The organism is Novosphingobium sp. UBA1939 (genome assembly GCF_002336885.1).
In the GTDB taxonomy this organism is placed as follows: Bacteria; Pseudomonadota; Alphaproteobacteria; order Sphingomonadales; family Sphingomonadaceae; genus Novosphingobium.
Window position 1 is genome coordinate 202 of the sequence record NZ_DDFB01000058.1, and the last position, 40,520, is coordinate 40,721.

Annotated in this window: 23 protein-coding genes; 18 read left to right on the forward strand and 5 right to left on the reverse strand. The window is 66.7% G+C overall.

Annotated features, from left to right (window positions below):
• The 3 genes from B3547_RS08625 to B3547_RS08635 all read right to left on the reverse strand — a co-directional run.
• On the reverse strand, positions 1-428 hold a 428-nt coding region (locus tag B3547_RS08625; RefSeq protein WP_414690522.1), incomplete at its 3' end, for an HAS-barrel domain-containing protein.
• Between the two features lie 31 nt (positions 429-459).
• The gene (locus tag B3547_RS08630) at positions 460-1,014 is read right to left on the reverse strand and encodes a F0F1 ATP synthase subunit delta (protein WP_292962139.1); all 555 of its coding nucleotides are present in this window, start codon (positions 1,012-1,014) and stop codon (positions 460-462) included.
• Between the two features lie 194 nt (positions 1,015-1,208).
• The gene (locus B3547_RS08635) at positions 1,209-2,771 is read right to left on the reverse strand and encodes a S1C family serine protease (RefSeq protein WP_292962143.1); all 1,563 of its coding nucleotides are present in this window, start codon (positions 2,769-2,771) and stop codon (positions 1,209-1,211) included.
• Between the two features lie 80 nt (positions 2,772-2,851).
• On the opposite strand from B3547_RS08635, the gene B3547_RS08640 reads away from it, so the two are divergent.
• Positions 2,852-3,928 (forward strand): bifunctional transcriptional activator/DNA repair enzyme AdaA, encoded by a 1,077-nt coding sequence (locus B3547_RS08640; RefSeq protein ID WP_292962146.1) that lies wholly within the window; start codon positions 2,852-2,854, stop codon positions 3,926-3,928.
• A gap of 57 nt (positions 3,929-3,985) precedes the next feature.
• Here the strand turns inward: B3547_RS08640 and B3547_RS08645 are convergent, their stop codons facing one another.
• Positions 3,986-5,539 (reverse strand): hypothetical protein, encoded by a 1,554-nt coding sequence (locus B3547_RS08645; protein ID WP_292962149.1) that lies wholly within the window; start codon positions 5,537-5,539, stop codon positions 3,986-3,988.
• 89 nt (positions 5,540-5,628) lie between these two features.
• Positions 5,629-7,797 (reverse strand): primosomal protein N', encoded by a 2,169-nt coding sequence (locus tag B3547_RS08650; RefSeq protein ID WP_292962151.1) that lies wholly within the window; start codon positions 7,795-7,797, stop codon positions 5,629-5,631.
• A gap of 126 nt (positions 7,798-7,923) precedes the next feature.
• On the opposite strand from B3547_RS08650, the gene fsa reads away from it, so the two are divergent.
• The 17 genes from fsa (at position 7,924) to B3547_RS08735 (ending at position 40,373) form a co-directional block, all read left to right on the forward strand.
• Complete coding sequence (gene fsa, locus B3547_RS08655) at positions 7,924-8,577, forward strand: fructose-6-phosphate aldolase (protein WP_124807997.1); 654 nt, start codon at positions 7,924-7,926, stop codon at positions 8,575-8,577.
• Positions 8,578-8,641: 64 nt separating this feature from the next.
• Entirely contained in the window at positions 8,642-10,459 is a 1,818-nt protein-coding gene (gene cobT / locus B3547_RS08660) for a cobaltochelatase subunit CobT (RefSeq protein ID WP_292962155.1), read from the forward strand.
• 37 nt (positions 10,460-10,496) lie between these two features.
• On the forward strand, positions 10,497-11,195 hold the full coding sequence (locus tag B3547_RS08665) for a nitroreductase (RefSeq protein ID WP_414690523.1): 699 nt from the start codon (positions 10,497-10,499) through the stop codon (positions 11,193-11,195).
• A gap of 194 nt (positions 11,196-11,389) precedes the next feature.
• Entirely contained in the window at positions 11,390-14,566 is a 3,177-nt protein-coding gene (locus tag B3547_RS08670; RefSeq protein ID WP_292962160.1) for a CHAT domain-containing protein, read from the forward strand.
• Positions 14,567-14,570: 4 nt separating this feature from the next.
• On the forward strand, positions 14,571-16,616 hold the full coding sequence (locus B3547_RS08675) for an adenylate/guanylate cyclase domain-containing protein (protein WP_292962163.1): 2,046 nt from the start codon (positions 14,571-14,573) through the stop codon (positions 16,614-16,616).
• Positions 16,609-17,370, forward strand: coding sequence for a hypothetical protein (locus B3547_RS08680; protein WP_124807993.1), 762 nt, complete (start codon positions 16,609-16,611; stop codon positions 17,368-17,370). Before B3547_RS08675 ends, B3547_RS08680 begins: the two co-directional genes overlap by 8 nt.
• Entirely contained in the window at positions 17,367-18,179 is an 813-nt protein-coding gene (locus B3547_RS08685) for a hypothetical protein (RefSeq protein WP_148092128.1), read from the forward strand. The genes B3547_RS08680 and B3547_RS08685 overlap by 4 nt, the downstream gene beginning before the upstream one ends.
• 116 nt (positions 18,180-18,295) lie before the next feature.
• On the forward strand, positions 18,296-20,155 hold the full coding sequence (locus B3547_RS08690) for a ShlB/FhaC/HecB family hemolysin secretion/activation protein (protein ID WP_292962169.1): 1,860 nt from the start codon (positions 18,296-18,298) through the stop codon (positions 20,153-20,155).
• A 35-nt stretch (positions 20,156-20,190) separates the two neighbouring features.
• Positions 20,191-28,410, forward strand: coding sequence for a beta strand repeat-containing protein (locus tag B3547_RS08695; RefSeq protein WP_292962171.1), 8,220 nt, complete (start codon positions 20,191-20,193; stop codon positions 28,408-28,410).
• Positions 28,411-28,486: 76 nt separating this feature from the next.
• Positions 28,487-29,956: a cysteine--tRNA ligase gene (cysS, locus tag B3547_RS08700; protein WP_292962173.1), complete on the forward strand. Its 1,470-nt coding sequence runs from the start codon at positions 28,487-28,489 to the stop codon at positions 29,954-29,956.
• A 140-nt stretch (positions 29,957-30,096) separates the two neighbouring features.
• Positions 30,097-31,035, forward strand: a complete 939-nt coding sequence (locus B3547_RS08705) for a D-2-hydroxyacid dehydrogenase (protein ID WP_292962175.1) — start codon at positions 30,097-30,099, stop codon at positions 31,033-31,035.
• A 436-nt stretch (positions 31,036-31,471) separates the two neighbouring features.
• A complete protein-coding gene (locus B3547_RS08710; RefSeq protein WP_125955018.1) occupies positions 31,472-33,136 on the forward strand; it encodes an acetolactate synthase large subunit in 1,665 nt (554 codons plus the stop codon).
• Between the two features lie 112 nt (positions 33,137-33,248).
• Entirely contained in the window at positions 33,249-34,685 is a 1,437-nt protein-coding gene (locus B3547_RS08715; RefSeq protein WP_125955019.1) for an aldehyde dehydrogenase family protein, read from the forward strand.
• A 163-nt stretch (positions 34,686-34,848) separates the two neighbouring features.
• Positions 34,849-35,889 carry a mannose-1-phosphate guanylyltransferase gene (locus tag B3547_RS08720; RefSeq protein ID WP_292962178.1) on the forward strand — a complete coding sequence of 347 codons (1,041 nt, stop codon included), beginning with the start codon at positions 34,849-34,851 and terminating at the stop codon, positions 35,887-35,889.
• A 49-nt stretch (positions 35,890-35,938) separates the two neighbouring features.
• Positions 35,939-36,742, forward strand: coding sequence for a class I mannose-6-phosphate isomerase (locus B3547_RS08725; protein WP_255530393.1), 804 nt, complete (start codon positions 35,939-35,941; stop codon positions 36,740-36,742).
• 272 nt (positions 36,743-37,014) lie between these two features.
• A complete protein-coding gene (locus B3547_RS08730; protein WP_292962181.1) occupies positions 37,015-38,340 on the forward strand; it encodes a multiheme c-type cytochrome in 1,326 nt (441 codons plus the stop codon).
• Between the two features lie 17 nt (positions 38,341-38,357).
• Positions 38,358-40,373 carry a heme-binding protein gene (locus B3547_RS08735; protein WP_414690524.1) on the forward strand — a complete coding sequence of 672 codons (2,016 nt, stop codon included), beginning with the start codon at positions 38,358-38,360 and terminating at the stop codon, positions 40,371-40,373.
• Positions 40,374-40,520 lie beyond the last annotated feature (147 nt).

Sequence of the window (40,520 nt, forward strand, 5' to 3'; positions counted from 1 at the left end):
TGCACCGACTTGCGCGGGATGATGCCCGGCGCCTTGACTTCCACGCGCTGGCGGCTGGCGGCCTCGATCGGGCCCTTGCCGTCGATCGGGTTGCCCAGCGCGTCGACGACGCGGCCCAGCAGGCCCTTGCCCACGGGCACGTCCACGATCGTGCCGGTGCGCTTGACGGTATCGCCTTCCTTGATCTCGGCATCCGAGCCGAAGATCACGACGCCGACGTTGTCGGCTTCGAGGTTGAGCGCCATGCCCTTCACGCCGTTGGTGAATTCCACCATTTCACCGGCCTGGACCTTGTCCAGCCCGTGAATGCGGGCGATGCCGTCACCCACGGACAGCACGGAGCCGACTTCCGAGACCTGGGCCTCGGTGCCGAAGCTGGCGATCTGGTCTTTGATGACCTTCGAGATTTCAGCGGCGCGGATTTCCATGTTCAGCCTTTCGTAGAACCTGTGGGGCTTTTCAGCCCTTCATCGCCTGGGCGAGAGAATTGAGACGGGTGCGGATGGAGCTGTCGATCATCGTGCTGCCGATGCGCACGACAAGACCGCCCAGAATTTCGGGATCGACGCAGGCCTTTACCTTCACGTCGCGCCCTTCGCGTTCCTTCAGCTTGGCCGAAAGGTCGGCAAGCTGCGCGGCGTCGAGCGGGTGCGCCGTGGTCACTTCGGCCGTCACCTCGCCGCGCGCGGCAGCGGCGATCGCCGAGAAGGCGCGCACCACGTCGGGCAGGGCGGACAGGCGTCGGTTGCCGGCCAGCACGCCCAGAAAGTTCTTCGTCAGCGGCGCCAGACCCAGCAGGCTGGCGATTCCCTCGACGACCTTGCCGGCGGCTTCGCGGCTGACTTGCGGGTTGCGGATCAGCGCGGCCAGATCAGCCGATTCGCGGATCGCGGCAGACAGCTTTTCGAGATCGCCTTCCACGGTGGAAACGGCGTCCTGCTCGCGCGCCAGATCATAGAGCGCCGATGCGTAACGCCCTTGCAGACTGGCCGTAATGCCGCTGGAAACTTCCACGCGCTCAGGTCCCCCTTCATTCGGATAAGCCGATTGGGCCACGCACACGCTTTAACACGTGGTAGCCCGCAGACGGGGCGCGCCTAGCAACGTAACCGTCGTATTACAAGATGCGAGTTTCGCGCCTTCGACCTAGGTCGCGCAATCGTATTCGTTACGGATCGTATCGCGCCGGCCGGCTTTGAAACGGACTCTCAGGGCTGTGGCTGGCAGTTATAGCGCATCCGCTCGTTCGGTTCGGCCGGAAGCAGCGCCTTGATCGCCTGCTGCGCCTCGCCAAAGCGGCGCGCGGCGTCGGTCGGGGCGCCGCACGCCGGAGCCGCGATCTTCTTTCGCTCGGCGCGGGCCTTGTTCATGTCATCAAGGCTCATCAGGAACCGCTCGACGATGTAGGTCCGCGTCGCCGGGTCGTAACGGTTGACCGAAATCGTCTCCTCGCTGTCCGGAACGAGGATTCGCGTCCAGCCGTCCTGGGCCAGCCCATATTGCGCCCGGCCGTTGACGCAGCCGTCCGCGCTCCATGCCAGCGGCACGTCGGTGATGTCCGAAACGGTGACGCGGCTGCGCTGGGTGTCGATCACGCAGACCAGGCGCCCGGTGCCGTCGGTTGCCCCGCCCGATGGCGTGGCGCCGGGGGTCGGGCTGGCGGTGGCGAGGGTGTCCTCCGCGCGTGTCTCGATCGATTCGAGCGAGGGGCGCACCAGCCAGGTCACGATCGCGGCCAGCAGCAGCACGCCCCCGGCGCCGCCCGCGATCCGGACGTTGCGTGCCTCGTTGCGCTGGGCGAACAGCAAGGCACTGCCGCCGGCCAGCAGCGCCGCCACCAGCAGCAAGGCCGCCAGCGCCATGCCGTTGTCGCGTTCCGAAAGAACCGCGATTTCCGCATCGCGACGCGCTTTTTCCAGCGCTTTCGCCTTGGTGGCGCTCTTCGCTTCGGCATCGGCGGCCTGGCGGGCCTGATCGCTGGCGGCGCGTTCGCTTTCGGCGCGGTCGAGGTCGGCGATCGAGGTGCAGGGGAGCCCGCTGACGTGGGCTTCCACCTTGGCCTGCCTGAGAAATGCGGCCAGTTCGCGCATCGAAATGGCGAAATAGAACGCCGAATCGGTACTGTTGTCGCTGACGGTGCCGAAACTGTTCACGCCCAGCACGCGCCCGCACGAATCGAACAGCGGTCCGCCCGAATTGCCCGCGCCGATGGGGGCTGTGTGCAACAGCGTGTCGAACGATTTGGACGTGCGCCCGGCCGAAACGTAACCGCGTGCTTTCACGGGGGCCTGCGGCGTCACCAGATCGGCCATCGACAGGCCCTGCGCCAGATCGACGTTGCCCGGATAGCCGACCGCATAGACTTCGGCGCTGTCCGCCGGAGCGCCCGAAAACAGGGTGACCGGCGAAAGCGCGGCCTTGCCGTCGATTTTCAGCAGCGCCAGATCGTTGCGTGGCGAATAGGCGACAAGGCGTGCCTGATAGCCGCTGCGCCCTTCGGCGGGCACCACACCCACGATCAGCGAATCGTCCTGGCGCAGCTGCTCGACGACATGCGCGTTGGTCACCACCAGATCGGGCGCGACGACAAAGCCGCTGCCGTGCGTGATGAGCTGGGCGTCGCTGCCATCGTTCTGGATGATGACCACGCGGACCACGCTCCGGCTCGCCGCCGCGATGTCGGCGGGATCGGCCAGCGCGGGCGCCGGAATGGCGATAAAAGCAAGGAGCAGAAGGGCGATGACGCGGGCGGTGCGGCGGATGCTCGGCATAGCCGAGCGTTCTCGCGCCGTTTTGCTTTGACCGCAAGTTTCGGGAAGCGGCTGCCATGCGATGGCGATAGAAGGGGGCCATGACATCGCCCGAAGCCCTGATCGACAGCACGCCTTACGGGGCCGCCGGAAGCGGCTCTGGCATCGATTTCGACTGGGCCTATGGCGCGTTCGAGCGGCGGGACCGCAGCCTGGACGGGCGGTTCGTTGGCGCGGTGCTGACTACCGGTATCTACTGCAAGCCGAGCTGCCCGGCGCGGCGTCCCCGGCGCGAGAACGTGGTGTTCTATCCCGATGGCCAGGCGGCGCGGGCAGCGGGCTTCCGGGCCTGCCGGCGCTGCCTGCCCGACGAGGTCGGCCGCGATCGCATCGCGGTCGAACGGGCGGTAGCGCTGTTGCAGGAGGAAAACGCGCCCAGGCTTGAGGAACTGGCGGCGCTGGTCGGCTATGCGCCGCACCACTTCCAGCGGCTGTTCAAGCGGGAGACCGGACTTTCACCCGCCCGCTATGCGCGCGAAAGGCGGGCCGAACGGGCGAGGCAGGCGTTGGAGACGGCGGGCAACGTCACCGAGGCGGTCTATGCGGCGGGCTATTCCGCGCCCAGCCGCTTCTATGAGGAAACCGGAAAGGAATTGGGGATGACTCCATCGGCCTGGCGCAACGGCGGCGCGAACGTCGAGATTCACTGGGACATCGCGGAGACGAGCCTTGCGCCCATGCTGCTGGCGGCAACCGCGCGGGGAATCTGCCGGCTTTCGTTCAACGAGGACGAGGCTGATCTGCGCGCCCGCTTTCCCCATGCCACGCTGGTGCGCGGCGGCGAATACGTGGCGGCCCTGCGCGAAGCGGCCATCGTCGCCTGCGACAATCCGGCGGAAATGCCGGACCTGCCGCTCGATGTGGATGGCACTGCGTTCCAGCAGGCGGTGTGGCGCGAACTGCGCCGCATTCCGCCGGGTGAAACCCGCAGCTATGCCGAAGTCGCCGCGGCCGTAGGCAAGCCCTCTGCCGTGCGCGCGGCCGGGTCCGCCAACGGCGCGAACAACGTCGCCGTGCTGATCCCGTGCCACCGGGTGATTCGTTCGGACGGCACGCTGGGGGGCTACGCCTATGGCCTCGACATCAAGCGCGCGCTGCTGGAACGCGAAAGCGCTTGATTCCGGGCGGGAAAGCAGCAGTCCGGCCCGGCAAGGAAGCGGATGATGGCCGCTATTTCAATGCGCTGCGTTGACCGAGGCCTTGCCGTCCTTCTTCTCCTGATCCCGGTGCTTCTGCATTTCCCGCAACGATAGGAGCACGGAGATCCCCGCCTGGGCGTTGTGCGGGTCGAAAGCGATGGGCCGGACCACCGCCAGCGCGTTGGTGAAATCGTCATGCCGGGCAAGATCAAAGGCATAGGCGACGCGGATATCCGTCACGTCGGGCGCAAGCTGGAATGCACGAGCCAGCGCGTCCCGAGCATTCTGCGGAGGTGCCTCGCGGCGCAACCCGAAATTCCTGTACCATTGATACAGCACGAGCGGATCGTTGGGATTGCCCGCGTTCGCCCGGCGCAACAGCGTGCCGACTTCCTTCCAGCGCGCGGGATCGTTATTGCCGATGAAGTGCAGATGTTCGGCCTGCGCCTCGGCCTTGTAGAGCAGAGCGCGAACATGCGCTGGATCGAGCGCGAGCACACGATCCAGTGCGTCGGCGGCGCGTTGCCGCAGAGCCGCCTTGGCACTGCTGTCCGAAGCTTCGCTCGCGGTAACGGTGGCGGCGCGGGCGAATTCGAACCAAGCCGACGCGGAAGTGGGGTTGGCCTGCGCGATCAGGGCCAGTGGTTCGACCGCCGAAGCGGCATCGTCGCCGGCCCGGCGCATGAGGCGATAGGGGATGAGCTGCGCTTCCACCGCGTCCAGTTGCTCGATGGCCGGTTCGGGGGCGTCCGAAGCGGGCATATCGAACCTGTAATAGGTCAGCCGTCCCGACCGGTACTTGTCGAGATCCTTGTCCAGCTGGGCCAGATCGCCAAACGCCTGCTGCGCGGCCTCGGGGAGCGCCGTTCCGGTGTTGAGCAGGTTCAGGTAGGCATCCATCTGGCCCTTACGATTCGTGCCGACCACCAGCATGTGGGTCAGCAGCCACGACCGGCCATAGCGGAAGTCCAACTGTTCAGCGTTGCCGCTGAACGACGATTCGCCCAGAATCGACGTGATCGGCACCGGTGTGCTCATGAACAGTCCGTAGGCGCGGTACTTCGGCGGGCGGCCGATTTCGTATCCGCCCTTGGCCGGAAACTCCACGGTCGCCAGCAGTTCGGCAAAGCCTTCGGTGAACCACGCGGGATAGGCGCTGACGAAGTTATGCAGCATGAAATAGTGCGTGTATTCGTGGAAAAGCGTGGAGTCCCGGTCCAGATCCAGTTCGTTGCTGGCGCCTTCCCGGTTGGAGAGGATGATGCTGCCCTCGGTGTCCGGCTTGTAGAAACCCGCGGTGGTCTTGGAGCCTCCCATCAGCTTGGCGACGTTTTCCTGCGAGCGCAGGATGTATATGTCGATCGGCGGGGTATCGGGGTCGAATATCGCCTTGTAGCGATCGTTGAGAACCGTTTCGAACTTCTGCGCCTTTTGCGCGAGCATCCGCAGCGCCTTGGGATCGCCGTCGCTGTACATCACGAAATGCGCGGTGCGGGCGCGATACCAGGCCGCCGCGTGCGCCGGCGTTGCTCCCACCAGCAGCAGCGCGGCGGTCGCCAGCGCTGTAACCCCCGCGATCCTGCCGCGCATCTGCCTTGCCCCCTCGCTTGGCCCCCTGACCAAGACCGCGGCGAGTTTCACAAGGTTTCAGAGGTTTGCAACCGGCTTTTCGATCGGATTTAGACGAAACTGTAGGGGTCGATATCAACGGCCACCCGCACCCCTTGCGGGAAGCGCAACGGGTCCAGCCAGGCACGGATCACGCGCTGGAGTTCGGTGGAGCGGCGCGCGTTGACAAGCAGGCGGTAGCGATAGCGACCGCGCAGCAGCGAAAGCGGAGCCGGGGCGGGGCCAAGGATCATCACGTCGGGCAGTTCCGGACGGGTGCCGCCGATCGCGCGCGCCGCCTCGCGCGCTTCGGCCTCGTCCTCGCTCGAGACGATGATCGCCGCCCAGCGCCCGAACGGGGGCGCGCCGGCGTCGCGGCGCGCTTCGGTCTCGGCGGCGTAGAAAGCGTCGCGGTCGCCGCTGGCCAGTGCCTCGATCACGGGCGCCTCGGGATGGCGGGTCTGGATCAGGACTTCGCCCGGCTTCTCGCCGCGCCCGGCCCGCCCGGCAACTTGCGCGATCTGCTGATAGGTGCGCTCCGCCGCGCGCAGATCACCGCCCTCCAGGCCCATGTCGGCATCGATCACCCCAACCAGCGTCAGGTCGGGGAAGTGATAGCCCTTGGTCACGAGCTGCGTGCCGACGATCACGTCGATCGCCTTGTTCGATGCCTGCTCCACGAATTCGGCGGCCTTGGCAGGACTTGTCAACGTGTCTGAAGTTACCAGTGCAACCCGCGCCTTGGGAAGGATTTCCGCCACCTCGTCGGCGATGCGTTCCACGCCCGGCCCGCAGGCGACAAGGCAGTCCGGCTCGCCGCATTCGGGGCATTTGTCGGGCGTCGGCACTTCGTGTCCGCAGTGGTGGCAGGCCAGCCGGCGCGACAGGCGGTGCTCTACCAGCCAGGCGGAACAGTTCGGGCACTGGAAGCGATAGCCGCAGTTGCGGCACAGCGTCAGCGGGGCGTAGCCGCGCCGGTTGAGGAACAGCAGCGACTGTTCGCCCTTTTCCAGCCGGTCCTTCAGCGCTTCCACCAGCGCAGGCGCAAGCCAGTGGCCGCGCGGCGGCTGCTGTTCGCGCAGATCGACCACTGCGATATCGGGCAGCGACGCTCCGCCGAATCGATCGGGCAGCACCACCCGCTCGTAGCGGCCGGCTTCGGCCATCTGCAGGCTTTCGAGCGCGGGGGTGGCGCTGGCGAGGATCACCGGCACGCGTTCGAACCGGGCGCGCATCACCGCCACGTCGCGCGCGTTGTAGCGCACGCCATCGTCCTGCTTGAACGAGATTTCGTGCGCCTCGTCGACGACGATCAGGCCAAGTCGCGCGAAGGGCAGGAACAGCGCGGAGCGCGCGCCCACCACAACGCGCGCGTCACTCCCCGCGATGGCGCGCCAGGCGCGGCGGCGCTCGGAGGACTTGAGCGAGGAATGCCAGGTCACCGGCGCGGCGCCGAAGCGCGCCTCGAAGCGCTTGAGGAAACTTTCGGTCAGCGCGATCTCGGGCAGCAGCACCAGGACTTGCTGTCGCTTCCCGATCGCGCGGGCGATGGCTTCGAAATAGGTTTCGGTCTTGCCCGAACCGGTCACGCCATCGAGCAGAAACGGACGGAAGGCATGCTCTTCCACCGCCGCGACGAACTTGGCTGCCGCCTCGCGCTGCTGGTCCGAAAGATCCGGCACGGCATGGCGCGGATCGGGCGCGGGGTAGGGGCGGTCGCTGTCCACCAGCACGGGTTCGAGCAGGCCGGCATTGACCATCCCGCGCAGGACGCCGTCGGAAACGCCGGCGATCTCCGACAGTTCGCGGATCGTCGCCTGCTGGTCGATCAGCAGGTCCAGCGCCTGCGCGCGTTGCGGAGTGAGCCGTCCTGTCGGTTCCCGCCCGGTCAGGCGGTATTCGGTGACGGTGCCGCCGCCCCGCAGCGCCGCCGTGCTCGAGAGCGCCATGCGCGCAACCGAGGCGATCGGAGCGAGGTAATAGTCGGCGCACCATTCGATCAGCCGGCGGAGCGGCGCGGGCAGGGGCGGCACCGGCAGCACGGCGAGAAGCGGCCGCAGCTTCGAATCGGGAACCTCGGTGCCGGGCAGCCGCTCTGCCTCCCACACCACGCCGATGATCTGGCGCGGGCCAAGCGGCGCGACCACCACCGAGCCCGGCTCCACCGCCATGCCATCGGGCACGCGGTAGTCCAGCGGGCCGAGGGCGGCGTTGAAGACGAGGCAGCGGACGCGGTTCATGCGTGGATGGTTATATGGGGCGGATCGTGCACGGGCAAAGGGGCGCAGCCTCTGGCATGGGGATACACTTGCGCCCGCCACGCGCTATAGGCGTGAGGGAATCACTTTCCGGTCAGGACCACACCCATGAAGTTCTTCGTCGATACTGCCGATACCGCCGAAATCGCCGACCTCGCCGCCACCGGCCTGCTCGACGGCGTGACCACGAATCCTTCTTTGATTGCCAAATCCGGCAGGGATTTCATAGAGGTTACGAAGGAAATCTGCGGTCTTGTCGAAGGCCCGGTCTCGGCCGAAGTGGTCGCGCTCGATCACGAAGGCATGATGCGCGAGGCGGAAATCCTGCGGAAGATCGCCGACAACGTGTGCATCAAGGTGCCGCTGACGATCGACGGGTTGAAGACCTGCAAGAAGCTGACCGGCGATGGCACGATGGTCAACGTCACGCTGTGCTTCTCGGCCAACCAGGCCCTGCTTGCGGCCAAGGCCGGGGCGAGCTTCATCTCGCCCTTCGTCGGCCGGCATGACGATAACGGCTTCGACGGCATGGAACTGATCCGCGATATCCGCCTGATCTACGACAACTACGCCTTCGCCACCGAGATTCTCGTCGCCTCGATCCGCCATGGCGTGCATGTGCTGGAATCGGCCAAGATCGGCGCGGACGTGATCACCGCGCCGCCCGCGGTCATCAAGGGCCTGTTCAAGCACGTGCTGACCGACAAGGGCATCGAAGGCTTCCTTGCCGACTGGGCAAAGACCGGCCAGAAGATCGGCTGAACCGGGAAATGACGCCGCGCGCCTGCCGGGATGGGCGCGCGGCCACTGAAAGAACGCAAAGACCTTGGCCGAAGAAACGCCCCTCGATCAGTTCCGCTCCGTCCTTGCCGGCACCGCCCGCGTGGTGTCGGACGATCCGGAAGTGGACGTCGCGTGGACGGCGGATGCGCCCAGCCAGTCCGGCGCGCATTTCCGCCTGCCTATGCCGGGTCGATCGCTGCCCGCCGCGCAGGTGGCCGAGGCGCGGGGTTTCGCCGATGCCATGGCGTTGCGGCTGCGCCATCACGATCCCGTGCTCCATCAGCGCGGCGCGCCGAACGAGGCGGTGGCGCGGGCGTGCTACGACGCGGTCGAGCAGGTCCGGTATGAGGCGCTGGGGTCGGACGGCTATGCCGGGATGCGCGACAATCTGGACGCCGCGCTGGCCACGCGGATGGCGTCCGATCCCATCGCGCGCGCAGCCAAGCCCGATGATGTGCCCTTGCAGGCAGCGGTCGCGCTGTTGCTGCGCGAACGGCTGACCGGCCAGCCGATTCCCGCCAGCGCGCAGCTCGGTACCTCGATGGTGCGCAGCTGGATCGAACAGCGCGTGGGCGGCGACTTCGATGCGCTGGCCGCCGCGCTCGAAGACCAGAAAGCGTTCCAGCATCTCACGCTGGACATGCTCCAGCATCTCGAACTGACGCAGGCCGCCAATCCCGACCAGCCCGAAACCGAGGAGGACGAGGGCGAGGATCAGGAAAACGATCGCGAGGACGAGCAGGACAATTCGGAAAGCGACGCCGAAAGCCAGCCGGTCGAGGCGGCGGGCGAGACGACCGAGGGCGACGAGGAAACCGATACCGAGCAGGAAATCGAGAGCCCCGAGGACGCGGCCGACGCCGACATGGCCGACGAGGGCGATGAAGGCATGCTGCCGACGCGCCCGAACCGGCCGTGGACCGACCTGCCCGATGATTTCGACTACAAGGCCTTCACCACCGTCTACGACGAAGTGGTCTCCGCGACGGACCTGTGCGACGAGGAGGAGCTGACCCGCCTGCGCGCCTACCTCGACACCCAGCTCAAGGGGTTGCAGGGCGTCGTCACACGGCTTGCCAACCGGCTTCAGCGCCGGCTGATGGCCCAGCAGAACCGTTCGTGGGATTTCGACCAGGAAGAAGGCTTGCTCGATGCCGCGCGGCTGGCGCGCGTCGTGATCTCGCCGGGGCAGTCGCTGTCCTACAAGGTGGAGCGCGATGTCGAGTTCAAGGATACCGTCGTCACCCTGCTGATCGACAATTCCGGCTCGATGCGCGGGCGGCCGATCTCGATCGCGGCGATCAGCGCAGACATCATGGCGCGCACGCTGGAACGCTGCGGGGTGAAGACGGAGATTCTCGGCTTCACCACCCGCGCCTGGAAGGGCGGGCAATCGCGCGAGGCATGGCTGGCCGCCGGACGGCAGGCGAATCCCGGCCGTCTCAACGATTTGCGGCACATTGTTTACAAGAAGGCTGATGAACCGTGGCGGCGGGCGCGGCGCAATCTGGGCCTGATGATGCGCGAAGGGCTGCTCAAGGAAAACATCGACGGCGAAGCGCTGCTGTGGGCGCATGCCCGTCTGCTGGCACGGCCCGAGGACCGGCGCGTGCTGATGGTCATTTCGGACGGCGCGCCGGTCGACGATTCGACGCTTTCGGTGAACAGCGCGGGCTATCTCGAGCAGCATCTGCGCAAGGTGATCGACTGGATCGAAAAGCAGTCGCCGGTTCAACTCGTCGCCATCGGCATCGGCCATGACGTGACGCGCTATTATCGCCGCGCGGTGACCATCATGGATGCCGAACAGCTGGGCGGCACGATGGTCGAACAGCTGGCCGACCTGTTCGAGGACGATTGACGCGCTTGTTTTAATCGATCAGTTAAATGCGATGAGCATGCCATCACGCCCCGCTTCCGCGGCCAGCACCGTATCCGAAGCCGTCGCCACCCGCCGATCTGTCCGCCGGTTCCTGCCCGATCCGGTCGATCGGGCCGTGCTGGAGCGCGTGCTGGAAAAGGCGCAGCGCGCGCCGTCGGGCGGGAACGTGCAACCCTGGAACGCGCTGGTGCTGACAGGCGAGCCTCTGCAACGCCTGTTCGCGCATGTGGCGGCGGTGATCCCTCAAGGCCGTGCGGCCCATGCCCCGGAATACGATATCTATCCGCCGGAACTGTCCGGCCCCTACGAAGCGCGCCGTTTCGGCGTGGGCGAGGCGCTCTATGCCGCGCTGGGCATCGCGCGCGAGGACAAGCGCGGGCGGCTGACGCAGTTCATGGACAACTTCCGCGCGTTCGGCGCGCCGGTGCTGATGCTGATCCACACGCCGCGCACGATGGGGCCGCCGCAGTGGTCGGACATCGGCATGTGGTTGCAGACGGTGATGCTGCTGCTGCGCGAAGAAGGACTCGATTCGTGCGCGCAGGAGGCCTGGGCGGTCTATCAGCGGCAGATTCGCGAATGCGTGGCGATTCCGCAGGATCACATCTTCTTCTGCGGCCTTGCCATCGGGCATGGCGATGCCGATGCTGTCGTCAACCGGTTTCCGGTGCCGCGCGCGCCGCTCGCGGAAGTCCTGACCTTCGAGGGTTTCTGACGGACGCCGCGCCGGAACGTTCCGGTCCGTCGTGTTCATACAATCGCGCCGTCTTTATGCCCGCTACTACGCGAGGCTGTTGGCACCGGCTGGGAAATCCTTCTATGGTGTGCCAGCAAGCATAATTACAAAGCGGGGTCGCGCTTATCTGGCGTGGAGCGACGGCGGCAGCCGTCCGGCCATGGGGAGCGCATATGCGGTATCATTCGGCAGGAGCGGCGACTGGCGCCGCACGCGGAGTCAAGGCGGCGCTGAAGGCGCTGTTGCTGGGCGTGGCAGGTTGCGGCCTGTTTGCTGGCGGCACGGCCCAGGCACAGGGCGACTCCTTGTCGCTCAGGGACAGCTTCCCGCTGGGAAGCGGCGGCGGAAGCGCGCTGTGCCAGGTACAGTCACGCACCGGGGATAGCGCCAACGCCGGCGCGTTCGACCGGACGTGGGCGATCGTGTGCCGCGATTCGGCGCTGCCCGTCGGCTATGTCTTCGCGCTGCGGAACAATGCGGGCGATCCCGCTGTGCGGCTGGCGGAGCGGCGCCGCGCCTCGGTCGATTGCACGGGCGCCCTGCCGGCCGCGCCGGCTTCCTGGTCGCGCGAGGACTGCCGCTGGCGCTCGCCCGAACTCGGTTACGAAGTCTTGCGTGCCGATCGCGGCAAGGTGACCTATATCGTAGAAGGTTTCTCGGCGTATCACGGCGCGCTTTCGCTGGCGGTCCGGTCGATCATGGCGGACAAGGCGCTGGACGAACCGATCGAGGTCGCCACGACGTCGATCGACGATTCCGAAGCCTATGCCCGCATCCAGGCGCTCACGCTCGATCCCGCCACGGCCCTGGCCGAAGGCTATCGCCGGAACAATTCGGGCGACTATGCCGATGCTGCCGCCTATTTCGAAACGCTGGACCAGCGGCAGGCGTCGCAAGGCGATGTGCCGATCGATCGTGTCGAGTTCCTCGTGAACGCGGCGCTGCAACGCTCCAACCTTGGCCAGTTCGCCGAAGCGGAGGCGCTGTTCACGCGCGCTGACGCCATGCCGGCAGGCACCGCTGCGGTCGAGCGCCTGCGCCGCAATTATGAAGCGATCCACCTGCTCAACCGCGAGAAATACGCCGAAGCGCTCGACCGGCTGGGCGTGCCCTTGCGGACGATCGGAGCGACCGGCGCGGACGCATTGCGCGAGCGGATGGAACTGACGCCATCGGTGGCGCGACGGGTGAATTCCTCCGACAATTCCGCCAGTGCGATCGGCATGGTCGACGACCTCAAGCTGACCGAGGACGAACGCTCCCTGATTCTCGATGCGCAGGCTTTGCACCTGAAGGGATCGGCGCTGCGTCTGCTCGGGCGCAACGACGATGCACGGCAAGCGCTGCGGCAGGGGCTGGAGCGCGCCATCGCGATCCGCAATGGCCGTGTGGTCTCGATCGTGCGGATGCGTTCGCAGATGATGACCGAGCTGGCCGCGATCGACGAGAGCGAGGGCAAGCTCGCCTCGGCCGAGGCGTTGCTGCGCGGGGCGATGGACATCGTCGGCGTCCAGTACCCCGATACGCGCAGCCTGGCCGTCACGCAGGCCCGGCTCGCGTCCTTCCTTACGCGCCATGGCAAGCAGGACGAGGCGCTGAAGCTTTATCATGATGTCGTGGCCCGCTCGATCGAGCGGCGCAACGGCCTGTCCGGTCTCTCGCGCCAGATGTCGCCCTATCTCGACATGCTGGTCGCGCGCATGGGCACCGATCCGGCGGCGAGCGGTGATTTCCTCGCCGCGTCGCAGATCATTGTCCGCCCCGGCGTGGCCGAAACCCAGGCGGTGCTGTCGCGCGGGCTGTCGGCGGGCAGCGACGATGCCGCGCGGCTGTTCCGCCAGTCGGTCAGCCTTGGCCGCTCGATCGAACGCGCGCGGATGCAGTTCGCCGCGCTGCAGAGGCTGGAGGACGCCGCGTCCCGCAAGGACGAAATCGCGCAGGCGCAGCAGATGATCCAGGATCTGGAGGCGCAGGAGCAGACCACCGTCGTCCAGCTTGCCGCGTTCGCGCGCTATCGCGTGGTGTCTCAGCGCGCCATTCCCGAAGCCGAGCTCAAGGCGGGGCTGGCACCGGGTGAAGCCTATGTGAAGATGGCCGCGCTGGGGCCGGACGTGTTCGTGTACTTCGCCACCAAGGACAAGGCGGTCGCCTATCGCGTGCCGATGACCGGCGGCGAGATCCAGGCAGCGGTCGCGCGGATGCGCGATTCGATCTCCAAGTTCGATGGCCGCCAGTACGTGACCAATCCGTTCGACGTGAAGGACGCGCGCGGCGTCTATCGCGCGCTGTTCGATCCTGTCGCTGCCGACATGGCCTCGGTGCATCACCTGATCTTCGAGCCGGACGGGGCGCTGCTCAGTCTGCCGGCGAACCTGCTCATCACCGATGACGCCTCGCTCGCCGCCTATCAGAAGCAGGCGGACAATCCCGCAGGCGATCCGTTCGACATGCGCGGGGTGGCATGGCTTGGGCGTGACCGCATCGTGTCCACGTCGGTTTCGGCGCGGTCCTTCATGGAGTCGCGCAAACAGCCGCTGTCGAAGGCGCATTCGGCCTATCTCGGGCTGGGGCACAATGCCACGGTGTCCGGGGCAGGGGCGATCCAGGTGGCGCGGATGCGCGGCATGGAGGCGGAGATGGACCGCAGCGGCTGCGACTGGCCGCTGGCCGCGTGGAACCGGCCGATTTCGCAGGAGGAACTGGTCAGCGCACAGAAGGTGCTGCGCAACGAAGGCACCGATCTGATGATCGGCGCGGCGTTCTCCGACACCGCGATCAAGGCGCGGCGCGATCTGGCCGATTTCCGCATCCTGCACTTCGCCACGCACGGGCTGGTTACACCTCCGCGGGACGATTGCCCGACCCGGCCCGCGCTGCTCACGTCGTTCGGTCCGGCCGGCTCCGATGGCTTGCTCAGCTTTTCGGAGATCTTCGATCTCAAGCTCGATGCCGATCTGGTGATCCTGTCCGCTTGCGACACGGCCGGGCAGGCCGACATCAGCGTAACGCGTGAAACCGGCCTGGCGACCGGCGGCGGATCGGCGCTGGAAGGGCTGGTGCGCGCGTTCATCGGTGCCGGCGGACGCGCCGTGCTGGCCAGCCATTGGCCCGCCCCCGATGACTTCATGGCCACGACCCGCCTGATCGGCGGGCTGTTCGAGGCGGTGCCGGGCGAAAGCTCGGGCGAGGCGCTGCTGAAAGCGCAGCGCAAGCTGATGGACGATGTCGATACCTCGCACCCCTATTACTGGGCGGGCTTCGCGGTGATCGGCGATGCGGCGCGGCCATTGCTGCGCGATGCGGCGCCGGCGGGTGCCGGTTCCGGAACCGCCGCCGGAAGAGTCCGGTAAGCGGATGCCGGAGGCGAAATCGGCCTTGATGGACGTGTCTGACTGGGGCCGCCGCTTTCGGCGCGGCGTGGCGCAGCTTGGCCGCCAGCGTGTGGCCGTGGCGGTGCTGCTGCTGGCGACGGCGCTGTTCGCGGCGTTGTTCAGTTGGCAAATTCCGCTGCTGCGCGATGCGGAAAGCGCGCTCTACGATATTCGGGCGGCCAACTTCGCGCCGCGCGTCGACCCTGACAAGCGCATCGCCATGGTCGTCTATACCGCCGATACCAACCGCGCCACGGGTCAGATATCGCCGGTCGATCGCACCATCCTTGCCAAAGCGCTCGCCCAGATCGACCGCATCGGGGTGAAAGGCGTGGGCATCGACATCCTGTTCGATTCGCCGCAGGACGATGACCCACTGCTCCAGTCGACGCTGAAAGGCATGAAGACACCGGTCTTCCTGGCCTATGCCGACAACCGGACCAATCGCGACGCGATCACCTATGAGCAGGAGCAGGACCTGCGCCGCTTCATCTCGGCGGCGCAGACCGCAAACGTGAAGCCGGCAAGCATCCTGCTGGAAACCGACAACGATGGCGTCGCGCGGGCGTGGCCCATGCAGTATCCGGGGCTGCCGCCGCTGCTTTCGGTGGCGATGACGCAGCATGTGGCGGGGGATGCCGATCCGCGCTTTGCGACGTACATGGGGCCGATCCGTTTCCGGTCCCCGACGGCGAGCGATCGCCCGGTATTCGACAAGATCCCGATCGACCTGCTGGCCGATCCGGAAACCGCGCCGCTGGTCGCCGATGCGATCAAGGGGCGCTATATTCTGATCGGTGGCGATTTCTCGGACTTCGACCAGTTCGACACACCCTTCACCCGCACCGGCAACCCGGTGACCGGCGAAACCCGCATGATCGGCGTGGAAGTCCACGCCAGCATGCTGGCGCAACTGCTCGACAAGGCGCTGACGCTGCCGCCGCCGGTGGCCATCAAGGTGCTGGCGGCGCTGCTGGCGGTGGGGCTCGGCGCGGTGACCGCGGCGGTGCGCACGCGCACCTGGCTGCTGGCGCTGGCGGTGATCGGGCAATTCGGCCTGTTCCTGGGGCTGCCGTTCCTGATCGAGCGGGCGGGGATGGATACGCTGCGGATGCCCGCGATGGGCTGGCTCGTTGGCTGGCTGATCGCCTATACCGCGATCAGCGCGGCGCTGCGCGCCATCAACGCCGCACAGCGTGAATTCGCGCAAGGGGCGCTGGGCAAGTATCTGCCGCGCTCGGTCGCTTCGGAAATCATGCGCAATCCCGAACGGCTGTCGCTGCACGGCGAAAAGCGCGAGATATTCTGCCTGTTCAGCGATCTCGAAGGGTTCACCAAACTGACTCACGCGGTCGAACCCGAAGTGATCGCCCGGCTGCTCAACGATTATCTCGACCGCCTGAGCGCGGTGGTCCTGCAATATGGTGGCACGCTGGACAAGTTCGTCGGCGATGCCGTGGTGGCGTTCTGGGGCGCGCCGATCGCCTATCCCGACGATGGCGAGCGCGCCGTTCGCGCAGCCTACGCGATGTACCTGGCCGGCGAGGAATTTCGCAAGAACGTGCCCGAAGGCGTGCCCCGGATCGGCCGCACCCGCGTGGGGCTGCATTATGGCGAGGCGATCGTCGGCAACTTCGGAGGGGAAGGCCGCATCCAGTACACCGCGCTGGGCGATGCGATGAACACCGCCGCGCGGCTGGAAGGCGCCAACAAGCCGCTGGACACCACTGTTCTGGTCAGCCGGGCGGCGATGGAGCGATCCGGGCTGGACTGGTTCCGCCCGATGGGAACGATCACGCTGCGCGGTCGCGCCACGCCGGTCGACGTGTTCGAACCGCTGCCCGACATGCCCGCGGCGGAACGCGCGGCGGTGGCCGATCTGATAACCGCGCACGACGCCGGGGACAGCGACCGTGTGCTTGGACTCACAGACAAGCTGCTGGAAATGGCGCATTCAGACGATGCAGTGCTCAATCTCCTCCAGAGATTGCAGCATACGCATAAGGGAGAAAGTTATGTCCTTGGCTGACACGAAGACGCGCAAGGCCGTCGTCGCGGGGCTGATGGCTGCGGGATGCCTGTTTTCGGCCGGTTCCGCGCTGGCCCAGGCGATCGTCGTGCGATCGACCGGGCCTTCCGCCGCCGAATATCCGCAAGGGCGCAAACTGCCCGCCAACGCCAGTGTCACGCTGCGCGCGGGCGACCGGCTGACGGTGCTCGACAAGGCCGGCACGCGGGTGCTGTCCGGTCCTGGTTCCTTCGCGCTCAACGGCGCGATCAACCGCGACGAAACGGCGGGCAGCGCGCTTGCCAGCCTGACCGTGCGGACCCCCGGCGCCCGTGTGCGGACGGGGGCGGTGCGCGGCGCGCCACTGGCGGCATCGACCGCGGAAGCGAACGCGCCCGATAGCGTGTGGTATGTCGATGTCAGCAAGGGCGGCACGTTCTGCGTGGCCGATCCGACCGCGCTGGTCCTCTGGCGACCCAATCGCGCGAGCGAAGGCGCGGGCAAGCTGCTCTCCGCCGATGGTTCGATGGCCGACGTCGCCTGGAAGGCCGGCAGCGCGCTGAAGCTTTGGCCGGTGGCATCGGTGCCGGTGGTGGACGGGCAGAGCTATACCTTCAGCAACCCGGTCGGCCCGACCGTGAACATCCGGCTGAAACTGCTGGCGAGTGTCCCATCCGAGGACATGGCCGTGGCATCGGTGTTTGCGGACAACGGCTGCAACGCGCAACTTGACGTCATCGCCAATTCCGCCGCACCGCAGGCGTCGGGCGGATGAAGGGGGCAGGCACGATGGGCAGGCTGAAAACAGGCAGGCTGAAATCCGCGATCGCGGCCACTGTGCTGGCGCTGGGGCTTTCGGTGTCCGGCATGGCGCTGGCGCAGGTGGTCGTGGTGCGATCGACCGGTCCTTCGGCGGTCAGCTATCCGCCGGGGAAGCGGCTGCCCGCCGGGGCGACCGTGACCTTGCGCGCCGGCGACGTGGTGACCGTGCTGGATCGCGCGGGAACGCGGGTGCTGCGCGGGGCAGGCAGTTTCGCGATGAACACGCTGGCCAGCCGTGATGCCGGCTCGGCGGCGCTGCTGGCGCGCTCGCTCAGCAATCCGGTGTCGGTGCGTGCCGGCGCGGTGCGCGGTGGATTGCCGGCGCAGGGCGGTGAAGGCGGGCAAGCAGCTGAACCCATCCCGGTCAGCATCTGGCTGGCCGATATCGACCAGGGCGGGCGGGTATGTCTGCCGCGCGGCAGCGATCTTTATCTGTGGCGCAAGGCGTCCGAAGCCCGGCGGTTTGTCTGGCTGGGGGAAAGCGCCGGCGGCGGTACCGTGCGGGTCGCCCTGCCGAGCCGGACGGCCGGGGTCGCCTGGCCGCGGGCGCAGGTGGAATTGTTCGACGGGCACAGTTACCGGGTTGCGGAAGAAGGCGATCCGAACAAGGGTGTGGACTTCGAAGTGGTGATGCTGGACCCGGAAGCGGTACCGGCTGACGCCGCCTCGCTGGGAACGCTCCTGCTCGACAACGGGTGCAAGGCCCAGTTCGATTGGCTGGCCGCCAGTCTCGAACAGCTTGACGGGGCTGCACAAGGATAGGCAGGGGATTGCACCTGCATTGAAAACCACGGCATGGGCGGCACGAGGCCGGATCACGCCACTATTTGACAACCGATAATCATAACAGGGTCGCGCCTGATGGAGTTACGGATCGGATGCCCGATTACGTCGCAGCGCGCCCGTTCGGGAGCGAGCCTGTTTCCGCTGTTGTCCGCCGGCCTGCCGGCGGAGGCAGAGTCCTGTCGGCCGCGCTGGCCGCGGTGCTTCTCGTTCCCGCCGGGCAGGCACTGGCACAGGCGGTGCCGCCGCCCGCGCCCGTCGGCGCGCAGCCGCCCACGCGCGAGGAAATCGAACGTGGCGTAGCCGAAGGCACGCTGAACAAGAGCGGGCCGGTCGCGGTCGACACGTCGGCGGTCGAGCGCGCGCCGTGTCCGCTGTCTTCGCCCGATTTCGCCGGCATCCGCCTCAAGCTGTCGAGCGTGACGTTCGCGGGCATGGACAAGCTCCCGGGCGTGGACCTGTCCGACAGCTACCGCGAATACGTCGGCACCGACCAGCCGGTTTCGATCATTTGCGACATCCGCGATCGCGCCGCCACCAAGCTGCGCGGCGCCGGCTATCTGGCGGCGGTGCAGGTGCCGCCGCAGAAGATCACCGATGGCAACGTCAGGCTGGACGTGCTGCTGGCGCATCTTTCGCGCATCCAGATCAAGGGTGATGCGGGTGCGTCCGAAGGCGCGCTGCTGCGCTATCTCAACAAGCTGACTGCCGAGCCGGTGTTCAACACCTATCAGGCGGAACGCTACCTGCTGCTGGCCAAGGACGTGCCGGGGCTGGACGTGCGGCTGGCGCTGCGCCCGGTGGATGGCGCGCCGGGCGAGGTGATCGGCGAAGTCTCGGTCCGGCGCACGCCGGTCTATGCCGATTTCTCGGTCCAGAATTTCGGGTCGAAGGCCGTCGGCCGGTTCAATGGCCTGTTGCGCGCGCAGTTCAACGGGCTGACGGGGCTTGGCGATACCACCACAGTCAGCTTCTTCGCCACGCCCGAATTCCGCGAACAGAAAGTGCTGCAGATCGGGCACGAGATGCGGCTGGGCGGCGAAGGCTTCACGCTGCGCGGGGATTTCACCTATGCCTGGACCAATCCCACCACCGTGGGGGCCAGCCAGTTCCATTCGCGCACGCTGGTCGCCTCGCTGGAGGCGCGCTATCCGTTCGTGCGGCGGCAGGCGTTCAACCTGTCGGCTTCGGGCGGGCTGGATCTGATCAACCAGCAGGTCGATTTCGGGGCGATCCGCTTCAACGAGGACCGGCTGAGAGTTGCCTTCGTGCGGCTCGACCTGAACGGGCTTTCACGCCAGAGCCTGCTCGGCCGCGATGGCTTCACCCCCTATGAACCGCACTGGAACTGGGGGCTGTCGGTCGAGGCGCGGCACGGCCTGTCGATCCTCGACGCCACGAAGAGCTGCGCCGGCCTGTCGCTGGCGGCTTGCGGCGCGGTCACGCCCAGCCGGTTCAGCGGCGATCCCGAAGGGTCGCTGATCCGCGCTTCGGGCGAATTCGATTATCGCCCGGTCCGCAATGTCACGATCGCGGTGGCGCCGCGCGCGCAATACGCGTTCGACAACCTGCTGTCCTACGAACAGTTCTCCGGCGGCAACTACACCGTTGGGCGCGGGTATGATCCGGGGGCGGCCATCGGCGACAGCGGCATCGGCGTGCGCACGGAGCTGCGCATCGGTTCGCAGTTCCCCAAGGAGCCGGGCAAGCCGGCGTTCCAGCCCTATGCCTTCTTCGATGCGGCGTGGGTCTGGAACCGCGACAAGGTAGCCGGCGTGCCCGATCCGCAACGGCTGTTCTCGGCCGGCGCCGGCGTGCGCGCAACGTTGTTCGACGCGGTGCGGGTCGATGGCGTGGTGGCGGTGCCGCTGCGCGATACGGTGCTGCAGAAGGTCAAGGGTGATGTCCGCTTCCTGATCAATCTTTCGATCCAGCTCGCCCCGTGGCGGCTGTGAAGGGGGCGTTCCAGATGCGAACGGAAGGCAAGGCCATGGTTCAATCGGCACTCCACGCGGGGCGCAACGCTCCGGCTTCCCGCAAGGCCGGCACGCGCCGGGTTCTTCAGAAGCTGCTCGCCGGCGCCTCGACCGGCGCGGCGGCGCTGATCATCAACGCCATTCCGCTGGCCGGGCCGGCCTGGGCTCAAGCCGTCAATGGCGCGCCCACGGTCGTATTCGGGGCCAACGCGCCGGTCCGTGCGGCCGGCAGCGACACGATCACCGTGAACGCGCACGACGCGCTGGTGGACTGGACGGCGACCGACGCGGGCGGGGTGTTCCTGCCCACCGGCAACACGCTGACCTTCAATGCCGATACCAGCGTTTCCGGCGACTATACCGTGCTCAACCGTGTGAGCTCGTCCGCGGCGGGGGCATCGCCGTTGCAGATCAACGGCACGGTCAATTCCGGCGATGCCGGCCGCATCTGGTTCTATAACCCGACCGGCTGGGTGGTCGGCTCCTCCGGCGCGTTCAACGTCGGCAGCCTGCTGCTGACGGCCAGCCCGGTGACGATCAATGCCGGCAATCCCGATGGGCAGAAGTTCGCGGGAGCGAACGGCGCGATCACCCTGGGGCAGGCGCCGAACGCCGGCGCTTCGATCACGGTGCAGAATGGCGCGCAGATCACCACGGTGGCGCCGGGCAGCTATGTGGCGCTGGTTGCGCCGCGCGTGGTGCAGGGCGGCACGGTCAGCGCCAACGGGGCGGTCGCCTATGTCGGGGCCGAAGCCGCGACGCTGACGGTGAACAACGGCCTGTTCAACATCACGGTCGATACCGGCACCACCGATGCCAACGGCGTGGTCCACACCGGCACCACCACCGGTGCGGCCGCCACCTTCAGCGATCCCTACCACGGGATATATCTGGTCACCGTGCCCAAGAACGATGTGACCACCATGCTGGTGTCGGGTTCGCTGGGCTATGCGCCCGCCGTTGCCGCCAACAGCGAAATCGATGGCACGATCACGCTGTCCGCCGGTTACAACGTGTCGGGCGGAAACGTGAACTTCCCCGCGACTCCGGCGGCAGCGGGCGGGCGGATATCCGTCTCCGGGCTCACCACGTCCAACCAGGTCCTCGCGACGGCCAGCGACCGCATCGATGTCGATGCCACCGCCTCGTCCACGAACTTCCAGTCCACCCAGCTCGTCGCCCTGCGCGCGCGCAACGCGGTCGGGCTTTCGGCCGCGGCGGGCCGCCAGATCAGCACCGGCGGCATTCTGGAGATCGACGCCACGACCGGCCCGGTTGGCGGCTCGGCGACCATAACCCTCACCGGCGGGGGGCGTCTGGCGGTCGGCAGCGATCTCAACGTGGACGTTTCGGGCAAGGGTGGCATCGAATTCGATCCCCAGAATCCGCAGCAATTCCTGGCGGGCAGCACCGGCAAGGATGCCAGTGGCGGCTCGATCACCACCACGATCACCAATGGCCAGCTTGCCGTGACTGGCCAGGCGCTTCTGGCTGCCAACGCCTATGGTGGCGCGGGAGCGTTGAACTTCGGCCGTTCCGACGCCGGGGCCATCAGTTTCACGCAGAGCGGCGTCAATTCCAGCGTGGAGATCGGCCCGGATGGCGATCGGCAGTGGCTGCGGTTGCAAGCGCTGGGCAGGCCTGACAGCCCGTCTAGCTATTACATCTATACGCTTCCGGTCGCGGGCGCGGGATCGAGCGCGGGCAACGTTTCGCTGAACGTGGCGGATGGCATCTTCGCGGCCGGCGCCACGTTCCTGGAAGCCGGCTCCAGCACCGCGCTGGGAAGCGACAACGTCCTCTACGATGCCCGCACCGGAAGCGTTTCCGCCAGCTTCGCCAACGGCAGTTTCAGCCTGGGCGGACTCAGCCTGTCCAACGATGCCTCGGCCAGCAAATCCGCTGTCGTCGGCGATGTCTCGCTCGCGCTGGACGCAGCGCATCTGACATTCGATGATGCTTCGAACTATGGCCTGTCGCTGTACAGTTCCTTGTCGGCGACGGCGGGCGCCGTCAACCCGCAGACCGGCCAGCCCATAGGCCCGAACACTCTGCGGCTGTCTCTGACCAACGGTTCCACGCTGGATACGCCGCAGGGTATCTCGCTCGAGACGTATAGCACGTCTCCGTTCGCGGGCGCATCGCGCACCGGTGACATCGTGGTGAACGTCAGCGGCGCGAGCACGATCGATTCGTCTTACTTTTCGGCCAGCGCTCGTGCGAGCGGGACGAGCAGCGCCGCCACGGATGCCGTTTCGGGCAACATCTCCATCACGGCCAGTGGCGGCAGCGCCATTGCTCTCTCTGGCGCGCTCAGCGCATCCACCGAAGCAACCGGCGCGGAGGATCTGGACGGCGCCGGCAACGGCACCGCGGGCGACATCACGTTGCGGATCGAGGATTCGTCGCTTTCGACGGATTCCCTTTCGCTTACGTCCTCCGGCTATGCGGGGTACAACTATGGCGGAGGTGCGCGGTCGGGCCTCGGCACCGGCGGGCATGTGTCCCTCTCGCTCGATGGCTTCAACGCTTCGCTGACGGCGGGATCGGTCACGCTTGACAGCCTTGGCACCGCCGTGCGCAATCTCGGTTTCGCGGCCTTGTCCGGCGGCACGGTTTCGGCATTCGCTGCTCCGCCTTCCTCCGGCCATCCGCACGGGGGCGAAGGCGTTGGCGGGACGACCGAATTCACGATCAACGACGGCACCGCGACGATCGATACACTGACCATCTCGGCCAACGGCTTTGGCGGGCAGGGCGACAGTTATGGCTTGACCACCCCGGTCGATGGCGGGGCGGGCACGGGCGGCACCGCTTCGCTCACCGTCAACGGCGGCACGTCCAGCATTGCCAGCCTCACGATCGAGGCGAGCGGACGCGGCGGGGCGGGTTCGTATCAGGACTCCTATGCCGGGATCGACGCGGGCAACGGCGGCGCCGGCGTGGGCGGCAATGCCAGCCTGACGCTCAACGGCGGCTCGCTCGCCAGCAATGCGGTCGTGCTGCGGGCCGAAGGCAATACCGACTATTTCGATGGCTATTCCACCGAAAGCTATGGCCAGGGCGGAACGGTGGATACCGCGCCCGGCAAGGGCGGCACGGGTGGCTATGGTCAGGGTGGCACGGTATCGCTGCTGGTGAACGGGGGTGAACTGATCGACCTGCCGGACGATCCGACTAGCCCGACGAACCTGGAAGTTACCCTTTCCGCGGCCGGCCAGGGCGGGCAGGGCGGAAACATCTATCAATACGGCAGCGGTGGTTCGTCCGCGAACGCCGGTCTGATAACCGGCGATGGCGGCGCGGCGCAGGGCGGCACGGCCCAGCTGACGATCACGTCGGGCAAGTTCGATGCCACGCGTACCTTGCTGGACAGTTCAGCTCGCGGCGGCCTGCCGGGCGACTACTCATCGTCTTACTACGGTTCGGGCGGCTCGGGTGGTTCCGGCGGTATTCCCGGCGGCGGCGGACGGGGCGGCGATGGTGTTGGCGGCACGGCGACCTTCACTATCGCAAACGATTTCACGGGCACCACAGAAAGCGGCACGGTCCAGAGCATTGAGGTCTACGCCGATGGCTATGGCGAAAGCGGTGCCAGCGCCTTCACCGGCGGCGCCGGTGGTGGCGCCGGCGGCGCGGGCACGGGCGGCACGGCGCGCATCGAGGTGAACGCCGGCACCGTCACGCTGCGCAGTCCGCGCCTGTCCGCAACCGGTTTCGGTGGGGATGGTGGCAATAGCAGCAAGGGATACGACGGCGGCACCGGCGGCGATGCGACCGGCGGGCGGGCAGAACTGGTGATCAACACCGATGGCACGTCGACCTCTGTCGCAAACCTGTCGGCCAACGTGCAGGCCTCGGCCGGCTATGGCGGCCGGGGCGGCAACGGCGATGCTGCGGCCGCGACCATCGTCGCCGGCAACGGCGGCGCGGGTGGCTCGGCCACCGGCGGTTCGATCTCGATCGAGGCCGGCACGCTTTCCAGCCTGACGCTTACGTCGGGCGAAGGCAGCTATGCGCTGCTGTCCAACGCCTATGGCGGCCAGGGCGGCGATGGCGGTAACAGTGCCGTGTTCAATGCGGATTCGGTCGGCAACGGCGGAAAAGGCGGGGACGCGACAGGCGGTTCGCTGAACATCAGCGCGTCCGCCGGCGGGCATATCAACCTGAACTTCGCGGATTTCGAATCGTCCGGTTTTGGTGGCAGCGGCGGCGGCGCGCTGTTTATCGACAACAACTTCGGCCGTGGCCCGTCGATCGGCGGCGCCGGTGGCGCCGGCAAGGGCGGCACGATATCGCTTCAGGCCGCCGATGAGGGTTCGCTGATCCGTTCGGACCGGATCATTCTGACGGCTGACGCGGAAGGCGGCAACGGCGGTTCGTCCCAGGGCAACGATCTGACGACCGGGGCAGGTGTCAAGGGCGCGAACGGCGGTTCAGCGACCGGCGGTTCGATCCTGATCGGCGCCGTGGACAGCGGCACGATCGATTTTGCGGAGGAAACGCGCGCCACCTTCCAGGCCAACGCGATCTCCGGCATCGGCAGCGCGGGCACGTCGGGGGTCAATGGCACCGGCGGGGCCGGCGGCCGTGGGGGTGACGGCGGCGAAGCGTATGGTGGCTCGATCTCCATCACCGGGAATACGGGCGGAACGCTGCACCTGGGACTTTATGGCCAGACCGAATTCATCGCGACCGGCTTCGGCTCCGGCGGTGGCAACGGTGGCAATGGAGCGGACAACAGCGCGATCGGCGGCCGTGGCGGTGATGGCGGCGAAGGCGGCACCGGTTATGCCGGTGTCGGCGGAAATGTGGACATCAACATCGCCGGCACGACGCTCGATTTCGGGGACGTGAGCTTCGATCTGACTGGCACCACGCGGTGGTTGGGCTTTGGCGGGTCTCCCGGAGCGGGCGGACCGGGATCAAATCCCCCGCCACCGGCGCAGCCGATTCCGCCCGGGGCCAGCGGTACTTTCCTTGGTTCCGGCAACATCGCGCCAACCGGCGGGCATGTGCATATTGCCGCCGGGCAAGACAGCCAGGGCAATTTCAGCACGTTCTCCGCTGGCAACACGACGATCGATGTCACAAGCGCCCTGGTGCAGGACAACTCTTCGTTTCTGTTCAACTACGGTGCCGGCGGCGTTTCCATTGAAAACCATGGCGCCGCCGAAACCGGCACCATGAACTTCGATTCGCTGACCGTGAACGCGGACGGTTATGGAGCAAACTATTACCCACAAGTCTCGATCCTGTCGGACGGGAGCGTTATTGGTGTTGCGCAAGATCTCCAGATCAATAGCGCGGGTTCGGTTGATTTTCTCGCTGAGAATAACGGCCTTGTTCGCGCCGGCAACGTTTCGCTCTATAGTAGCGGATCCAGTTATGGCGGCGTGAACGTGTATTCGTTCGGCTGCGAGGCCGTGACCTGCACGGTCCTTCAGGCGGACGGGTCGATCTATTCCAACAATTTTTACTCCATGTTCCTCTCCGATCATGCGGGGATCGACGCGGGCACCACGATCGACATATACGCCAGCGGCGGCATCGGTGGCGGCACCGGAAGTGCCTATACCGCAGGCGGCGCGATCAGCCTGACCTCGCGCGGCGACATCTTCGTCCGCAACGCCTCGGGCGAGAGCGTGAAGGTGAACGCGGGCACGCCCTTCGGCTTTTCCAACCCCGCCGACGTGATCCTGGGCGAGGAAGACGGCGGTGGCTCTATCGTCGCGTCTGATTTCGTCGACATCCGCGCCGGGCGGGACATCCGGATGCCGGCTGGCAACAGCGTGACCGCCGGCTCCACCATATACATGGGCAGCGGCGCCGATATCCGGATCGCCGAGAACAACAGCCTGCTGGCGAACACCGGCACGTCCGGGCAGAAGCGCCAGGTGGGCGGCGCGCTTCGCGGGCTGGTCAGCGGTACGCCGGGCATCACGCTTTCGGCCGGAACCAATTTCCCGCCGCCAACCGACCCGCCGTCGGTGCCGGCAACGACGCTGTTCGTCGGCGCCGGCACGTCGGTTGACGCCGGAGGCGGGGATATCCGGCTGGAAGGGCAAACGATCGATGCGCGGGGCGCGTCCTTCTTCGGCGGCAACTTCTCGGCCGACGTGCTCTCCCCGTCCGCGCCCGCAAGCGCTCCCGAACCGGGCGCTTGCGCAACCGGCTCGATCTGCCTGGGCAACGTAAACGTGGCCAATGCCATCGCGATCGGCCTGGGCGAGGGCGGCGCGCCTCTCGGCTTCCTGGGCGAAGGTACGCTCAACGGCAGCACGCTCGACATCCGTACCAGTGGCACACTGGCGTTCGACGGCGGCTCCGCCGACATCGCTGACACGATAGACTTGCAATCGACCGGCGCGGGCATCGTCCTCACCGGCGCGAACCTGACCGCCGGATCGCTGAACCTGTCGGGCGCGACCGATCTATCGGGCAACGGGATCGTGCAGGCCACGGCCGGGGACATCGGGCTGGGCTTTGGCGGAAACATTGCTGCCGGCAGCCTGATCGCGACCGGGACGCTGACCGGCTACCATGCCGCGCCGGCTACCCGCTTCGTGACGCCGGGTGCCTTCACCGTGCTCGATACGCTGTCGATCGGGGGGAATGCGGCGATCACGGCTACCGGCCCGATCGCGATCGGCTCCACTGTGCTGTCCAACGGCGATGTCGATCTCCTGTCCAGCGGCAGCGTGCGGCTTGGCGCCACGACCGGCGTGCGCAACATCACCATCAGCGGTACGGCGCTTGATCTCGGTACGATTTCCGGGACGGGTGCGGTCAATCTGACGGCCACCGGCGGCCTCACCGGCGCGGGCATCAGCGCGGGCACGACGCTGGTGGGCACCGCCCACGACCTTGACGTGACCAGCCTTTCCGCCGGTGGAAACCTGACGCTGACAGTGGTGAATACGGCGAGGATCGGCAGCGCAACATCTGGCGGAAACATCCTGATCGATCCGATCTCGCTGACTTTCGGCACGATGCAGGCGACCGGTTCGATCACCCTGATCGGTGGCGACATCCGTGGCGGCATCATCGATGCGGGCACGGCGCTGGACGTGACGGCGCAAGGGCTGATCGCGGTCAGTCAGCGTGCGGTGGGGCAGACCATCACGTTCCGGTCGGCCGACCTCGATCTGGGCACGCAGGCAGTGCTTGGCACAGCGGCGCGCACCACCGCGATCACGCTGATCAACAACGGCCAGTCGGGCATGTTGCTGGGCGACGGGCTGACCGGCCAGACCGGCTATCGCCTGTCCAACGCGGAGTTCGGCAACATCCATTCGGGCGGCGATCTTACGATCAATGCCGGACCTTCGCTCCAGGTCGGCACGCTTACCGGCACGGCCGGCAGCACCGTTGCGGCCAACGGCGTGTCCACGGATGGCCAGATCGGCGCGACCGGCACCTTGCGGCTGATTACGACGGGCACGGCCTCGTTCGGCGGCGCCGTGACGATGAACGGCATGGCCGGCAATACGCTGGCGATCGACGCCAGCGGTGGCACGTTCATCGACGCGGCAGCCGGCTCGATCCGCCTGCTCGAAGGGCAGGGCCATGGGGGCACGTTGTCCGTTTCGGGCGCGAGCCTTGTCGCGGTGACGGGCGCGGCGCGCGCAGCCATTGCGGACCTCACCGATCTCGGCGCGATCAGCAAGCGGCTGGACGCCAACGACGGCGTAGCCGCCGGCCGCACCGTGATCGAGGCGGGCGCGCTGGATGTTGGCGTGGGCCAGCGGTTCCTGGTCCAGAACACAGCGGCCGGCACCGCCTATGACGACCGGCGCGGGCTGGTGGTCGATGCGCTGACCATTCGCGCGGGCGGGACGCAGGCGCCCATGCAGATCGCGATCAACGGCATCGTCGGCGGTCAGACCGGCCTTGCCGCCATTCCGCGGATTTCCGTGAATGGCGCCTTTGCGACCGGCTCCACCGTGAACGGGTGTCTGCTGGCCAACCCGGGATCGTGCGACAGCACGCCGAAGCGGGTCGACGATGGCGACGTGCGCAACGTGATCGTCACCTATCTCGATCCGCCTCCGGGCACCAACACGGTGCCCACGGCCGACAGCTTCACGCAGAGCCCGCTGGTGCAGATCAACGAGATCACCCCTCCGGGCTTCGCGCCGCTGATCGACGAACCGGTGACCGGCACGGGCAACGATGACCTGCTGGGCGACGGCCAGTGTCGCGAAGAGGGCGGAAACTGCGCGCGGCCTTGAATGACGGGGCTTGAGCGGCGAGGCCTGAACGGAGACGCTTGACCGGATGGCGGGGGGCGGGGCAAGGGCATGGCCCATGCAACCCACCCCGCCATCCGCCCCGCTCACGCTGTTCAACAGCCTGACCCGCAGCCTTGAGCAATTCCAGCCGGTCCATCCCGGCGAGGCACGGGTCTATTCGTGCGGGCCGACGGTCTACAACTACCCGCACATCGGCAACATGCGCGCCTATGTCTTCGCCGACGTGCTGGGGCGGGCGCTGAGCTACAAGGGCTACAGGCTCACCCACGTCATCAACATCACCGATGTCGGCCACCTGACCGACGATGCGGATGCGGGCGAGGACAAGATGGAGAAGATGGCGCGCACCAGCGCCCAATCCATCTGGGACATCGCGAAGCATTATACCGAAGCCTACTGGGCCGACATTCGCGCGCTCAACATCCGCCAGCCGGCGCACTGGTCGATAGCCACGGACTATGTGCCGCAGATGATCGCGTTCGCCGAAGGCATCGCGGACAAGCACTGCTACGAACTGCCGAGCGGCCTGTATTTCGACGTTTCGACCGTGGCGGACTATGGCCGGCTGGCCCGCGCCGCCACGGAAGAGGGCGAAGGACGCATCGAACAGGTCGACGGCAAGCGCCACCAGGCCGATTTCGCCATCTGGCGCAAGACGCCGCCGGGCGAAAAGCGGCAGATGGAATGGGATTCGCCGTGGGGACGCGGCGCGCCGGGCTGGCATCTCGAATGCTCGGTGATGTCGGGCAAGCTGCTGGGCTTCCCGTTCGACATCCACACCGGCGGCATCGATCACCGCGAAATCCACCATCCTAACGAGATCGCGCAGAACCAGGCGTTCTGCTGCACCAACGGGCTCGACGTGCCGGCCAATTCCGGCGCGAAGGTGTGGATGCACAACAACTTCCTGGTCGAACGGTCCGGCAAGATGTCCAAGTCGTCGGGCGAGTTCCTGCGGCTGCAACTGCTGATCGATCGGGGCTATCACCCGCTTGCCTACCGGATGCTGTGCCTGCAGGCGCACTATCGCAGCGAACTGGAGTTCTCGTGGGAGGGGCTGGCCGCCGCGTTGACCCGGCTCAAGCGGATGCTGATGGCGGTGGGGCAACTGAAAGAGCGCGCGCCCGGTGGTCCGGCCGCGGCGCCGGGGCCGAAGTTCGCGCCGTTGCTCGAACGCTTCGATGCCGCCGTGTCTGACGATCTCAACACGCCGATCGCGCTGACGGTGCTGGACGAGGTGATCGCGCTGAAGAAGGTCGATCCCGCAGAGAAGCTGGCCGCGATCGCCGCGATGGACGCGGTGCTCGGGCTGGACCTGCTCACGCTCGACCGCACCGCCTTGCGCCTGCGGCCGAAGGGCGCGGAGATTGCCGAAGTCGAGATCGAGACCGTACTGGCCGAACGCAAGGCTGCGCGCGCCGACAAGGACTTCGCGAAGTCCGACGCGCTGCGCGATGAACTGGCGACGCGGGGCGTGGAGGTGATGGACGGCGATCCGCTGGGCTGGGAGTGGAAGCTCGGCTGATGCGGGCGGTGCAACGCGTCCGGCGATAACGGCGGCACCCCACCATGCGTTCAGGCAGCGCCGGCCGTCTGAATCAGTTTCATTGACGAACTCTCCGCGTTACGCTGTCATCAGACAACACCGGGGAGAGAACCGCGTCAATGACCGTGCTCGTGATGAACGCCCTCGCGGCGCCGCTTGTGGAAGGGCATTTGCCCGCCGGTATCGAGCCGCGCTATTTCCGCCACACGGACGAACTGATGGATCTGGCACCCGAGGCGGAGATCGGCTGGTTCGATCTGCACGACAAGGGCGACATGGCCGAAGCGATCCGCCGTGCGGGCAAGCTGCGCTGGCTCAATTCGATCTATGCCGGCGTCGATGGTTTCCCGCTCGATGTCATGGCGCAGCGCGGGGTGACATTCACCAACGGGGCCGGGATCAACGCGATCACCATCGCCGAATACGTGATCCTGGGGATGCTCTCGATCGCCAAGGGCTATCGCGAGGTGGTGCGCGCGCAGGACCGGCACGAATGGCTGATGGATTCGCCGGGCAAGATGGAGCTGTCCGGCAGCCGGGCGCTGCTGCTGGGCTATGGCGCGATCGGCCAGAAGGTGGCGCATCTGCTGAGCGCGTTCGACGTGGACGTGACGGTGGTGCGGCGCACGCCGGGGGAAGGCGTGCTGACGCCGGATGCCTGGCGCGCGCGGCTGGGGGAATTCGACTGGGTGATCCTGGCCGTTCCCGCCACGGGGGAAACGGATGGCATGATCGGGGCGGCCGAGCTGGCGGCGATGAAGCCGAGCGCAACGCTGGTCAACGTGGCGCGCGGGTCGGTGGTCGATCAGCCCGCGCTGGTGGCCGCGCTGTCCGAAAAGCGCATCGGCGCGGCCTTTCTCGACGTGACCACGCCCGAGCCACTGCCGCAGGATCATCCGCTGTGGTCGCTGCCCAACGCGCATGTCACCATGCACCTTTCGGGCCGCGCGCAGGACCGGATGTTCCAACGTTCCGTGCAGCGCTTCCTGGGTAACATGCCGCGCTTCCTGGCGGGCGAACCGCTGACGCACGTGGTCGATCTGGCGCGGGGATATTAGGGTCAGGCCCCATTACTGGCGCGATCGAGGCGTCCAAATGGCGAACATATCGGGCCGGAAGGCGCGCCGCGAAGGCTGGTTGCCTTTGCAAGCGCCTTTCGGTTCGAGATGGAAGCCATTTGGACGTCCCTGCGGGATTTGACCAAAATGGCCCGCTGCGGCGTCGAGACGGCTTGAAATATCGACATATTCCCGCGCCCTCTCTCCTTGCAACAGGCCATTTTGCTTCAAACCTCGACCGCGCCAGTAATGGGTCCTGACCCTAAGGGCGCGTCTCCGCGCATTGCCGGGTGACTTCGCGCCTGCCGTTTGTTAGGCCTGAGGCCAAGGGACAGGCGCGGAAGCCAGAACGACAACGCCAGCCTGTCCGGGGTCGTATCCGAGTTGGGGAAAGGTCCGCGTCTGGCTGCGCGCGCCTGCTGGGAGCGACCGTTGCATGGCCGAAGGAACTGGCAAGAAAGCGTCCGATCTTTTCGTCGAATGCCTTGAGGAAGAAGGCTGCGAGTACATTTTCGGCGTGCCGGGCGAGGAGAACCTCGACCTGCTCGATTCGCTGTCCCGCTCTGACAGGATCAAGCTGATCCTGACCCGGCACGAACAGGGCGCGGGGTTCATGGCGGCCACCTATGGCCGTCATACCGGCAAGACTGGCGTGTGCATCGCCACGCTGGGGCCGGGCGCCACCAATTTCGTGACGGCCGCCGCTTATGCGACGCTGGGCGGCATGCCCATCCTGATGATTACCGGCCAGAAGCCGATCAAGAAATCCAAGCAGGGCCGCTTCCAGATTCTCGACGTGGTGTCGATGATGCAGCCCATCACCAAGTTCACGCACCAGATGGCGTCGTCTGACAACATCCCCAGCCGCATTCGCGAGGCCTACCGGCTGGCCGAGGAGGAAAAGCCCGGCGCCACGCACATCGAATTGCCCGAGGACATTGCCGACGAACACACCGATTCACGGCCGCTGAAGCGCAGCCTGGTTCGCCGGCCCAACGCGGATGCCAAGTCGGTGCGGCAGGCGGTGCAGGCGCTGGAGGCGGCGAAATCGCCCGTGCTGGTGATCGGTGCCGGCGCCAACCGCACGATGACCAGCCGGATGTTGCTGCAATTCATCGAAAAGACGGGCATCCCGTTCCTGACCACCCAGCTCGGCAAGGGTGTGATCGATGAACGCCACCCTCGGTTCCTGGGATGCGCGGCGCTTTCCGCCGGGGACTTCGTTCACCGCGCGATCGAGGCGTCGGACTGCATCGTCAATCTGGGGCACGACGTGATCGAGAAGCCGCCGTTCTTCATGAAGAACGAAGGCGGGCCGACCGTGATCCACGTCTCCACCAAGACGGCCGAAGTCGATCCTGTCTACTTCCCGCATATCGAAGTGATCGGCGATATCGCCAACGCGGTCTGGCAGATGAAGGAGGACATCGTGCCTTCCGGCAGCTGGACGTTCGATCACATGCTGGCCTTCCGCAAGGCGGAGGTCGCGCATACCGACAAGCTCGCGGGGGACGCCCGGTTCCCGATCTTCCCGCCGCATCTGGTGCAGCAGGTGCGCGCCACGATGCCGGATGACGGGATCATCTGCCTCGACAACGGCGTGTACAAGATCTGGTTCGCCCGCGGCTATACCGCGTGCCGGCCGAACACGGTGCTGCTTGATAACGCGCTGGCCACGATGGGCGCGGGGCTGCCATCGGCCATGATGAGCGCGATGCTCTATCCCGATCGCAAGGTCATGGCGATCTGCGGCGATGGCGGGTTCATGATGAACAGCCAGGAGATGGAAACGGCCGTTCGCCTGGGCCTCAACCTCACCGTGCTGATCCTCAACGACAGCGCCTATGGCATGATCCGCTGGAAGCAGGCGAACATGGGCTTCAAGGACTTCGGGCTGACTTACAACAACCCGGATTTCGTGAAATATGCCGAAAGCTACGGCGCCAGCGGGCATCGCGTGCAAAGCGCAGCGCATCTTGTCGAACTGCTGGCGCATTGCCGGGATACGCCGGGCGTCCACCTGATCGACTGCCCGGTCGACTATTCGGAAAACGACCAGATCCTGAACAAGGACATCAAGGAACTGTCGAAGGCGCTTTAGGCGCAACCTGTTCCCCTCCCGCTCGCGGGAGGGGCTAGGGGTGGGTATACTCCCGCTCCGTCGAAGGCCCACCCCCGGCCCCTCCCGCCAGCGGGAGGGGGGAGTTCGAGATATGGTGCAGTTGAAGGACGTTTATCCGCTCTACCTCAACAACAAGGCGGTGCAGCCCAACGCCGACCTGGAGGTGACCGACAAGTTCACCGGCGAGGTCGCGTTCCGCACCGCGCTGGCCACGCCGGACGTGATCGACGAAGCCATCGCCGGCGCGGTGCGCGCGGCCGAGCCGCTGACGAAACTGGCGAGCTTCGAGCGGCGCGATGTGCTGGACCACTGTGTCGGCCGCTTTCGCGAACGGTTCGATGAGCTTTCCTATGCGCTGTGCATCGAAGCGGGCAAGCCGATCGCCGATGCCGAAGGCGAAGTCGGCCGCCTGATCGACACCTTCCGCATCGCGGCGGAAGAGGCGACGCGCAACTATGGCGAGATCCAGCCGCTCGATATCTCGCCGCGCAGCAAGGGCTACATGGGCATGTGGAAGCGCGTGCCGATCGGGCCGTGCAGCTTCATCAGTCCGTTCAATTTCCCGCTGAACCTGGCCGCGCACAAGATCGCGCCGGCGATCGCGGTCGGCTGCCCGTTCGTGATGAAGCCCGCGTCGATGACGCCGCTGGGCGCGATCATCATCGGCGAAGTGCTGGCCGAATGCGACGTGCTGCCCGAAGGCGCGTTCTCGATCCTGCCGGCCAGCCGCGCCGGATCGGACCTGTTCACCACGGACGAGCGGCTGAAGCTGCTGTCGTTCACCGGCTCACCCGGCGTGGGCTGGGACCTGAAGGCGCGCGCGGGCAAGAAGAAGGTCGTGCTCGAACTTGGCGGCAATGCGGCCGTGGTGGTCGACAAGGACGCCGATCTCGACCACGCGCTCGCCCGCATCATTTTCGGCGGCTACTACCAGTCGGGGCAAAGCTGCATCCATGTGCAGCGCGTGATCATCCATGCCGATATCTACGACACGTTCCGCGACATGCTGGCGGCCAAGGTGAAAACGCTCGTGGCCGGTGATCCAAAGCTGCGCGAGACGTTCATCGGCCCGATGATTTCGGCCAAGGAGGCGCAACGGCTCAAGGGCTGGATCGACAACGCCGTGGCCGGCGGCGCCAGGTTGCTGGCGGGCGGCGGGTGCGAAGGCAACATGCTGGAAGCGACCCTGCTGGAAGACGCCCCGCGCGACAGCGACGTCTATCGTGAGGAAGCGTTCGGTCCGGTGGTGATCCTGTCGAAGTTTACCGACTGGGATGCGGCGCTCGATGAAGTCAACGACAGCAAGTTCGGTCTTCAGGCGGGCCTGTTCACCAGCGATCTGCACAAGGTGCTGGAAGCGTGGGACAGGCTTGAAGTGGGCGGTATCGTCGTCAACGACGTATCGAGCTATCGCGTCGACAACATGCCCTATGGCGGTGTGCGGGATTCAGGGCTGGGCCGCGAAGGCATCCGTTTCGCGATGGAAGACATGACCGAAATTCGTAACATGGTTATTCGGCGGGTGTAGTTCGTCTTTATTTCGGCACTGTTGCCCGCGTTCGCGCGGGGTTTCCTAACATGGGACATGCTTATCGGCTACATTGGTTCTTTTAGCCTTGTAACCTTGCCGGGAAAAAGTTTGTCATGGCGTTGGGGTTATGGCAGAGCGGCGGCAGGTAAGACGGGGTATCATGAAGACCATAATTCCTGTTGTTTTGTGCGGCGGCAGCGGCACGCGGCTGTGGCCCCGTTCGCGCAAGGCGATGCCCAAGCCGTTCCTTCCCCTGGTTGGCGACACCACGCTGTTTCAGGCGACTTTGCTGCGCTGTCCACCGGATGCGGGCTTTGGCGATCCGGTGATCGTCACCGGCACCGCGCACCTCGGGCACGTGGAATCGCAGCTGCCCGATCCGGATCGGACGGCCATCATCGTCGAGCCCGAAGGCAAGAACACCGCCGCCGCCATTGCTCTGGCCGCGCTGCGCCTTCCCGAAGACGCGATCATGCTGGTCTGCCCCAGCGATCATCACATCGGCGATCTCGCGGCGTTTCAGGCGTCGGCACGGGCTGCGGCCGCGCTCGCGGCGGATGACTGGCTGGTTTCGTTCGGGATCGCGCCGACCGCGCCGGAAACCGGCTTCGGTTATCTCAAGCATGGCGAAACGATCGGTGATACCGGCGGCTCCAGGGTCGAACGCTTTGTCGAAAAGCCCGATCTTGACCGTGCCCGCCAGTTTCTGGCCGATGGCGTCTATTCGTGGAATGGCGGCATCTTCGCCTTCCGCGCCGGGGCGTTCCTAGCCGAGCTGGCAGCGCATCGCCCTGCGCTTGCCGCCGCCGTGCGCGAAGCGGTGGAGAAGGGCGTGGAGGAAGGGCATCGCTTCCATCCCGATGCGGCCGCCTTCGCCGCGATCGAAGGCGAATCGGTAGACTACGCGGTGATGGAGAACACCGTTCGCGCGGCCATGGTGCCGGCGGTGATGACCTGGTCCGATATCGGCAACTGGCAGGCGCTGCACGAAGCGCTGGAGCGCGATGGTGCGGGCAACGCGATCAAGGGGCGGGTGGAACTGAAGGATTGCGCCAACGTTCTGGTGCAGACCGATGGCCCGCGCGTGTCCGTCGTCGGCGCCACAAACCTGATCGTGGTGGTCGACAAGGACGAGGTTCTGGTCTGCACGCCGGAAGGCGCGCAACTCGTCGGTAAGCTGTCGGGCGCGGCAAACCAGTAGCGCTCGCGGGATGGCCCGCAGGGGTGCGGCACGCGTTGAGGTCCGGTCGATGAAGCTCACCACCCGATCCGTCGAGAAGCCTTGGGGGCGTGACACCCTGCCGGCCCCATTCCCACCGCCGCATGGCGGCGCGCGCATTGGCGAAATCTGGTTCGTGCCGCCGCCCGAACTGCCCTCGCTGCTGGTCAAGTACATCTTCACGTCCGAAAAGCTTTCAGTGCAGGTCCACCCTTCCGATGCGCAAGCGGCCGCCATGGGCGAATCCGATGGCGGCAAGGAGGAGTGCTGGCTGGTGATCGATGCCGAGCCGGGCGCAACGCTGGGAGTCGGTTTCCGCGAAACGGTCGATCGGGAAACGCTGCGCGCCGCCGCGCTGGACGGGTCTATCGAGGATATGCTGGTGTGGCATCCCGTGCAGGCGGGCGATTTCTTCTACATTCCGGCAGGTACCGTCCACGCCATTGGCGCGGGGGTCAGCCTGATCGAAATCCAGCAGAACAGCGACATCACCTATCGTCTCTATGACTACGGCCGCCCGCGCGAGTTGCATCTGGACCGGGGGATGGCAGTGGCGCGGGGCGCGCCGCTCGATCCCGCGCTGCGGCGCGTGATTCCGCCGGAGGGCACCGTGGAGCTGGCCAGCGGGCCTTACTTCACCGCGCATCGCGTCGATGGCGTCCCGGATGCCGCGCTGGCCGATGCCTATGCCGGGCCGTGCCTGATCGTGCCGCGTCGTGGCGAGGCGGTGGTTGAAGGGGAAGCCGTGCGGCCCGGCGAATGCGCCAGCGCCCCCGGTATCGGCGCGGTGCGCTTCGATCCCGCAGGGCAGACGATCGTCATTCGTCCTGCCTGAGCAGTCGCGCGGCAAAAAACGCCTTCAATGCCAGAGCCAAAGCGAAATCAGGGCTTGAACCCGAAGGGGTGTCTCGCCTAGTCTGCAGTCGCGGGGTCGCATTGCAGCACTACCGGTTCGCGTGGAGTGAAGAGGCAAAAGCTTCCACTCCTTTCCGCTACCGGCAGGAACGAGGGGCAATGCTGGGCAATTCGATCCATCCGAAGCGGCTTTCGACCGCTTTCCGGTCCGTCCCGCGATTGGGTTATCTGGCTGCGATTCTGTGCGTCTTGATGGCGTGCGCTGCGCTGTCGGCTGCCCTGTTCGTTCCCGCCGCGCCTCTGCAGGCCCAGAACGCGGGTGGCTCGCTCCGCGCGCATCAGGGCGTGGCAAGCTGTGCCGGCTCAACCTGCCATGGCCGCAGCGTCGCCGATGGCACCCCGGTGCGGCAGGACGAATTGCTGCGCTGGCAGGAAGAATCCTCGCCCACCGGTGCGCATAGCCGGGCTTATCGCGCCATCGTGGAGCCGCGCGGGCAGGCGATCGTCCGCCGCATGGGGCTGGACGCCGCCGGTGTGCAGCGCGAATGCCTGGGCTGTCATGCGACGCCCGGCGCCGTGCGCGTGGCCGATGGCGTGGATTGCGAAGCCTGCCATGGCAATGCCGGCGGCTGGCTCTCCACCCACTATACTGTCGGCGCCAGCCACGGGCGCAATGTCGCGCAGGGGATGACCGACCTGACCAGCCCGCGCGTGCGCGCGCAGGTCTGCCTCGATTGCCACTTGTCCGGGGACGGCAAGGGCCAGTTCATCGCCCACCGCATCATGGCGGCGGGCCACCCGCGCATCTCGTTCGAACTGGACCTGTTCTCGACGCTCCAGGCCCACCACAACGAGGATTCGGACTATGCCCAGCGCAAGGGGGGCAAGACCAACGGGATGCGGATGTGGGCCGTGGGTCAGGCGGAAGCGGTCAAGCGCTCGCTCGAACTGTTCAGCCAGCCGGGCAAGGCCAGTGACGGCCTCTTCCCCGAATTCACGTTCTTCGATTGCCATTCGTGCCACCGCCGCATCTATGACAGCGACGAGGCGACGGTGACGGCGATGCCCAATCCCGGCCGCCCGATTCACGCGGGAATGCCGCCTTACAACGACGAGAACATGATCATGCTGCTGGCGGCGGCGCGGGTGATCGCGCCCGATCTGGCCACCACGTTCGATGCGCGCAGCAAGGCGTTCCACCGCGCGATGGGCGAAGGTCGGGCGCAGACGGTGCAGGCGGCGCAGGCCTTGCGGCAGGCGGCGGACACGCTTTCGACCCGTTTCGCCGGCGCCACGTTCACCCGCGAACAGACCTTCGCGGTGATGGACGCCATCGCCAGCGACGCGGTGTCGGAACGCTTCACCGATTACGAAGGCGCGGTGCAGTCGGTCATGGCGATCGACACGCTGCTCAACGGCCTGGTCAATCAGGGCGCGGTTTCGGGCGGGGCCGCCAACGGCCTGCGCGTGCAGATCAACCAGGCCTATGCGGCGGTGCGGGATCCCAACGGCTTCCAGCCGATCGCTTTCCGCCGCGCGTTGGGCGGGGCCATTCGCAGCATCCGGAGCCTGCGCTGATGCCGGAGTCTGCACGGATGAAGGTAAAGCTGGCCCTGCGTCAGTCGGCTGCTTCCGGTGTGATCGCCAACCGGGCGGTAGCGACTCTGGCATCGTTTTCGCTCGCGCTGGCCGGTTGCGGGGGAGGCGGCGGTTCTTCGCCCGCGCCTTCGCCCACGCCGACACCCACCAGCAGCGCGCGCGTCTATGCCACGCCCGCGCAGGAAGCGCTGACGCCGGACGACGTGAAGAAGATCATCGCGCAAGCGGTGGGAGAGGCGCGCGCGCTCAACTATCCGGCGATCGTCGCGGTGGTCGACCGGGTCGGCAACGTGCTTGCGGTGTTCCGGATGAACGGCGCGCTGACGCGGATGGACACCAGCCGCCGCACCGCCACCGGGGAAATCAGCCCGCGTGAAGTCGATGCCCAGGGGCTGACCGTGGAAGCGACGATGGGCGCGATCGCCAAGGCGATCACCGGCGCCTATCTGTCGAGCAGCGGCAATGCCTTTTCCACGCGCACGGCCAGCATGATCGTGCAGGAACATTTCCCGCCCGCGCCGAACACGCCGGGGCTGGAAAGCGGGCCGCTGTTCGGGGTGCAGTTCAGCCAGTTGCCCTGTTCCGATCTCAATACGCGCTACATCACCAGCAACCTGGGCGCGGCAGCGTTCATCGGGCCGAAGCGGTCGCCGCTGGGCCTCGCTGCCGATCCGGGCGGGTTCCCGCTCTACAAGAACGGCGTGGTGGTTGGCGGGATCGGCGTCATGGCCGATGGCGATTACGGCTATGACCCGAATGTTGCCGATGTGGACGGCGATCCCGAGGAATACATGGCACTGGCCGGCATCCAGGGCTTTGCCCCGCCGGACAGCATCGTCGCCAACATGATTCCGGTCGATGGCTCGACCTTGCGCTTTTCGGACGCGCGGGTGGAAGGGCTGCACGCGCTCCAGACCGATTTCAACGCGATCAACAACACCGTGGGCACGCTGGTTCCGGTGAACGGATACTATCCCGGCGGCGTGGTGCTGGCGGGGACGGCCTATGGCACCGAAGCCAGCGGCTACCGCTATGCCACGTCGGGCGAGTTCGCGAACGCCGATGCCTTCGTGCTGACGGACGGATCGGGCAACGATCGCTACCCCATTCGCGGCGGCACCGATGGCGCGGACGTTACCCAGCCGCTTACCGCCGCCGAAGTGCGCGCGGTGCTGGAAGAAGCGTTCAAGGTGATGAGCCGCGCCCGCGCGCAGATTCGCCGCCCCCTCGACAGCCGCGCGCAGGTGACGATCTCCATGGTCGATACCTATGGGGCGCCACTCGGCGTGGTGCGCGGGCCAGACGCGCCGATCTTCGGCACCGATGTCTCGCTCCAGAAGGCGCGCACCGCCGCGTTTTTCTCCGGGCCGAATGCCGCCGCGCAGTTGACCGGCGATCTTGACGCCGAAATTCCGGCATTCGTCCAGCGCGTGCGCGATTTTCTGGGCGATCAGACCGCGCTGACCGGCAAGGTCGCCTTTGCCGACCGTTCGGGCGGCAACCTTTCGCGCCCGTTCTTCCCCGATGGCGAAGTGGGGCGGCCCAATGGCCCGCTCTCGCGCCCGATTACCGATTTCAGCCCGTTCGCTACCGGCCTGCAGATCGCGCTGGTCAAGGCGAACCTGATCCAGCACGCGGTCTTCGTCGAAGGCTCGCTGAAGGCGCAGGATGTGGTGCAGCAATGTACGGCCGTTCCCGACGCACCCAACGGCAAGAAGCGGCTGGCCAACGGCATCCAGATCTTTCCCGGCTCGGTCCCGATCTATCGCGGTCGCCAGCTGGTCGGCGCAATCGGTATTTCCGGTGACGGCATCGATCAGGACGACATGATCGCGTTTCTGGGCGCCAACAACGGCGGGCTGCGTGTGGGCACGATCGGCAACGCGCCCAAGGACATGCGGGCCGATACGATCGTGGTCAACGTGGGGCAGGGCGTGCGGCTGCGTTACGTGAATTGCCCGTTCGCGCCGTTCCTCGACAGCAACGAACAGAACGTCTGCGAGGGCCTGTGATCGAAACCGCCGCCCTGTTCCTGCCTGTGCTTACCGCCACCACACCGCTGCCGGCGGCGGCTGTCGCGCCCGGCGCCCTGGTTCCGGCCGTGGCGCTGATGCAGTCGGCGCCCGCGCCTGCCGAAACGGCAGGCGGCAGCGCACCTG

Excerpts from the sequence above, each read along its gene's own strand:
- B3547_RS08675 (WP_292962163.1), top strand. The coding sequence starts at position 14,571 with ATGCCGGAGGCGAAATCGGCCTTGATGGACGTGTCTGACTGGGGCCGC.
- B3547_RS08695 (WP_292962171.1), top strand. The coding sequence starts at position 20,191 with ATGGTTCAATCGGCACTCCACGCGGGGCGCAACGCTCCGGCTTCCCGC.
- B3547_RS08735 (WP_414690524.1), top strand. The coding sequence starts at position 38,358 with ATGAAGGTAAAGCTGGCCCTGCGTCAGTCGGCTGCTTCCGGTGTGATC.
- fsa (WP_124807997.1), top strand. The coding sequence starts at position 7,924 with ATGAAGTTCTTCGTCGATACTGCCGATACCGCCGAAATCGCCGACCTC.
- B3547_RS08635 (WP_292962143.1), bottom strand. The coding sequence starts at position 2,771 with ATGCCGAGCATCCGCCGCACCGCCCGCGTCATCGCCCTTCTGCTCCTT.
- B3547_RS08720 (WP_292962178.1), top strand. The coding sequence starts at position 34,849 with ATGAAGACCATAATTCCTGTTGTTTTGTGCGGCGGCAGCGGCACGCGG.
- B3547_RS08705 (WP_292962175.1), top strand. The coding sequence starts at position 30,097 with ATGACCGTGCTCGTGATGAACGCCCTCGCGGCGCCGCTTGTGGAAGGG.
- cysS (WP_292962173.1), top strand. The coding sequence starts at position 28,487 with ATGCAACCCACCCCGCCATCCGCCCCGCTCACGCTGTTCAACAGCCTG.
- B3547_RS08650 (WP_292962151.1), bottom strand. The coding sequence starts at position 7,797 with ATGAACCGCGTCCGCTGCCTCGTCTTCAACGCCGCCCTCGGCCCGCTG.
- B3547_RS08640 (WP_292962146.1), top strand. The coding sequence starts at position 2,852 with ATGACATCGCCCGAAGCCCTGATCGACAGCACGCCTTACGGGGCCGCC.
- B3547_RS08670 (WP_292962160.1), top strand. The coding sequence starts at position 11,390 with ATGCGGTATCATTCGGCAGGAGCGGCGACTGGCGCCGCACGCGGAGTC.
- B3547_RS08645 (WP_292962149.1), bottom strand. The coding sequence starts at position 5,539 with ATGCGCGGCAGGATCGCGGGGGTTACAGCGCTGGCGACCGCCGCGCTG.
- B3547_RS08690 (WP_292962169.1), top strand. The coding sequence starts at position 18,296 with ATGCCCGATTACGTCGCAGCGCGCCCGTTCGGGAGCGAGCCTGTTTCC.
- B3547_RS08665 (WP_414690523.1), top strand. The coding sequence starts at position 10,497 with ATGCCATCACGCCCCGCTTCCGCGGCCAGCACCGTATCCGAAGCCGTC.
- B3547_RS08710 (WP_125955018.1), top strand. The coding sequence starts at position 31,472 with ATGGCCGAAGGAACTGGCAAGAAAGCGTCCGATCTTTTCGTCGAATGC.
- B3547_RS08685 (WP_148092128.1), top strand. The coding sequence starts at position 17,367 with ATGAAGGGGGCAGGCACGATGGGCAGGCTGAAAACAGGCAGGCTGAAA.
- B3547_RS08715 (WP_125955019.1), top strand. The coding sequence starts at position 33,249 with ATGGTGCAGTTGAAGGACGTTTATCCGCTCTACCTCAACAACAAGGCG.
- B3547_RS08725 (WP_255530393.1), top strand. The coding sequence starts at position 35,939 with ATGAAGCTCACCACCCGATCCGTCGAGAAGCCTTGGGGGCGTGACACC.
- B3547_RS08730 (WP_292962181.1), top strand. The coding sequence starts at position 37,015 with ATGGCGTGCGCTGCGCTGTCGGCTGCCCTGTTCGTTCCCGCCGCGCCT.